Origin of the sequence: Sphaerisporangium sp. TRM90804, from assembly GCF_029846175.1 — a bacterium.
In the GTDB taxonomy this organism is placed as follows: Bacteria; Actinomycetota; Actinomycetes; order Streptosporangiales; family Streptosporangiaceae; genus Sphaerisporangium.
In genome coordinates, this window is sequence record NZ_JARWAC010000002.1 from 285,397 (window position 1) to 343,067 (window position 57,671).

47 protein-coding genes (2 of these 47 only partly in view) are annotated in these 57,671 nt (G+C 72.8%); 27 read left to right on the forward strand and 20 right to left on the reverse strand.

All coding sequences use genetic code 11. The features are described 5' to 3' along the window. A protein-coding gene (locus tag PYR91_RS02965) for a saccharopine dehydrogenase NADP-binding domain-containing protein (protein ID WP_279777186.1) crosses the window boundary here: on the reverse strand, positions 1 to 740 show its 5' portion. The gene continues 316 nt to the left of window position 1, outside the view; only the first 740 of its 1,056 coding nucleotides appear in the window; the start codon lies at positions 738 to 740; its stop codon lies beyond the left edge, outside the window. A gap of 95 nt (positions 741 to 835) precedes the next feature. Here PYR91_RS02965 and PYR91_RS02970 point away from each other — a divergent pair, with 95 nt between their 5' ends. After that, positions 836 to 1,813 (forward strand): helix-turn-helix domain-containing protein, encoded by a 978-nt coding sequence (locus PYR91_RS02970; protein ID WP_279777187.1) that lies wholly within the window; start codon positions 836 to 838, stop codon positions 1,811 to 1,813. Between the two features lie 6 nt (positions 1,814 to 1,819). Here PYR91_RS02970 and PYR91_RS02975 read toward each other — a convergent pair whose 3' ends face one another. From PYR91_RS02975 to PYR91_RS03000, 6 genes are all read right to left on the reverse strand, one after another. Beyond that, on the reverse strand, positions 1,820 to 2,152 hold the full coding sequence (locus PYR91_RS02975; RefSeq protein WP_279777188.1) for a Scr1 family TA system antitoxin-like transcriptional regulator: 333 nt from the start codon (positions 2,150 to 2,152) through the stop codon (positions 1,820 to 1,822). A gap of 23 nt (positions 2,153 to 2,175) precedes the next feature. After that, on the reverse strand, positions 2,176 to 3,714 hold the full coding sequence (locus tag PYR91_RS02980; RefSeq protein WP_279777189.1) for a glycoside hydrolase family 43 protein: 1,539 nt from the start codon (positions 3,712 to 3,714) through the stop codon (positions 2,176 to 2,178). Positions 3,715 to 4,212: 498 nt separating this feature from the next. Then, positions 4,213 to 5,586 carry a cellulase family glycosylhydrolase gene (locus PYR91_RS02985; protein WP_279777190.1) on the reverse strand — a complete coding sequence of 458 codons (1,374 nt, stop codon included), beginning with the start codon at positions 5,584 to 5,586 and terminating at the stop codon, positions 4,213 to 4,215. A 67-nt stretch (positions 5,587 to 5,653) separates the two neighbouring features. Next, positions 5,654 to 6,532 carry a carbohydrate ABC transporter permease gene (locus tag PYR91_RS02990; RefSeq protein WP_279777191.1) on the reverse strand — a complete coding sequence of 293 codons (879 nt, stop codon included), beginning with the start codon at positions 6,530 to 6,532 and terminating at the stop codon, positions 5,654 to 5,656. Continuing rightward, entirely contained in the window at positions 6,529 to 7,431 is a 903-nt protein-coding gene (locus PYR91_RS02995) for a sugar ABC transporter permease (protein WP_279777192.1), read from the reverse strand. Before PYR91_RS02995 ends, PYR91_RS02990 begins: the two co-directional genes overlap by 4 nt. 214 nt (positions 7,432 to 7,645) lie before the next feature. Further along, a complete protein-coding gene (locus PYR91_RS03000; protein WP_279777193.1) occupies positions 7,646 to 8,932 on the reverse strand; it encodes an extracellular solute-binding protein in 1,287 nt (428 codons plus the stop codon). A 249-nt stretch (positions 8,933 to 9,181) separates the two neighbouring features. Here PYR91_RS03000 and PYR91_RS03005 point away from each other — a divergent pair, with 249 nt between their 5' ends. The 5 genes from PYR91_RS03005 (at position 9,182) to PYR91_RS03025 (ending at position 14,388) form a co-directional block, all read left to right on the forward strand. Continuing rightward, positions 9,182 to 10,195: a LacI family DNA-binding transcriptional regulator gene (locus PYR91_RS03005; protein WP_279777194.1), complete on the forward strand. Its 1,014-nt coding sequence runs from the start codon at positions 9,182 to 9,184 to the stop codon at positions 10,193 to 10,195. 131 nt (positions 10,196 to 10,326) lie between these two features. Continuing rightward, positions 10,327 to 11,778, forward strand: a complete 1,452-nt coding sequence (locus PYR91_RS03010) for a glycoside hydrolase (RefSeq protein WP_279777195.1) — start codon at positions 10,327 to 10,329, stop codon at positions 11,776 to 11,778. Further along, positions 11,775 to 12,815 (forward strand): Gfo/Idh/MocA family oxidoreductase, encoded by a 1,041-nt coding sequence (locus PYR91_RS03015; protein ID WP_279777196.1) that lies wholly within the window; start codon positions 11,775 to 11,777, stop codon positions 12,813 to 12,815. Before PYR91_RS03010 ends, PYR91_RS03015 begins: the two co-directional genes overlap by 4 nt. Positions 12,816 to 12,838: 23 nt before the next feature. Continuing rightward, a complete protein-coding gene (locus tag PYR91_RS03020) occupies positions 12,839 to 13,717 on the forward strand; it encodes a PmoA family protein (protein WP_279777373.1) in 879 nt (292 codons plus the stop codon). After that, positions 13,714 to 14,388 (forward strand): cupin, encoded by a 675-nt coding sequence (locus tag PYR91_RS03025; RefSeq protein WP_279777197.1) that lies wholly within the window; start codon positions 13,714 to 13,716, stop codon positions 14,386 to 14,388. The genes PYR91_RS03020 and PYR91_RS03025 overlap by 4 nt, the downstream gene beginning before the upstream one ends. A 23-nt stretch (positions 14,389 to 14,411) precedes the next feature. Here PYR91_RS03025 and PYR91_RS03030 read toward each other — a convergent pair whose 3' ends face one another. Next, positions 14,412 to 15,695 carry an MFS transporter gene (locus PYR91_RS03030; protein ID WP_279777198.1) on the reverse strand — a complete coding sequence of 428 codons (1,284 nt, stop codon included), beginning with the start codon at positions 15,693 to 15,695 and terminating at the stop codon, positions 14,412 to 14,414. A 525-nt stretch (positions 15,696 to 16,220) separates the two neighbouring features. Here PYR91_RS03030 and PYR91_RS03035 point away from each other — a divergent pair. Continuing rightward, a complete protein-coding gene (locus PYR91_RS03035) occupies positions 16,221 to 16,847 on the forward strand; it encodes a copper resistance protein CopC (RefSeq protein WP_279777199.1) in 627 nt (208 codons plus the stop codon). After that, entirely contained in the window at positions 16,844 to 17,932 is a 1,089-nt protein-coding gene (locus PYR91_RS03040; RefSeq protein WP_279777200.1) for a CopD family protein, read from the forward strand. Before PYR91_RS03035 ends, PYR91_RS03040 begins: the two co-directional genes overlap by 4 nt. Before the next feature lie 37 nt (positions 17,933 to 17,969). Here the strand turns inward: PYR91_RS03040 and PYR91_RS03045 are convergent, their stop codons facing one another. Continuing rightward, the gene (locus PYR91_RS03045) at positions 17,970 to 19,127 is read right to left on the reverse strand and encodes a hypothetical protein (protein WP_279777201.1); all 1,158 of its coding nucleotides are present in this window, start codon (positions 19,125 to 19,127) and stop codon (positions 17,970 to 17,972) included. A gap of 119 nt (positions 19,128 to 19,246) precedes the next feature. Between PYR91_RS03045 and PYR91_RS03050 the strand changes: the two genes are divergently transcribed. From PYR91_RS03050 to PYR91_RS03060, 3 genes are all read left to right on the forward strand, one after another. After that, on the forward strand, positions 19,247 to 21,916 hold the full coding sequence (locus PYR91_RS03050; protein ID WP_279777202.1) for an alpha/beta fold hydrolase: 2,670 nt from the start codon (positions 19,247 to 19,249) through the stop codon (positions 21,914 to 21,916). Then, entirely contained in the window at positions 21,913 to 22,749 is an 837-nt protein-coding gene (locus tag PYR91_RS03055; protein WP_279777203.1) for an ABC transporter permease, read from the forward strand. The genes PYR91_RS03050 and PYR91_RS03055 overlap by 4 nt, the downstream gene beginning before the upstream one ends. Positions 22,750 to 22,881: 132 nt before the next feature. After that, entirely contained in the window at positions 22,882 to 24,192 is a 1,311-nt protein-coding gene (locus PYR91_RS03060; RefSeq protein ID WP_279777204.1) for a hypothetical protein, read from the forward strand. A gap of 99 nt (positions 24,193 to 24,291) precedes the next feature. On the opposite strand, the gene PYR91_RS03065 is transcribed toward PYR91_RS03060, so the two are convergent. After that, positions 24,292 to 24,456 (reverse strand): hypothetical protein, encoded by a 165-nt coding sequence (locus tag PYR91_RS03065; RefSeq protein WP_279777205.1) that lies wholly within the window; start codon positions 24,454 to 24,456, stop codon positions 24,292 to 24,294. A gap of 174 nt (positions 24,457 to 24,630) precedes the next feature. On the opposite strand from PYR91_RS03065, the gene PYR91_RS03070 reads away from it, so the two are divergent. Further along, positions 24,631 to 26,760, forward strand: a complete 2,130-nt coding sequence (locus tag PYR91_RS03070) for an NB-ARC domain-containing protein (protein WP_279777206.1) — start codon at positions 24,631 to 24,633, stop codon at positions 26,758 to 26,760. Between the two features lie 27 nt (positions 26,761 to 26,787). On the opposite strand, the gene PYR91_RS03075 is transcribed toward PYR91_RS03070, so the two are convergent. Further along, positions 26,788 to 27,741, reverse strand: a complete 954-nt coding sequence (locus PYR91_RS03075) for a 4-epi-cubebol synthase (protein WP_279777207.1) — start codon at positions 27,739 to 27,741, stop codon at positions 26,788 to 26,790. Between the two features lie 101 nt (positions 27,742 to 27,842). After that, the gene (locus PYR91_RS03080) at positions 27,843 to 28,274 is read right to left on the reverse strand and encodes an ankyrin repeat domain-containing protein (protein WP_279777208.1); all 432 of its coding nucleotides are present in this window, start codon (positions 28,272 to 28,274) and stop codon (positions 27,843 to 27,845) included. 77 nt (positions 28,275 to 28,351) lie between these two features. Between PYR91_RS03080 and PYR91_RS03085 the strand changes: the two genes are divergently transcribed. Together PYR91_RS03085 and PYR91_RS03090 are read left to right on the forward strand one after the other, a co-directional pair. After that, positions 28,352 to 29,257, forward strand: a complete 906-nt coding sequence (locus PYR91_RS03085; protein WP_279777374.1) for a PAC2 family protein — start codon at positions 28,352 to 28,354, stop codon at positions 29,255 to 29,257. Further along, on the forward strand, positions 29,254 to 30,306 hold the full coding sequence (locus PYR91_RS03090) for a Gfo/Idh/MocA family oxidoreductase (protein WP_279777209.1): 1,053 nt from the start codon (positions 29,254 to 29,256) through the stop codon (positions 30,304 to 30,306). Before PYR91_RS03085 ends, PYR91_RS03090 begins: the two co-directional genes overlap by 4 nt. 150 nt (positions 30,307 to 30,456) lie before the next feature. Here the strand turns inward: PYR91_RS03090 and PYR91_RS03095 are convergent, their stop codons facing one another. After that, a complete protein-coding gene (locus tag PYR91_RS03095; RefSeq protein ID WP_279777210.1) occupies positions 30,457 to 31,278 on the reverse strand; it encodes a tyrosine-protein phosphatase in 822 nt (273 codons plus the stop codon). Between the two features lie 163 nt (positions 31,279 to 31,441). Between PYR91_RS03095 and PYR91_RS03100 the strand changes: the two genes are divergently transcribed. Beyond that, positions 31,442 to 32,317 carry a hypothetical protein gene (locus PYR91_RS03100; protein ID WP_279777211.1) on the forward strand — a complete coding sequence of 292 codons (876 nt, stop codon included), beginning with the start codon at positions 31,442 to 31,444 and terminating at the stop codon, positions 32,315 to 32,317. 242 nt (positions 32,318 to 32,559) lie between these two features. Here PYR91_RS03100 and PYR91_RS03105 read toward each other — a convergent pair whose 3' ends face one another. Further along, positions 32,560 to 35,103, reverse strand: coding sequence for a tetratricopeptide repeat protein (locus tag PYR91_RS03105; protein WP_279777212.1), 2,544 nt, complete (start codon positions 35,101 to 35,103; stop codon positions 32,560 to 32,562). A gap of 464 nt (positions 35,104 to 35,567) precedes the next feature. Here PYR91_RS03105 and PYR91_RS03110 point away from each other — a divergent pair, with 464 nt between their 5' ends. Genes PYR91_RS03110 through PYR91_RS03130 form a run of 5 tightly spaced genes read left to right on the forward strand, consistent with a single transcriptional unit; the run spans position 35,568 to position 41,946 of the window. Continuing rightward, positions 35,568 to 37,226, forward strand: a complete 1,659-nt coding sequence (locus PYR91_RS03110) for an ABC transporter ATP-binding protein (protein ID WP_279777213.1) — start codon at positions 35,568 to 35,570, stop codon at positions 37,224 to 37,226. Continuing rightward, a complete protein-coding gene (locus PYR91_RS03115; protein ID WP_279777214.1) occupies positions 37,223 to 37,801 on the forward strand; it encodes an ECF transporter S component in 579 nt (192 codons plus the stop codon). The genes PYR91_RS03110 and PYR91_RS03115 overlap by 4 nt, the downstream gene beginning before the upstream one ends. 2 nt (positions 37,802 to 37,803) lie before the next feature. Next, entirely contained in the window at positions 37,804 to 38,619 is an 816-nt protein-coding gene (locus tag PYR91_RS03120; RefSeq protein ID WP_279777215.1) for an energy-coupling factor transporter transmembrane component T, read from the forward strand. After that, positions 38,607 to 39,914, forward strand: coding sequence for an amidohydrolase family protein (locus PYR91_RS03125; protein ID WP_279777216.1), 1,308 nt, complete (start codon positions 38,607 to 38,609; stop codon positions 39,912 to 39,914). The genes PYR91_RS03120 and PYR91_RS03125 overlap by 13 nt, the downstream gene beginning before the upstream one ends. Positions 39,915 to 39,921: 7 nt before the next feature. Beyond that, entirely contained in the window at positions 39,922 to 41,946 is a 2,025-nt protein-coding gene (locus PYR91_RS03130; protein WP_279777217.1) for a nitrate- and nitrite sensing domain-containing protein, read from the forward strand. A 50-nt stretch (positions 41,947 to 41,996) separates the two neighbouring features. On the opposite strand, the gene PYR91_RS03135 is transcribed toward PYR91_RS03130, so the two are convergent. After that, a complete protein-coding gene (locus PYR91_RS03135; protein ID WP_279777218.1) occupies positions 41,997 to 42,653 on the reverse strand; it encodes an HAD family hydrolase in 657 nt (218 codons plus the stop codon). Positions 42,654 to 42,972: 319 nt separating this feature from the next. Between PYR91_RS03135 and PYR91_RS03140 the strand changes: the two genes are divergently transcribed. Together PYR91_RS03140 and PYR91_RS03145 are read left to right on the forward strand one after the other, a co-directional pair. Continuing rightward, complete coding sequence (locus PYR91_RS03140) at positions 42,973 to 44,352, forward strand: hypothetical protein (RefSeq protein ID WP_279777219.1); 1,380 nt, start codon at positions 42,973 to 42,975, stop codon at positions 44,350 to 44,352. A gap of 543 nt (positions 44,353 to 44,895) precedes the next feature. Beyond that, the gene (locus tag PYR91_RS03145) at positions 44,896 to 45,366 is read left to right on the forward strand and encodes a Uma2 family endonuclease (protein ID WP_279777220.1); all 471 of its coding nucleotides are present in this window, start codon (positions 44,896 to 44,898) and stop codon (positions 45,364 to 45,366) included. A 65-nt stretch (positions 45,367 to 45,431) separates the two neighbouring features. On the opposite strand, the gene hrpA is transcribed toward PYR91_RS03145, so the two are convergent. The 3 genes from hrpA to ppgK all read right to left on the reverse strand — a co-directional run bounded on the left by hrpA (position 45,432) and on the right by ppgK (position 50,769). Next, the gene (gene hrpA, locus PYR91_RS03150) at positions 45,432 to 49,322 is read right to left on the reverse strand and encodes an ATP-dependent RNA helicase HrpA (RefSeq protein WP_279777221.1); all 3,891 of its coding nucleotides are present in this window, start codon (positions 49,320 to 49,322) and stop codon (positions 45,432 to 45,434) included. 105 nt (positions 49,323 to 49,427) lie between these two features. Continuing rightward, positions 49,428 to 49,889: an ATP-binding protein gene (locus tag PYR91_RS03155; RefSeq protein WP_279777222.1), complete on the reverse strand. Its 462-nt coding sequence runs from the start codon at positions 49,887 to 49,889 to the stop codon at positions 49,428 to 49,430. Positions 49,890 to 50,010: 121 nt separating this feature from the next. Beyond that, positions 50,011 to 50,769 carry a polyphosphate--glucose phosphotransferase gene (ppgK, locus tag PYR91_RS03160; protein ID WP_279777223.1) on the reverse strand — a complete coding sequence of 253 codons (759 nt, stop codon included), beginning with the start codon at positions 50,767 to 50,769 and terminating at the stop codon, positions 50,011 to 50,013. Positions 50,770 to 50,921: 152 nt separating this feature from the next. On the opposite strand from ppgK, the gene PYR91_RS03165 reads away from it, so the two are divergent. Both PYR91_RS03165 and PYR91_RS03170 read left to right on the forward strand, forming a co-directional pair. After that, complete coding sequence (locus PYR91_RS03165; protein WP_279777224.1) at positions 50,922 to 51,998, forward strand: hypothetical protein; 1,077 nt, start codon at positions 50,922 to 50,924, stop codon at positions 51,996 to 51,998. A 66-nt stretch (positions 51,999 to 52,064) separates the two neighbouring features. After that, positions 52,065 to 52,817: a metallophosphoesterase gene (locus PYR91_RS03170; protein WP_279777225.1), complete on the forward strand. Its 753-nt coding sequence runs from the start codon at positions 52,065 to 52,067 to the stop codon at positions 52,815 to 52,817. 55 nt (positions 52,818 to 52,872) lie between these two features. Here the strand turns inward: PYR91_RS03170 and PYR91_RS03175 are convergent, their stop codons facing one another. Next, positions 52,873 to 54,198 carry a cation:dicarboxylase symporter family transporter gene (locus PYR91_RS03175; protein WP_279777375.1) on the reverse strand — a complete coding sequence of 442 codons (1,326 nt, stop codon included), beginning with the start codon at positions 54,196 to 54,198 and terminating at the stop codon, positions 52,873 to 52,875. A gap of 321 nt (positions 54,199 to 54,519) precedes the next feature. On the opposite strand from PYR91_RS03175, the gene PYR91_RS03180 reads away from it, so the two are divergent. Together PYR91_RS03180 and PYR91_RS03185 are read left to right on the forward strand one after the other, a co-directional pair. Beyond that, a complete protein-coding gene (locus tag PYR91_RS03180) occupies positions 54,520 to 56,148 on the forward strand; it encodes a sensor histidine kinase (RefSeq protein ID WP_279777226.1) in 1,629 nt (542 codons plus the stop codon). Next, positions 56,145 to 56,816 (forward strand): response regulator, encoded by a 672-nt coding sequence (locus tag PYR91_RS03185; protein ID WP_279777227.1) that lies wholly within the window; start codon positions 56,145 to 56,147, stop codon positions 56,814 to 56,816. Before PYR91_RS03180 ends, PYR91_RS03185 begins: the two co-directional genes overlap by 4 nt. Positions 56,817 to 56,857: 41 nt before the next feature. Here PYR91_RS03185 and PYR91_RS03190 read toward each other — a convergent pair whose 3' ends face one another. Beyond that, positions 56,858 to 57,049, reverse strand: a complete 192-nt coding sequence (locus PYR91_RS03190; protein WP_279777228.1) for a DUF2795 domain-containing protein — start codon at positions 57,047 to 57,049, stop codon at positions 56,858 to 56,860. 499 nt (positions 57,050 to 57,548) lie between these two features. Between PYR91_RS03190 and lanKC the strand changes: the two genes are divergently transcribed. Continuing rightward, a protein-coding gene (lanKC, locus tag PYR91_RS03195; protein WP_279777229.1) for a class III lanthionine synthetase LanKC crosses the window boundary here: on the forward strand, positions 57,549 to 57,671 show its 5' portion. It continues 2,673 nt past the right edge of the window; 123 of the gene's 2,796 nt are visible here — the first part of the coding sequence; the start codon lies at positions 57,549 to 57,551; its stop codon lies off the right edge, out of view.

Consider the following 57,671-nt stretch of genomic DNA (forward strand, 5'->3'; position numbering starts at 1 on the left):
GCGTCGATGCGCGCGGTGTCCAGGTGCTGGGAGACGGTGACCACGTCGGTGGTGGAGAACTGCCCCACGACCTCCTGGGGCCCGAACGGGTCGGGGAACGTCCAAGTGCTTCTCGGCGGCGGCTCGTCGCCCGCGAGGACCCGCAGGTGGTGGTCGGCGAAGACCACCCGCCGCCCGGCGCGGCGCTCGCCGGCCAGCAGGGTGCCCCGGGTGGGGTGCCAACTGTCCAGGGCGACCGCGATCGAGATCTCGTCGGCCGCCGGCCAGTCGCCCATCGCGGCCGTGGCGAGCAGGTCGCCCAGCGCGCCGTAGAACGCCATCACCGGCGCCACCACGATGCCCGCCTCCTTGACCCGCGGGTCGTCCCGGTAGGTCTCGAAGGTGCCCATCGCGACGAGGGCCTCGCCGGTGACGTCCAGGTAGTGGATACCGGCGCGCAGCGCGGCCTCGATCATCGGCGGCGCGGTGTCGCTGAACGGCCCGGCGCAGTTGATCACCGCGCCCGCCCCGGCGATAGCACGGTCGAGCGAGGCCTGGTCGTCGGCCGAGGCCACCCGCCACTCCACGCCGGGATGAGCGGTGGCGGCCGCCTCCAGCTTCGCCGCGTCCCGCCCGGACAGCACCGGCGTCCAGCCGCGCTCCAGCAGCTCCGCCGTCACGAACCGGGCCGTGTGCCCGTAGGCGCCGAACACCGCGACCACCGGCTTCGCCCGCCCGGGGCGGTTGTCGGTCCGCGTCATCAGATCTCCTCCAGCGTGGGGACTGGTTCCGATCCTGCTGAGCGGCGCCGCCGGGGGCCACCGTCCAGGCCGTCAAGCTGCGCTAGGTTCGCGACATGCGCGCCCATCACGTCGTCATGGCCGTCACCGACGACATGCCGATCTTCGAAGCGGCCGTCCCGTGCCAGGTCTTCGGCGTCGACCGGCCGCACCTGGCCGACCCGTGGTACCGGTTCTCGGTGGTCCCGGTCGGCGACGCGCCGGTGCGGCTGAGCCCGGGATTCACCCTGTCCCCGGTGAGTCGCGGCTGGGATCTGGGATCGACGGACACCCTGGTCGTCCCGGCCTGCGAGAACGTGCACGACGACCCGCCGGCGGAGCTGGTGGACCTCGTCCGGGAGGCGTATCGGCGAGGGATCCGCATCCTGTCCATCTGCTCCGGCGCGTTCGTGCTGGCCGCCGCCGGGGTGCTCGACGGGCGCCGGGCCACCACCCACTGGCTGCACGCCGACGAGCTGAGCCGCCGCTACCCCGCCGTCCGCGTCGACCCGTCCGTGCTCTACGTGGAGGACGCCAACGTGATCACCTCCGCCGGGACGGTGGCCGGCATCGACGCCTGCCTGCACGTGGTGCGGGTCGACCACGGCGCCGCCGTGGCCGCCGAGCTGGCCCGCCGCCTGGTCACCCCGCCGCACCGCGACGGCGGCCAGGCCCAGTACCACCGCCCCGCCTCGCCCCCGCCCCGCGGCGACTGGCTACCCGCCCTGCTCGACTGGGCCGCCGAGCACCTGCACCTCCCCCTGTCCACCGCCGCCCTCGCCGCCCAGGCCAACGTCAGCGTGCGCACCGTCGAACGCCGCTTCGCCGAGGCACTCGGAATGTCCCCGCTGCGCTGGCTCCTGCAGCAGCGGGTGCGCCGGGCCCAGCAGTTCCTGGAGACCAGCGACCGCCCCATCGCCTGGATCGCCACCACCTGCGGCTTCGGCGGCCCCGCCAGCCTGCGCGCCCACTTCGCCCGAACCGTCGGCGTCTCCCCCACCACCTACCGCCGAACCTTCCACGAACGCCCCGCCGCACCCCGAGTCGCCAGCTGAACGCCACTACCGCTGCGGGACGTGCGCGTCAATGGCCTGCCGCTCCATCCGCGCCGCGACAGCGTCAACGTCGTCTCCCAGAAGGGCACGGGCGTACCCCTCGGTCTGAAACAGCCCGGGAACCATCAAAGGCTGATAGGTACGGAGCGCGATGGCGGCCTGCTCCTTGTCCCGCCACTTCCCGAACCAGTGCGGGAACGCCTGCCCCCTCCTCCAGTCGAGCAGTCGCGACAGAGTCCCTTCCGTGTCGAGGACCTCGTCACAGCACTGGGCGAACTCAGGGCTGGCGGGCAGTTGGCCGGTCTCCACCCCACTGATCAGCGACTCACTGAAGTGCACCTTCTCCGCGAGCTGGTGGCGGGTCAGTGGGGTGGGAGTTCGTGGTATTCGAACCAGTCGAAGTCGGCGACGTTGCCGCCGGCCGTGCCCTCGCCGGACAGGTACATGCCGACGTAGGCGCCGATGAAGCCTCCGGCGAGGGAGGTGCTGAGCACCCGGCCGTCGACCGGGTCCCCCAGCGGGCGCCACTGGCCGGGCTCGGTGGCGTACAGCATCTGGTAGTCCTGCTCGTGCGCCTCCACCCCGAGCCAGACCCGCCCGGCCGGCACGTCCGCGACGACGAGGGTGCGGTCCACGCCGTCCTCGCGCCTGATCACCTTCAGCCCGTCCGCGTGCAGCGCCAGGACGATGTGGTAGTCGTCGTTCTGCACCAGGGCCAGGCCCGCGCGGTCCTCGCCCTTGGGCGTGAACTCCATCGCCGCGTGCGCGGCGAAGTGGGCGTGCTGCTGGCGGCGGGCGATGAGGCTCGGGTTCGACCGGTCGGTGAGCGACTCGGGGCGGCCCCGCAGCCGCAGGAACCCGGGCCGCTCGGTGAGCGTCCAGTAGGGCTCGCGCGGCGTGCGCAGGTGGTTCCAGAACGGCGCGAGCCACTCGGCGTCGAAGTGGTCGCAGGCCGGCGGGGCCGGCCACCGGTGGGCCGGCAGGTCGGGCGCCTCGGCGGTGAGGCGCACCTCGTCGGCGAGCGGCCAGCCGTCCTCCCAGCGGACGCGGGTCAGGAACGTCTCGCGGCCCAGGTTGTAGTGGTAGCCGCCGTACGGCCGCATGGCGAGCAGCACCATCCACCACTCCCCGGTCTGGGTCTGCACCAGGTCGGCGTGGCCGGTGCCCACGATGGGGTGCTCGCGGCCGAGGTTGCGGTGGGTCAAGATCGGGTTGCGCGAGCTGCCGGTGTACGGGCCGGTCACCGCGGAGGCCCTGGCGACGCTGACGGCGTGGTCGTGCTCGGTGCCGCCTTCGGAGGCCAGCAGGTAGTACGCGCCGTCCACCTTGTAGATGTGCGGGCCCTCCGCCCAGACCGCGCCCTTCACCGCCCCGTCCCACAGCACGTGCTCGGGGCCCACCAGCTTCATGCGGTTCAGGTCAAGCTCGCGCAGCCAGACCTCGGTGTGGCCCTCGTGCCGCGGCGACCGGGCGGGCCGGGCGCCGTGCACCCACGCCCGGCCGTCGTCGTCGAAGAACAGGGACGGGTCGAAGCCCTCGGAGTCCGAGAGCCAGTAGGGCTCGCTCCACGGCCCGGCCGGGTCGGCGGCGGTGACGACGAAGTTGCCCGACTCCATGAGGCCGTCCACCAGCGTCGTGATCATGTAGAAGACGCCCTCGTGGTGCCGCAGCGTGGGGGCGTAGACGCCCCCGCTCGGGCGGACGCCGTCCAGCGGGAGCTGGGAGGCGCGGTCCAGCACGTGCCCGATCTGCCGCCAGTGCACCAGGTCCTTGCTGTGGAAGATGGGCACGCCGGGGAACCACTCGAAGGTGGACGTCACCAGGTAGTAGTCCTCCCCCACCCGGCAGACCGACGGATCCGGGTGGAACCCGGGCAGGACGGGATTGCTGAATCGCACCACGCGCCGCGTACTCCTTTTCGCTATTCGCCCAGTTCCAGGACCCCCCGGCCCGCCGTGCCCAGGGACGAGCGGCCCGAGGAGTCGTTCCAGGTCACCGCCGAGTGTCCGGCTCGCGCCGGGTTCGTCCCGGCTCGGCTCGGGCGGCACGTACACCAGCGTGAAGTCGTCGGTGGGTGAAGGGGAAGGTCCGGCCCGCGGACTCGGCGTAGACGCTGAGAAAGTCCACGTCGCAGGCGATCGTGCATGAACCTTTCAGCTCCGCCACCTCCCCGCGGCGGCCGCGGACGGCGCCACCACCCGATCGTAGCCCGGCGCCGCGCCGGGCGCCGGTGCCTCCGGCGGCGCGCAGCGCGCCGGCGCCGGTGCGCGCCGCGTCCGGGGCCACCCTGACCGTGACCCCGGAACCACGTGGCACCCACCCTCGCGGGGTGCCGTCTTGGACGCCGTACGCCGCGTCCCGCGCCCGCGGCCGGTGGTGCCGGGCCGGCCGCGGGGCGGTCAGGCGAGGTTGTCGGACAGCAGGCCGATGAGGGGGTCGCGGCGCACGCAGTTCTCCAGCGAGAACGAGTCGGCCAGGGCGGTCACCTCGTCGTCGTCCAGCCCGCCGAACAGCTCGGCGTACTCCGGCAGCAGTGCCTGGGCGATGAGGATGTGCCGGATGAGGTCGTCCACCTGGTAGCGGGCGCCCCACGGGTAGGGCTCCCAGCGCGGGAACTCCTCCTCGATGAGCCGGTGCAGCGGCGCGAGCACGTCGCCGGCCTCCTCCATCGTGGACCCCCAGCGGTCCGCGCCCAGCGCCTTCTTCCTGGCCACGAAGTCCCCGAAGCGGCGCAGGTAGGCCCCGTCGGGCGCGGCGTGCACCAGACCCTGCAACCCCACGTCCTTGTACGTCCACAGCGACCAGCCGGCGTCGTACCCGTCGAAGATCTCGAGCTGGTCGGACAGGATGCGGTAGCGCTGCTCGTCCACCTCGGGGTCACCGGTGTAGACGGGCCCGAACTCCCCGACCCACAGCGGCGTGCCGGTCTCGCGCTGGAACGCCGTGCGCTTCTCGAACGCCCGCTCCAGGTGGCCGCGGTCGACCCACTCCCCGCGCGTGTACCCCGGGTACGGGCCGCCGTGGGCGAACCCGGCCAGCGCGTAGTCGTGGCACACGAACACCGTGTTCTCGTACACTTCGCGGAAGATCGAGAAGTCGGTGGAGTAGGTGTTGCCGTCCAGGAACAGCACGTGCCCGGGGTCCACGGCCCGCAGCGCCTTGACCAGGCGGTCGTAGAAGGGGCCGACCACCCGCCCCTCGACGTCGCCGGGCTCGTTGATCGGGTTGTACCCGGCGACCCACGGGTTGTCCTTGTAGTGGTCGGCGATCGCCTCCCACAGGTGGACGGCGCGGTCCTGGAAGTGGCGGTGCCGCCAGAAGTTCGCCACGTGCGTGGGGTTGTCGGAGTGCCAGTGCTGGTTCTGGGAGCCGGGCAGCGCGTGCAGGTCGATCACGCTGTAGATGCGCCGCTCGGCGAGCAGGCCGATCACGCGGTCGAGATGGCGGAAACCGTCCTGGTTGATCTCCATCGGCCGGTCGTCGGACTCCCAGTGCCGGTAGTTGACCGGGATGCGGACGCAGTTCATCCCCGTCTGGGCGAGCAGGTCGGCGTCCGCCGGGCCGAAGAACCGCGTCAGCAGCCGGTCGAAGAACAGCTGCTGCCGCTCCTCGCCCAGGACGCCGCGCACGGCGTCGCGCATCGCCGACTCGTTGGCGGGGTAGCCGGTGATGAAGTTCTCCATGTTCATCCAGCCCCCGAGGCCCACCCCTCGCAGCCGTACGGGGGCGCCGTCGGCCGCGACCAGGCGGGATCCGGACACACGCAGGGTCATCAGTACTCCTTGATGAGAAGCCGTGGTACAAGCCGCCGAGCCGTTCGGCGGGTCGTGTGTGGGGCGTTCATCCCTTTGACGCCCCCGCGGTGAGGCCACCGATGAGCTGGCGCTCCGCCACGGCGTAGAAGGCCAGGGCGGGCACCATCGCCAGCACGACATAGGCGAGGATGCGCGCCGTGTCGGAGGAGTACTGGCCGTAGAACTGCTGGACGCCGAGCGGGAGCGTCCACCAGTTGGGGTCGTTGAAGACGACGAGCGGGAGGAAGAAGTTGTTCCAGCTCGCCACGATCGCGAGGACCGACACCGTGGCCAGGGCGGGCCGCGCCATCGGAAGCAGGATCCGCCAGAAGAAGCCGAAGGAGGTGCAGCCGTCGATGGTCGCGGCCTCCTCCACCTCGCGCGGGATGGTCCTGAAGAACGCGCGCAGCACGATGACGGTCATCGGCACGCCGAACGCGGCCTGTGGAAGGATCACCCCGAGGGGGTTGTCGAGCAGCCCGAACGTGCGCAGCAGGACGAACAGCGGCAGGATCGCCACCGCGAACGGGAACATCAGCCCCATGGCGAACAGGGTGTAGATCAGCTCCCTGCCGCGGAACGCGAAGCGCGCGAAGACGAACGCCGCCATCGCCGACAGGACGACGACGATCAAAGTCGTGGCGATCCCGATGAACACGCTGTTGAAGAGCTGGCGCCAGAACGAGCCCGACACCAGGACGCTGGTGTAGTTCTCCGGCACCCACGGCGCGGGCAGGCCGAACGGGTTCGTGGAGAGCTGGCCGTTGTCCTTGAATCCGCCGACCAGCGCGAAGAGCAGCGGCACGACGACCCACGTGCTCAGCAGCAGCACGACGCCGTGCAGGATGACCGACTTGAGCCGGGTGTGCCGCCGGGGGGACGGCGGCCGGGCGTGGCGGCGGCCGCCGTCGATCGTCGCGGTCATCGCTGGTCTCGCATGGAGGTGATGGCTCCTTCTGTGTCGCGGCGCATGACGAAGCGCTGGTATCCGAGGGCGAAGACCAGGCTGATTAGGAACATCACGACGCTGATCGCGCTGGCGTAGCCGATCTGGGACCGCTTGAAGCCGAACTGGAACATGGTGACGGCCATGGTCTCCGAGGAGTGGATCGGGCCTCCGGCGGTCAGCACCCACACCAGGTCGAAGAGCTGGATGGTGCCGATGATGGCCAGGAAGACGCTGATGCGGATCGTCGGCCCGAGCAGCGGCAGCGTGACGTAGCGGAACTGGGCCCAGCTCCCGGCGCCGTCGATCGCCGCGGCCTCGCCCAGCTCCTTGGGGATCCCCTGGCGCCCGGCCAGGTAGAGGATCATGTGGAAGCCGAAGTACTTCCAGGTCATGACGAGGAAGACCGAGGTCATGACGGTGGAGGGCTCGGCGAGCCAGGAGGACTCCAGCGCGCTCAGGCCCAGCGAGCGCAGGATCTGGTTGGCCAGGCCCGACTCCGGCGAGAGGATGCTCGTGAACAGTACGGCCGTGATCACCTCGGACAGCACGTACGGGGCGAAGAACAGCAGCCGGTAGAACGCCCGGCCCCGCATCTTCTGGTTGAGCAGCATGGCGATGGCCAGCGAGAGCGGGAGCTGGATCAGCAGCGAGAGGCCGATCAGCAGGGCGCCCCGGTTGAGGTCGCCGAGGAAGACCTCGTCGGAGAACAGCCGGGTGAAGTTGTCGAGGCCGACGAACTGGGTCGGCAGCCCGCCCAGGCCGTTCCACTTGAACACGCTGGTGTACATGGCGACGGCGATGGGCGCCAGCACCAGCAGCCCGAACAGCACGAGCGCCGGCAGCAGGAACAGCGTGATGGTCACCAGCCCGGTCATCCGGCGGCGCCGGGCCGTCGGCGGGCCTGACGTCCGCGGCCGGCGCGGTGGGGCCGCCTTCGTCTCCGGTCGTTCGTACGTCAGCGCCGGACGTGTCATCTCGCTCCGCTCCGCGTGCGGGCCGGGCGGCGCCCGGCGGTCGGTCCTGTCAAGGGGCGGCGCCGGGCCCCGGCCCGCGTGTCGCGGCCGGGGCCCGGCACCGCCCCGCCCCGCGCTACTCCGTCTTGGCCGTCTCGGTGACGGCCTGTGTCACCTGCTCGGGCGTCTTGGAGCCGGCGATGAGGGCCGCCACGCTGTCGTTGACCTCCTGGCCGACGGCCGGCGGGTAGGCCTGGTCGAGGTAGAGCTGGAACCCGCTGGCCGTGGCCAGCGCCTTGGCCACCACCGCCAGGTTCGGGTCCTTGACGGCCTCCTCCTCGCCCTTGAGCACCGGCAGCAGCGCCCCGCTCTCCACCGCCTGGCGGTGGACGTCGGCCCGGGAGATGAACTTCACGAAGTCGACGGCCGCGGGCGGGGCGTTCACCCCGATGGCGTAGCCTCCGCCGCCTCCGAAGACGTCGGTGGGCGAGCCCTTGCCGCCCTCGACCGCGGGGAAGCCGAAGAACCCGAGGTCGTCGCCGAGGCCCTTGCCGACGTCGTTCTGCGTGACCGGGGCCCACTGGCCCATCAGCTCCATCGCGGCCTTGCCGTTGGAGACGGCCGCGGCCTGCCCGTCCGGCGTGCCGTAGGCGGCGCCGAGGAAGCCCTTCTGGAACGGCTGGAGGTCGACCAGTTCCTTCAGCTTCGCTCCGGCGGCGACGAAGTCGGGCTTGTTGAAGTCGTCGTCGACGGTCGCCTGCTTGAGCGCGTCGAGGCCGGCGATGCGCATGGCCAGGTAGGCCCAGTAGTAGTGGCCGGGCCACTTCTCCTTGCCGGCCAGCGCGATCGGCGTGGTGCCCGAGGCCTTGAGCTTCTTGACGGCTTCCAGGAACGCCGTCCAGGTGGTGGGCGGCTCGGTGATGCCTGCCTTCTCGAACAGCGCCTTGTTGTACCAGAATCCGACCATGCCGATGTCGCTGGGAACCGCGTAGGTCTTGCCGTCGAACTGGTAGGCCTGCATGGCCGCGGGGGTGAAGTCGGCGATCCAGGTCGCCGCCTCCGAGGAGATGTCCCTGACGAGACCGGCGTCGATCTGCTGCTTCAGAACGCCGCCGCCCCAGGTGGAGTAGATGTCCGGGGTCTTGCCGGACTGGGTGACGGTGGAGATCTTGGCCTTGAAAGCCTCGTTCTCGATGGGTACGTTCTTGATGGTGACGTTCGGGTTGGCGGTCTGGTACTCCTTGACCTTCTGCGCCCAGAACGACTTCAGCGGCTCGGTGGTGGAGATGTTCCACCACTCGACGGTGACCTTCCCGGCCGAGGCGGACCCGCCCTGCGCGCCGCCGGTGTCCCCCTGTCCGCAGGCCCCAAGCAGTAGCGCGCCCGCCGCCAATAACACCGCACCTCGCCGGCTCAACGACATTACAGTGGTTCCCTTCCTCAATAACGGACGCGTTCCACGATCGGAGGAAGCGCTCCGAGGATCTCTGAAACTTTCTTTGACACCCCCGAATGTTTCGTGATCCGGAGAGTACGTAAACCCCGTGTAACACGTCAATAGCCAGCGAGCGAGTGCTGCGTTCGACACGAATCCGATACCCGGGCACCGGGAGCTCCGGGATTCGGCACCCCGCGCGGCCGAGTTCCGAAAGTTTCGGATACACTCCCTCGCATGTCAGCGAAGAGGCGGGTCACCATCGCTCTGATCGCCGAGGAGGCCGGGGTTTCCGTCCCCACCGTCTCCAAGGTCGTCAATGGTCGCCCCGAGGTAGCGCCCGAAACCCGCCGCCGGGTCGAGCGCCTGCTCCATCAGCACGGTTACCAGCGGCGCACCGGGCAGAGCGACGGCCCCGTGGGCCTGATCGACCTGGTCTTCGCCGAGATCGAGAGCCCCTGGGCGATGGAGATCATCCGGGGCGCCGAGACCGCGGCGCGCGAGGCCGACGCCGGCGTCGTCGTCTCGGTGCTGCACACCCACGCCGGGCCCGGCCGCGACTGGCTCGACCGCATCGCCGCCCGGCGCACCGACGGCGTCGTGCTCGTGGCCTCCCGCCTGACCCGCCGCCAGCACGGCCAGCTCCTGGCGCGCGCCATCCCGTTCGTCATCGTCGACCCCGAGGGCGAGCCCGCGCCCGACGTCGCCTCGGTCGGGGCGACCAACTGGCACGGCGGCCTGGCCGCCACCCGCCACCTGCTGGAGCTCGGGCACCGGCGCATCGGCATGATCGGCGGCCCCGCCGAGATGCTGTGCAGCCGGGCGCGCATCGACGGCTACCGCGCCGCGCTGGAGACCGCCGGCCTGCCCGTGGACATCGGCCTGATCCGCTACGGCGACTTCCTGGTCGACTCCGGCCACCTGCACGGCAAGGAGTTCCTCGAACTGGACGACCCGCCGACCGCCATCTTCGCGGGCAGCGACATGCAGGCGTTCGGCGTCTTCGAGGCCGCCCGCCGTGCCGGGCTGCGCGTTCCCGACGACCTGAGCGTCGTCGGGTTCGACGACCTGCCGCTGGCGCGCTCGGCCTGGCCGCCGCTCACCACCGTGCGCCAGCCGCTGGAGGAGATGGCCGCGCTGGCCACCCGCATGGCGCTGGAGATCTCCCGGGGGGAGATCCCCGAGACCCGGCGGGTCGAGCTGGCCACCGACCTGCTGATCCGCGACAGCACGGCGCCGCCGCGAGCCTGACGGGGCTGCCACCGAAAGATTTCGACACCGTTCCACCGCGTGGACCGGGTCTTGACGCATGCCCGTCGGACGTTTAGGTTTCGGGGCGCGAAAACTCTCGTAAATCTTCTGAAAGTTTCGGAAGGGGTTCCGTGCCCAGACGAGTTCACGCCGCCTTGGCCGCCGGGCTGGCACTGGCCGCGCTCACCGGTTCGCACGCCAGCGCCGCCTCAGGCGCCGGGAACTCCTCACCACCACCGGAAAGCGCTTCCCCCTCCATTGTCCTGGACGCGCGTACGCGGCACCAGTCCATCGACGGGTTCGGCTTCTCCCAGGCCTTCCAGCGGGCCGACGTCATGCACGGCGCCCGCGGCCTGTCCGAGCAGCACCAGCGCGAGGTGCTCGACCTGCTGCTCAGCCGCGACAAGGGCGCCGGGCTGAGCATCCTGCGCCTCGGCATCGGCTCCTCGGCGGAAGACCCCTACGACCTCATGCGCAGCATCGCGCCCACCGACCCCGGCGGCCCGGACGCCGAACCGGTGTACGAGTGGGACGGCGACGACGGCGGCCAGGTGTGGCTCGCCAAGGAGGCCAAGGCCTACGGGGTGCGCCGCTTCTACGCCGACGCGTGGAGCGCCCCGGGCTACATGAAGGACAACGGCAGCGACTCCAACGGCGGCACCCTGTGCGGCCTGAGCGGCACCAGCTGCGCCGGCGGCGACTGGCGGCGCGCCTACGCCGAGTACCTGGTGCAGTACACCCGGTTCTACGCCCGCGAAGGCATCAAGATCACCGACCTGGGCTTCACCAACGAGCCCGACCTCACGGTGCCCTACGCCTCGATGCGCTTCACGCCCGAGCAGGCCGCCGAGTTCGTCAAGGTCCTCGGGCCGGTCGCCGCGCGGGCCGGGCTGAAGGTCGCCTGCTGCGACGCCGCCGGGTGGGACGTGCAGGAGAGGTACACCAAGGCCATCGAGGCCGACCCGCAGGCGGCCCGATGGGTCGCCACCCACACCGGCCACCCGTACGTGGACCCGATCGACCACCCGCTGCCGACCCGGCGCCCCACCTGGATGTCGGAGTGGTCGCCCAACGGCACCACCTGGAACGAGAACTGGGACGACGGCAGCGGCTACGACGGGTTCGCCGTGGCGTCCAACATCCACGAGGCCCTGGCGACCGCGAACGTCAGCGGCTACGTCTACTGGTTCGGCGCCTCCCTCGGCGCCACGCGCGGGCTCATCCAGCTCGACGGCGACGCCTACCGGGTGTCCAAGCGCCTGTGGGCGCTGGCCGCCTACAGCCGCTTCATCCGGCCGGGCGCCGTTCGCATCGGCGCGCGCACCACCGCCGAGGGGCTGAAGGTCTCCGCCTTCCGCAACGCCGACGGCAGCAGGGTCGTCGAGATCCTCAACACCGGCACGGCGGCCGTCTCCGCGAACCTCGTCACCGGCGGCGGGCGCGCCACCGCCTACCGCACCGACGCCGAGAACTCGCTGACCCCGGTGAACGCCCTGCGCGGCCACGGGGCCCACGCGCGGGCCGAGCTGGCGCCGCGCTCGCTCACCACGATCGTCCTCGACGGCAGGGGACACGCCGGATGATCCGCGTCGCGATCGTCGGAGCCGGCGGCATCGCCGGGATCTGCCACATGCCCGCCCTGGCCGCGCAGCGGCACCGCGCCGAGGTGGTCGCCGTCGTGGACGTCGACGGCGACCGCGCCAAGGCCTTCTGCGGCGAGCACGGCGTCCCTGGGGCGTACACCGACCTCGGGGAGATGCTGGCCCGCGAGCGCCCCGACCTGGTGCACGTCTGCACGCCGCCCCACCTGCACGCCCGCCAGGCCGTCGAGTGCCTGCGCGCCGGGGCGTGGGTGTGGGTCGAGAAGCCGATGTGCCTGTCGCTCGCGGAACACGATCTGATCACGGCGGCGGAGAGCGGCGCCTTCGCCGCCGTGGTCTTCCAGCACCGCTTCGGCTCGGGGGCGCGCCACCTGCGCGAGCTGGCCGCCTCCGGCGTCCTCGGCCGCCCGATGGTCGGCCTGTGCGTGACCGCGTGGTACCGCGACCACGCCTACTACGCGGCGCCGTGGCGGGGCCGCTGGGACACCGAGGGCGGCGGCCCGACGATGGGCCACGGCATCCACCAGATGGACCTGATGCTGTCGGTGCTCGGCGACTGGGAGGAGATCAGGGCCATGGCCCGCCGCCTCGACCGGCCCGTGGAGACCGAGGACGTGTCCATGGCGACGGTCAGGTTCGCCGGCGGCGCCATGGCGTCGGTGGTGAACAGCGTGCTGTCGCGCCGCGAGGAGAGCTACCTGCGCTTCGACTTCGAGGAGGCGACCGTGGAGCTGCGCCACCTGTACGGCTACAGCAACCACCACTGGACATCCACTCCCCCGGAACCGTGGAACCCGCCGGACGACGTGCCCAGCTCGCACTCGGCCCAGCTCGCCGGCCTGCTGGACGCCTACGAGGCCGGGCGCCGCCCCCCGCTCAGCGGGGCCGAGAGCCGGCGCACGCTGGAGTTCGTGACCGGGCTCTACGCCTCGGCCTTCACCGGCAGACCCGTGCGGCGCGCGGAGCTGACCATCGACAACCCCTTCTACCACCGGCTCGACGGCGGAGGCAGCCTGTGAGCGACGACGACTTCGCGCCCGTGATGAAGGACACCGGGACCGAGCTGGTGGCCGAGGCGGGCGGCGTGGAGCTGATGCGGTACGTCTACCGGCCCCGCATGCCCGCCTTCGAGGGCCCCAAGCCGTACGTCCATCCGCTGCGCACGCTCGCCGGGGACGTCGTGAGCTGCTACCGGCCGCACGACCACCGCTGGCACAAGGGCCTGCAGATGACCGTCTCGCACCTGTCGGGCCAGAACTTCTGGGGCGGCGGCAGCTTCGTGCGCGAGCGCAAGGAGTACGTCGACCTGCCGAACGTCGGCACGATGCGGCACGAGGAGTTCACCGCGCCCGGCCGCGAGCGGCTGACCTGGCACACCCAGGCCGGGGAGCACTGGGTGGACGAGCTGCGCGAGCTGTCCGTGGGCGCCGCCGGGCCGGGGGCGTGGGCGCTGGACTTCGCCACCGCGATGACCAACGTGCGCGGCGAGCCGCTGCTCTTCGGCAGCCCGACGACGCACGGCAGGCCGCTGGCGGGCTACAGCGGCCTGTTCTGGCGCGGCCCGCGCGCGTTCACCGGCGGCCGGGTCACCGCCGAGGGCGGGCGGGGCGGCCCGGAGATGATGGGCGAGGCCGCCTCCTGGCTGGCCTACACCGGCCGGCACGACGAGGTGGACCGCGCCTCGACGCTGCTGTTCCTGGCCGAGCCCGGCACCGCCTGGTTCGTCCGCACCGAGCCGTTCGCCGCCGTCAACCCCTCGCTCGCCTTCCACGAGGAGGTGGAGCTGGCGCCCGGCGCGACGCTGCGCCGCCGCTACCGCGTGGTGGTCGCCGACGGCGTCTGGGACCGCGAACGCCTGGCCGCCTACGTCCGCGACCATCCCCTCGGCCCCGCGGACGCGGACGCGGAGGACGGCTCGTGAGCTTTCCCGGCGGCGTCGGCGTCTCCGGGCTGCGCGTCTACGACTGGCCCACGGCCGACGGCGTGTGCGGCGGCTCCCCGCACATGCACCTGCTGTGCTCGGAGGCCTACGTGGTGGTCGAGGGCACCGGCGCCGTCCAGACGCTGACCTGGAGCGGGTACGCGGAGACGCCGCTTGCCTCCGGCTCGGTGGTGTGGTTCACCCCGGGCACGATCCACCGGCTGGTCAACGAGGACGGGCGGCTGCGGATCGTGGTGGTCATGCAGAACAGCGGCCTGCCCGAGGCGGGCGACGCGGTGTTCACCTTCCCGCCCGCCGTCCTGTCCGACCCCGTCCTGTACCGGCGGGTGTCCGCGCCAGGCGACGAGGCCGCGGCGCGGCGGCGGCGCGACGTGGCGATCGAGGGCTTCCTCGGGCTGCGGGAGGCGGGCAGGGACGCGCTGGCCGACTTCCACCGCCAGGCCGCGGCGCTGGTGTCCGGCAAGCTGGAGGAGTTCGAGAAGCGGTGGCGCACCGGGGCGCTCCCGGCGGCGGAGGTCACCGGCGCCCACCTGCAGGCGCTCAGGATGGGCGACGCCGGCCACCTCAGGGAGGCGCGGGTCGTGACGGCGGGCCCGGAGCCGCGGCTCGGCATGTGCGGCAGGCTCGACACCTACGCCCTGGAGGACTGAGCACCCTCCCGGCGGGGCGGCGGTCAGGGGACGGAGCGGATCTTCCACACCAGGCCGGCGCCGAGCAGCGACAGGGCGGCGGCGGTCAGGTAGAGCACGGGGTAGCCGCCGAGACCCGCCACGATCGGCCCGGCGATCACCGGGCCGAGCACCTGGGGGCCGGAGTTGGCGATGTTGATGACGCCGAGGTCCCTGGCGCGGCCGGACGCGGTGGGCAGCACCTGGGTGATCAGGGCGTTGTCGACCGCCAGGTAGACCCCGTACCCGACGCCCATGACGGCCGCCGCGACGATGACCATCGTCCAGCGCGGCCAGAACGCCATGAGCACGGCGGGCACCGCGCTGACCACGCCCGCCACCGTCACCATGGCCTTCCTGCGGCCCAGCCGGTCGGAGACCACGCCGCCCGCGACCGTGGTGAGCACGACCGCGGCCGTGTAGATCAGGATCAGCACGAGCAGGCCGTCCTGGGCCCGGCCGCCGGGGAACACCCGCTCGTACCCCACCGCGTCGGTGAGGAAGTAGAGCAGGTAGAGCAGGACGATCGCGTTGCCGAGCTGCATGAGGAAGCGCGTCACCCAGGCCCATGCGAAGTCGGGGTGGGCGCGGGGGCTGATCCACAGGCCGCGCAGCAGGTCGCGGACGCCGGCGTGGGGGCGGTGCGCGGCCGGCAGCGGCGCGTCGGGGGTGGCGAGCACGAACGGCAGCGCGGCGAGCGGCACGAGCAGGCCGATCACCAGGTAGCCGGACGACGTGGTCGTGACGACCACCGTCACCAGCACGACCGCCAGCACCACCCCGAGGGTCTGCGGCACGCCGATCCAGCCCGACACCTCGCCCCGCTGGGCCACCGGGACGTGGTCGGGCACGCCCGCCGTCAGGGACGCCTGCATGGCGTTGAGACCGGCCTGGGCGAGGCACCACCCCGCCAGCACGCCGAGGACCGAGCCCTGGAAGGCCAGGAACACCAGGCCGAGGCCGCCGGCGACGGCCCCGGCCAGCGTCCACGGGTGCCGCCTGCCGTACCGGCCCGCCGTGCGGTCGGACAGGGCGCCGGCCACCGGGTTGGCGACCATGGCGACCGCGGCGCCGACCCCGGTGACCCACGCCAGGGCGGTCTCCTTGCTCCCGGGCGCCGCCGCCGCGACCTGCTGGGGCAGCAGCACCTGCAGCGGCCCGAAGTAGGCCATCCACAGCCCCAGGTTGGCCAGGGAGATGAGGGCGATCCAGCGCGGGCCGACCCGCCTGACGGGCTCGGCCAGCGCGGCCGGGAGATCGTGCGGTGTGACCGGGGGGACAGTGCTCACCGTGGCTCCAGGTGATGAGGCGTGCTGGCAGCGTAGTCGCCGCACCCCGCGCGAGAAAGGGCCCGGCGGGAGCCCCTCGCCCGCGCCGCCGGCCTCCCGGTTCCGCGTTCGCCCCCGGGCCGCCTCGCGCGGGCGACGGGCGCTCATGGGGAGGCCGAGTCCCTGGGCAGCGCCGGGCCACCGCTCGCGCGGGGAACGGGCGGCATCTGGCCGCGCATCCCCTCATGCGCCGACCCGTCCGCCGCCCGCGCGGGGGACGGGCCGTCTCTCCCGGCCGGCGCGCGGTGCTCGCGCGGAACGGGGGAACCGGCGCCCTTGGGGAGGCCGAGTCCCTGGGCAGCGGCCGGGCCATCGCTCGCGCGGGGAACGGGCGGCATCTGGCCGCGCATCCCCTCATGCGCCGACCTGACCGCCGCCCGCGCGGGGACGGGCCGTCTCTCCCGGCCGCCGGCCGGCGCGCGGTGCTCGCGCGGAACGTAGGAATGGGACCATGGCTGGGTCACTCGGAACCGAAGGAAAGGTCATATGCCGGTGAGGCGACTGCTCACGGTGCTGCTGGTGGCCTGTGCGGCCATGGCGACGGCCGTCGCGCCCGCGCAGGCGCACAACGTGCTCACGGGCAGCGATCCCAAGGAGGGCGCCCGGCTCGGCGCGGTGCCGGGCCGCGTGACCCTGACCTTCGACCAGCCGGTCCGGGCCGAGTTCGCCCAGGTGGCGCTGACCCACCCCGGCGGCGGCGCCGTGCGGGTCCACGACGTGCGGGTGAGCGGCGCGAAGGTGCGCGCCGCGCTCCCCGCCGACGGCGGGCCGGGCGTCTACGTGGTCGGCTACCAGATCCTCTCGAACGACGGCCACCCCGTCACCGGCAAGATCACTTTCACCGTCGCCGCGAAGGAGGGCGCGGGCGCGCCCGCCGAGACGGCCTCGCCGACGACTCCGGCGACTCCGGCCGAGACCGGGCCGGCGACCGCGGCCCAGCCCGGAGCCCCGCCGGCGGGCCCCCCGCCGCAGGTGCCGGTGTCGGCGCTCCCCCCGCCCGGCGGTGACGGCGCCTGGGTGTGGGGCCTGCTGGTGGTGGCGCTGCTCCTGTCCGGCCTCGGCATCCTCGTCGTCGCCCGCCAGGGCCGCCCGCGAAGGGGCGCCGGCGCATGAGCCTCGCAGGCCGGTCCGCCGACCACCCCGTCACCGTGAACGGGACGGGCGAGAGCATCCCCGCCCCGCCCCGCGACGCCCCCGCCGCCGAAGCCGCCGCCGTGTGGCCGGTGCCGTGGGCCGGGCTGGGCGCGGCGGGGGTGCTGGCCGTGCTCGTCGCGTCCTGGTGGACGTCGCCGGAGGCCGTGCCCGGGATCCCCCTCCCGGGGCCGCTGGTGGAGTACGGGCTGCCGGTGTCCCGGGTGGCCCTCGACCTGTTCGCGCTGGCCACCGTGGGGCTCAGCCTGCTGCCCCGGCTGCTCGGGTTCGACGACCCCGCGCGCACCGAGCCGGTGCTCGCGCGGGCGCGGAGTTGGGCGGTGCTCACCGCCTTCGGGTGGGCCGTCGCCGCCCTGGTGTCCATGGTGCTCGGCGCCGCCGAGGTGACCCCCGGGCAGGCTCCGGACCCCGCGACCTACGTCGACCTGGTCGGCTCGGGGCAGGGCCTGGTGATCAGCGCGGCCTGCGCGCTGATCTACACGTGCTTCGGCCTGCTCGCCGTGCGCTTCGGTGAGAAGGTGCCCGCCGAGCTGCGCGTCGTCGTGGCCGTGTTCGGCCTGCTCCCGCTCCCGGTCAGCGGCCACGCCGCCAACTGGTACTGGCACGACGTCAGCATGGTCTCCATGGAGCTGCACGTGGTGGCCGCGTCGCTGTGGACCGGCGGCCTGGTGGCACTCGGGGTCCTGCTCGCGCGCGACCGCGAGCTGCTCGCCCGCGCGCTGCCGAGGTTCTCCCGGCTGGCGACGGTCGCCGTGGTCGTCGTCGGGGTGTCCGGGCTGTTCAACGGCCTGGTCGAGCTGGCGCTCTCCCCCACGACCCGGCTGCCGGGCTCGCTGTTCACCACCCGGTACGGGGTGCTCGTGCTGGTCAAGGTCGCGCTCATCGCCGCGGTGGCCGTCCTGGGCGCCGTCATCCGCTGGCGGCTGCTCCCGGCCGTGGCCCGGCGCACGACGACGGCCTTCGCGGCCTGGGCCGCGCTGGAGGCCGTCGTCATGGGCCTGGCCTACGGCGTCGCGGTGGCCCTCACCACGGCCCCGGTGGGCTGACGGCCTCCCGGCCGGGCCTCAGGGCCGGTGGGGGCGCTCAGGTGGACGGGGCCGGGGCCTCGGCCGAGGGAAGGGGAAGCGCGCCCGGTGCGGCCTGGTCGCCGGGGCGGCGGCGGCGTTCGACGCCGAACCAGGCGGCGCCCAGCACGACGGCGGCCACCGGCGCGGACGCCACCATGAACGGCGGGGCGGTGAGCAGCGCCTGCTGCGCGGCGAGCCCCCCGTACACCGCGGCGGTGGCCATGAGCGCGCCGAGGGCGGCCCGAGCCGCCGGGAGCCGGATCATGAAGGCCACGTCGACGCAGACGGCGGCGAGCATCAGGAAGAACGGGACGGCCGAGGGCGGGAAGTCGGCCGCGACGAGCAGCGGCCAGATGGCCGCGCGGTAGGCGACGTAGCCGCCGGCCACCGCCGTGGCGGTCCACCGCCACCCCACCAGCCTGCGCGCCACGACCAGCACGAGCAGGGCCACGACCCCGAACCACACGGGGTACACCCATTCGGGGACGGGCAGCGAGAACTGCACCACCATGCCGCGGTCGATGGGCCGGCCCATCTGGTCGGCCGCGAGCTGCATGAGGATGGGCTCCGCGTACGGCTGGCCGCGGTCCCACGAGGCGATCTCCAGGATGCCGTACTCCTGGTGCTGGCTCGGGAAGAGCGCGTTCTCCAGGAAGAACGCGAAGAGCCCGCCCAGGACGACCGAGCGAAGGCGGCCGTGCGGCGCGCTGACGAACCAGCCCCGGATCACGCCCGCGATCATGAAGGCGGTGCCGATGTAGAGCAGGGCGTGGGAGGGGCTCCACGAGGTGATGTCGAGGCCGTTCACCCGGTGGTTGATCAGGTCGATGGGCACCGCGATCAGGAAGATGCCGGTGCCCCACTGGATGAGCCGCAGCGCCGTGCGGTCGACGCCGTAACCGGTGTAGGCGTGCACGATCACCAGGGTGACCACGATGGCCGTGCCCGCGCTGTTGAGCAGGTGCGGCGGCGCGAGGTCGTCACGCAGCCACTTGAAGTGCCAGGAGACGTCCCAGGAGGCGCCGAGCACCTTGAGGCAGAAGGCCGCGACCCAGCCGAAGTAGAGCACCCGGAGCAGGTCGGCCGGAGTCTCTCGACCGGCGGGCCCCCGCGTCCAGTACGGCAGGGCCCATTCGATGGCCCGTGTGGCCGTGTCCCGCGCTCGTGAAATCACGGGTCGCAATGTTGCCCGTCCTTGACAACCACCGCAATCAGGGATGTCCCCGAATTTACCCCCGTTACCTCGGGCGAGGCCCTCAGCGATCTCTCAGCCGCCCTAAGTAGGCTCTCGGCATGAAGCTACGGGGGAGGCGGCCCGCCGCGCTGGTCGTCTCGGCGCTGCTGGTCCTGGGCGCGGCGGTGTGGGCCCTGTGGCCGTCGCCCCCGCCGGTCAAGGCGCTCGACCAGCGGATCACGGTGGTCGACGGGCCGCGCGACGACCAGCGGGTGAGCCTGGACGCCACCTTCTTCTCCCCTGCCACCGGCGGGAAGGCCCCCGCCGTCCTGCTCGCCCACGGTTTCGGCGGCAGCAAGCGCGGCATGCGGGCCGAGGCCGAGCGGCTGGCGCGGCAGGGCTACGCGGTGCTCACCTGGTCGGCGCGGGGCTTCGGCGCCTCGGGTGGGCAGATCGCGCTGAACTCCCCCGACTACGAGGTCAAGGACGTCCGGCAGCTCGTCGACTGGCTCGCGGCGCGCCCCGAGGTGCTGCTCGACGCCCCGGGCGACCCGCGACTCGGCGCGGCCGGCGGCTCGTACGGCGGCGCGATCACGCTGATGGCGGCGGCGTACGACCGCCGCATCGACGCGATCGTCCCCCAGATCACCTGGTACGACCTCGCCGACGCCCTTTTCCCCGACGCCACGGGCGCCGGCCCCGAGAACGGCGTGTTCAAGCGCATGTGGGCCGGCCTGTTCTTCAGCATGGCCGTCGACTCCCCGCTGGCCCCGGGCGCGGGCGGCCTCGGCGCGCTCGCCGGCGCCACGGGGGCAGACGGCCCCGGCGCGGGCGGGGCGGGCGGCGCCGGGTCGCCGGGGACGCCCACCGGCGGGGCGGGCACGCCCACCGGCGCCCCGGCCTCGCCGGGCACCCCCGGCGCACCGGGCGAGGCACCGGCGGGCGGAGGCGCGCAGGACGTCCAGTGCGGGCGGTTCCTGCCGGCGATCTGCGCGATGTACCAGGAGGTGGCCGAGACCGGCCGGGCCACCCCCGCCGCCGTCGAGACGCTGCGCCGGTCCAGCCCGATCTCGGTGCCCGGCAGGATCCAGGTGCCGTCCCTGCTCATCCAGGGCAAGCGCGACTCGCTGTTCCCGCTGGCCCACGCCGACGCCAACGCCAGGGCCATCGCCGCGACCGGCGCCCCGGTGGAGGTCGCCTGGTTCGACGGCGGCCACGACGGCGGCGACGGCGAGGCCGACTGGGTGGCCGAGCGCACGGCCGCGTGGTTCGACCGCTGGCTGAAGAAGGACGGCACGCCCGCCGGCGACGCGTTCACCGTGACACGGGACGGCGGCCGCGACCCCGGCACGCGCCGCCCCGTGCTCGTGCACGCGTCCGCCGGCCGTTACCCCGGCCTCGCGGGCGCCCGGCAGAGCACCGTCCCGCTCGCCGGGCCCGACCAGACGGTCGCCACGCCTCCGGGCGGCTCCCCCGCGGCCATCTCCTCGGTGCCGGGCATCGGCGGCCTGCTGGGCGGCCTCGGCGGGAGCGCCGGCATCTCGCTCGACATGCCGGGGCAGAGCGCCGCCTTCGAGTCCGCGCCGCTCAGCGCCCCGCTGGAGGTCACCGGCTCGCCGACGGTCCGCGTCCGGGTGCGGGGCGAGGGCGACGTGACGCTGTTCGCCAAGGTCTACGACATCGGCGGGCAGCGTCCCACGCTGCCGCAGGGCCTGGTGGCGCCGCTGCGGGTCAAGGCCACCCCGGCCGGCACGGCCGTCGCGGTCACGCTTCCGGCGATCGACCACCGGTTCGACGCCGGCCACCGGCTGCGCGTCGTGCTGAGCACCACCGACATGGGGTACGCCTCGCCCTCGGCCGCGGCGGCGCACCGCATCGGCCTGGCGGCGCCCGCGCTCGCCCTGCCCACCGACCCGTCGCTGCGCTCGACCGGCGCCGGCCTCGCCTGGTGGACGTGGGCGCTGCCGCTGGCCGCCCTGCTCGCCGCGGCCGTCCTGCTGCTGACCGGGCGCGTGCGCCGCGCCGACACCCCCGACCCCGAGTCGGCCGGCGTCCCGCTGCGGATCAGCGGCCTGACCAAGAGGTACCGCGACGGCGAGCTCGCCGTGGACGACCTGTCGTTCCGCGTGGAGCAGGGCCAGGTCCTCGGCCTGCTCGGGCCGAACGGCGCGGGCAAGACGACGACGCTGCGCATGCTGATGGGGCTGATCCATCCCGACGCCGGCGAGATCCGCATCTTCGGCCGGCGGGTCACCCCGGGAGCGCCGGTGCTGTCTCGGCTGGGGTCCTTCGTGGAGGGCCCGGGCTTCCTGCCCCACCTGTCCGGCCGGGACAACCTGGAGCTGTACTGGCGGGCCACCGGGCGCCCGGCCGGCGAGGCCCACCTGGAGGAGGCGCTGGAGATCGCCGCCCTGGGCTCGGCGCTCGACCGCGCGGTGCGCACCTACTCCCAGGGCATGCGCCAGCGCCTGGCCATCGCGCAGGCCATGCTCGGGCTGCCCGACCTGCTCGTCCTGGACGAGCCGACCAACGGCCTCGACCCGCCGCAGATCGCCGAGATGCGCGGGGTGCTGTCCCGGTACGCCTCCGGCGGGCGCACGGTGATCGTGTCCAGCCACCTGCTCGCCGAGGTGGAGCAGGTCTGCGACCACGTGGTCGTGATGCACCGCGGCCGGCTGGTGGCCGACGGCCCGGTCAGCGCCCTGCTCGGCGGCGGCGCCAAGCGCGCCAACGGCGCCAGGGTCCGCCTGGAGGACGTCTTCCTCGACCTGATCGGAGACAAGGCATGAGCGCGGGTTACGCGCCGGGACGCACGCTGCCGCTGCGGGTGGAGTTCGTGCGGCAGTTCAGGCGCCGCCGCACGCTGACGATGTTCGGCCTGCTGCTGGCGCTGCCGTGGATCCTGGTGGTGGCGTTCACGCTCGGCCCCGAGCCCGCCCAGCAGAGCTCCCTGCGCCTGTCGGACCTCGCGACGCAGGGCGGGCTCAACTTCGCGGCGTTCACGCTGTCGGTGTCGGCGACGCTGCTGCTGGTGGTCGCCGTCGCGCTGTTCTGCGGGGACACCGTGGCGAGCGAGGCGAGCTGGTCGTCGCTGCGCTACCTGCTGGCGGCGCCGGTGCCGCGTGACCGGCTGCTGCGCCAGAAGCTGGTGGTCGCCCTCGGCTTCTCCGCCGCGGCGGTGGTGTCGGTGCCGGTCATGGCGCTGCTGGCGGGCACGCTCGCCTTCGGCTGGAACGACATCCGCCTGCCGGGCACCGGCGAGGTCATCGCGGCCGCCTCGGTGCTGCCGCGGTTCGGCATCGTGGTCGGGTACGCGCTGGTCAGTCAGCTCGTCGTGGCCGCGCTGGCGTTCCTGCTGTCGGTGAGCACCGACTCGCCGCTCGGCGCCGTGGGCGGGGCGGTCGGGCTGGTGATCGTGAGCAGCATCATGCAGGCGGTGGAGGCGCTGGGCGTGGTCCGGGAGTTCCTGCCGACCTTCTGGAGCACCGCCTGGCTGGACGCTCTGGCGCCCGAGCTCGACTGGAGCGGCATGACCAAGGGCGCGGCCCTGTCGGTGACGTACGCCGCGATCCTGGTGGCGGTTGCCTTCCGCCGTTTCCGCCGCAAGGACATCGTGTCCTAGGGCCGCCGTGACGGGTGGGGCGAGGGATGTCTTCCGTGGTCGATATCCATTTCCGTCAACATCGGTACCCGTAGTCTGGAATGATCCTCTCGGTAAATCCTGTCGGATATCGAGAATGACGGACAGTGACTGATGCCCCCCATCGATCAGGTAACGACGTTCGCCTCGGACAATCCGGTCGGCACGGCCATCATCTGCGTGTTCGCCCTGGCCGTTCTGGTGCTCGCCTATTTCGCCCTCCGCGCGGTCTACCGCGCGGCGGCTCACACCTACCGCCGGTTCGCCCACAACCGTCCGGCCGAGGACATCCTCACCATCGTCGCCGCCAGCATCGCCACCGGCGTCTCCGCCCAGGGCATGTGGCGGTTCTCCGGTGACGTGCTCGGCTTCGACGGGCCGCTGCGCATCCTGCTCTTCGCCTTCATCGAAGTGGCCGTGATCACCAGCGCCGTCCGGGCGCGGCGGAACATGCGGGAGAACTTCTCCGCGGGCATCGACGGCATGGCCGTCTGGGTGCTCACCGGCCTGTCGGCGGTGCTGTCGGCCCTGGACGCGCGCAGCCTCGCCGAGGCGATCTTCCGGCTGGCGGCGCCCCTGGTCGCCGCGTGGCTGTGGGAGCGCGGCATGGCCATCGAGCGGCACCGCATCACCGGACGGTCGCGCATCAAGTGGCGGTTCACCCCCGAGCGCGCGATGGTGCGCCTCGGGCTCGCCGAGGTGAGCGACCGCACGGCCAGCGAGGTGGACGCCCACCGCAGGCTCACCCGCGTCGCCCTGGCGGCCAAGCGGGCCCGCGCGCTGCGCGAGGCCGGGGCCTCCGACCGCAAGATGCGCGCCGCGCTGACCAAGCTCGACCGCGTGATGGACCAGGCGGTGGAGCACACCGGCCTGGCGATCGACCAGTCGCGTCAGGAGGCCCTGCTGTCGCAGATCGGCGCCCTGTACAACACCAGCGCGCTGATCGACCTGCGGCCCCCGGTGCCCTGGCAGCCGGAGGAGGAGCGCCCCGAGCGGGGCGGTCCGCACGCGCTGCCCGTCGCCGCCTCCCCGGTCGCCGCCCACCTGCGCGACGACGACGAGGAGGAGGCCGAGATGCTCGCCACGGCCCCGCCGGTCGTCGACACCGCCCAGCGGGCGGCCATGATGCGGGCCGCGCGGGCGTACTGGGACAAGCAGATCGAGCGCAGGTTCGTGCCGCGGGCCGCCGACATCGCCAGGGAGACCGGCCTGCCGCTGGTCACCGCCCGCGAGTACCGCGCGCTGTGGAAGCTGGAGCCCAAGGCGCACGCCCTGATCGAGGCGGCGTACAACGAGCACGGCATCGTCGACACCGGCACGTTCCCCGCCATCGTGGTCACGGAGGGGCCGGAGCAGCCGGACTCCGACGAGCCGCGCCGCGAGGGCCGCGTCCTGACGGTCAACGGCTCGGCGTCCGGAGCCTGAAGCACGACGGACGGCCCGGAGACCGCTGAGGTCTCCGGGCCGTCGTCTTCACTCGACGGGCCCTTCCGGCCTGAGGCCGGGGGCCGTGGACGGGCGGGTTCAGTCCCAGTGCGGAGGGCGTTCCTCCAGCAGATGGGACACGTCGTCGGAGGGGCGCCACTCGCCCCAACCGGCGTCGGTGTCGTCGCTCGTCTGGTCGGGCAGCACCGGCGGCCCCTCTTCCGAGAGGTCCACCGGACGCAGGTCATCCGGGTGCACGGTCACGCCCCCAATGCTACGCGGCGCCGGCCCGCGTGCGATCGTCTGCCCGTCCGGCACCACTCGCCGACCGCCCGGAACCGCCCGTCCCGCGGGCATCGGGGCCGAGGACAGCCGGTGGCCGACGCGTATACGATGCGTGGGCATCAGCACGCCGGAACGACCAACGTGAGGCGGCCCATGGCGACCCCGGCAGGATGGCGGAGAGAGGGCAACCTCCCCGCCGAGCTCACGAGCTTCGTCGGACGCGACCGCCTGCTGGCCACCATCAGGCAGCGTCTCCACGAGTCCCGCCTCGTCACGGTGACCGGCATCGGCGGGGTGGGCAAGTCGCGCACCGCGCTGCGCGTCGCGCACCAGGTCGCCGGGCAGTTCCCGCACGGCGTCTGGTACGCCGACCTGTCGCGCCTGCAGGATCCGACGATGCTCCAGCACACCGTCAACGCGGCGCTGGGCATCGCCGACCAGTCGGCCCGCCCGGAGGTCGAGACCCTCGTCGAGTGGCTGTCGCGCCGCGAGGTGCTGCTCGTTCTCGACTCCTGCGAGCACGTGGTGGACTCCTGTGCTCACCTGGTGGAGCACCTGCTGAGGGAGGTCCCGCAGGTGCGCGTCCTGGCGACCAGCAGGCAGTCGCTGGGCGTGCCGGGCGAGTACTCCATCCCCGTCGCGCCGCTTCGGGTGCCGGGCGAGGACGCCGGCGAGAGCCCGTTCGTCAACGAGTCGGTGCAGCTGTTCACCGAGCGGGCCTCGGCGGTCGTGCCCGGCTTCGGCGTCGACGAGGAGAACATCGCGGCGGTGTCCGAGCTGTGCCGCCGGCTCGACGGCATCCCGCTGGCCATCGAGCTGGCGTCGGTGCGGCTGCGGGCCCTTTCCGTGCGGCAGATGCTCGCGCTGCTGGCCGACCGCTTCAGCCTGCTCGCCGGCGCGAGCCGCACGGCGCTGCCCCGGCACAAGACGCTGCGCGCGGCCATCGGGTGGAGCCACGAGCTTTGCGAGCCGGCCGAGCGGCTGCTGTGGGCACGGCTGTCGATCTTCTCGGGCGACTTCGAGCTGGACGCCGCCCGCTACGTCTGCGCGAGCGAGGACCTCCCGGCCGACAAGATCCTCGACGTCATCTCGGGCCTGGTCGAGAAGTCCATCCTGCTGAGCTCCAGCGAGCGCGCCGGGGCGCGGTACACCCTCATCGACACCCTGCGCCACTACGGCAAGGAGTGGCTCGACAAACTGGAGGAGACCGAGTGGGTGCGGCGCCGCCACCGCGACTACTACCTCCAGCTCGCCGAGCGGGGTGAGCACGCCTGGTCGGGGCCGCGCCAGGTCTACTGGTTCGGGCGCATGCGCCAGGAGCACGACAACATCCGCGCCGCGCTCGACTACTGCCTGCACGACCCGGCGGAGGGGCGCACCGGCCTGGAGCTGCTGTCGTCCCTGTGGTTCATGTGGGTCGCGTGCGGGTTCGCCCGCGAGGGCCGCCTGTACCTGGAGCGCGCGCTGCACGCCTGCCCCGAGCCCAGCAAGGAACGCTGTAAGGCGCTGTGGGTGCTGGCCTACGTGCGCAACGCCCAGGGCGACACCGACGGCGCGCTGGAGGCGGCCGAGCAGTGCGCCACCGACGCCGTGCGGGTGGGCGACTCCATCGCGGTGATCCTGGCCACCAAGATGCAGGGCAGCACGGCGTGGCTCCAGGGCGACCTGCACAAGGCGACGGCTCTGCTGGGCGTGGCGATCGAGTTCCACCGCAGCGGGCGCGAGCTGAACCCGGGCCTGCTGCCGGCGATCGTCGAGCTGGCCGTCGTGCTCACCCAGCAGAACGAGCTGGGTGAGGCCGAGTCGCTGCTGCGCGACTGCCGGCAGCTGTGCGCCGAGCGCGGCGAGCTGTGGCTGCGGTCGTACGCCGTCTGGGCGACGTCGGCGATCGAGCGGGTCACCGGGCGCACCGAGGACGCCGTGCGCAGCGCGCAGGAGTCGCTGCGCATCAAGCGGCACTTCCACGACGTGCTGGGCGCGGTGCTGGCGATGGAGACGCTCTCGCAGCTCGCCGTCGACCAGGGCGACGGCGAGCGCGCCGCGCGCATCCTGGGCGCGGCGCAGACGAACTGGCACCTGTTCGGCATGCCGCAGTTCGGCTCCCCGTTCTTCAGCACCGAGCACGAGCAGCTCGTGAAGGAGTGCAAGAGGATGCTGGGCGAGGAGCTCTACGTCCGGTCCTACCAGCACGGCACGACGATGAACTTCGAGGAGGCCGTCAGCTACGCCATGGGCGAGATCGACCCCGGCCTGGACGAGCCCGGCGAGGCGCCCGGGGCGTGACGCGCCGGGCGCGCGGCGCGGCCTCCGTCAGCTGCGGTGGCCGAGCACGTGGGCCCTGCCCATGGACTGCCAGGCGCGGGTGTAGCGGGGGCTTTCGAGCGAGTAGGCGACGCTGCCGCTGATCCAGGTCTCCAGCCCGCCGACGTAGGCGGTGACCGCCTCGGAGCCCAGGCTCTCCAGCCGGGGCCGCAGGTCGAGCATGCGCACGATGGCGTCGTCGCGCATGCGCCCGATCTGGTTCATCGCCTCCTGGATGGAGCGGTGCCGGTGCCTGGCCAGCACGCTCACCAGGTTGTTGCGGGCGTTGACCCCGCTCCTCTCCTTGGCGTACGACAGCAGGTCGTTGTCCCACACGACCACGTCGTTGGCGGCCTGGCTGATGGCCGTCACGTCGGGGTGGCGCCACTCGTCGGGCGTCAGCGGGAGGCCGGTGGCGAGGTCGATCAGCGCGAACACCGTCAGCATGGCGCCGGTCCTGCGCCGCATGAAGATGTAGTCGCCGTAGGTGGGGACGACGGCGTCCTCGCGGTTGGCGGCCTCCCACACCTGGGCGAACATGTAGTCCTTGGTGACGGTGCGCCAGCGGTCGAGCTGGTCGGGGTTGCCTGCCTCGGCCACCCGCCACTTGACGTCCAGCAGCGCGCGGGCGAAGTTGTCCTCCACGCGCGCCCCGGGCTCGGCGTCGTCGAGCACGGCGAGCAGGTGCGGCAGGGCCCGCGCGATCTCGGCGGCGTGCCGGTCGGACTCGCAGAACGCGTCGTCGAAGGCGAACAGCCAGACGCACCAGTCGGTGACCAGGCGCAGCATGTGAGAAGGGGCGTAGGGATAGGTGCGCGCGCCCAGCCAGCCGTAGGCGGCCTCACGGTAGCGCTCAAGCTCGGCGGGATCCTCGATCATGCGGCTGGCCACCAGCCAGGAGAACGTCTCTCTGTCGACCTCCTCCACCGCGGGATTGGTCAGGCTGGGGAACGGGCACGACAAACGGGGAAGAATAAGCCCGGACGGCGCTAAATCAGCCATCCCCACATCATGGCAACAAACGGCATCCGTAACTACAGCCTGAAGCGGACCGGATGTGGGTGCTACGGGATTTCTCCCGCGAACCAATCGAGGAACTCGGTCAGCCCGAACATGCGCGCGGTGTCGGCGGCCGACGGCGTGCCCCGGTGCGGGTCGGCGCCGGCGGCGAGCAGCGCGCGCACCACCTCGGCGTCCTGCTTGAACACGGCCCCGGCGAGCGGGGTCTGCCCGCGGTCGTTGGCCCGCTCCGGATCGGCGCCGCGGGCCGTCAGCTCGCGCACCGTCTCGGCGTGGCCGTGGTAGGCCGCCAGCATCAGCAGGGTGTCGCCGCGGTCGTTGTGCAGGTCGACCGGCACCCCGGCGTCGACGTAGGCGCACAGCTGGGCGGCGCGCCCTTCCCTGGCCATCTGGAACAGCCGGCCCGCCAGCTCCTCGACCTCCGCGTCCTCCCCCACGTCCCCATTGTGCACCGGGCCCGCCCCTACCCCGGCCATCGGTGCCTCGCCCGGCGGAATCCCCAGCGCGTCCCATAGGTTCTCTCTTGAAAGACGAAAGAAAGGCTGGGACCAACGTGTTCGACCCGACGGATCTCTACCGGCTCGGCGGTGACGTCCCTGAGCTGACCGATCCGGTGCTGCTCTACCATTTTGAGGGCTTCGTGGACGCCGGTGGGGCCGGAAGGCTCGCCATCGGCCACCTGCTCGCCGAACTGGAGCACCGGGTCGTGGCGACGTTCGATGTCGACCGGCTTCTCGACTACCGCTCACGGCGCCCGCTCATGACCTTCGACACCGACCGCTGGGTCGACTGCGAGGCCCCCGAGCTGGCCGTACATCTCGCGCACGACGCCACAGGCACGCCGTTCCTGCTGATGAGCGGCCCCGAGCCCGACCGCGAGTGGGAGCTGTTCACGCGGGCGGTGAGCGCGCTCGCCACCCGGCTGAAGGTCGGCAAGCTGGTCACCGTGCACGGCATCCCCATGGCGGCGCCGCACACCCGGCCCCTGGGCGTGACGGCCCACGGCACCCGGCCCGAGCTGCTGTCCGGCCCCGGCAGCCCGTTCGGCAAGATCCAGGTGCCGGGCAGCGCCGCGGCGCTGATCGAGCTGCGGCTGGGCGCGCGCGGCCACGACGCCCTCGGGTACGCCGTGCACGTCCCGCACTACCTGGCCCAGGCCGAGTACCCACGGGCGGCGGTCACCGCGCTGGAGGCCATCACCCGCAGCACGGGCCTGGTGTTCCCGCTGGAGGGCCTGCGCGACGCCGCCGAGAAGACCACGGCCGAGATCGAGGAGCAGATCGTGGCCTCGGCCGAGCTGTCCACGGCCATCAAGGGCCTGGAGCAGCAGTACGACGCGTTCACGGCGGGCGCGGAACGCGAGAGCCTCATGGCCGAGCCCGCTCCCATGCCCACGGGCGACGAGCTGGCCGCGCAGTTCGAGCGGTTCCTGGCCGAACGCGACGAGAGCGACTCGTGATCAACGTCGGCCTGGTGGGGTACGGCCCCGCCGGGGCGTTCTTCCACGGCCCGCTCATCGCCGCGACCCCGGGCCTTCGCCTGGACGCCGTCGTGACCCGCGACCCCGAGCGGTCCGCCCTGGTGCGCCGCGACCACCCCGGGGCGCGGGTGGTCTCCTCGGCCGAGGAGCTGGTCGGCCTCGGCCCCGACCTCGTGGTCATCGCCTCGCCCAACCGCACGCACGTGCCGTTCGCCACGCTCGCGCTCTCGGCCGGGCTGCCGGTCGTGGTCGACAAGCCGCTGGCCGGCACCGCCGCCGAGGCCCTGGAGCTCGTCCGGCTGGCCGGCGAGCGCGGCGTCATGCTCACGGTGTTCCAGAACCGCCGCTGGGACGGCGACTACCGCACCCTGTGCGAGCTCACCCTCGGGCGGGTCCACCGCTTCGAGTCGCGCTTCGAGCGCTGGCGCCCGGTGCCCAAGGGCGGGTGGCGCGAGACCGGCGGGCCCGAGGAGCTGGGGGGCGTGCTCTACGACCTCGGCAGCCACCTGGTCGACCAGGCGCTGCAGTACCTCGGCCCGGTGACCGACGTGTACGCCGAAGCCGACGTCCGGCGTGCCGGGGCCGGCGACGACGACGCCTTCGTCGCGCTCACCCACGCGAACGGGGCCCGGTCGCACCTGTGGATGAGCGCGGTGGCCGGGCAGCTCGGGCCGCGCTTCCGCGTGCTGGGCTCGGAGGCCGCGTACGTCAAGTGGGGGCTCGACCCGCAGGAGGAGCGGCTGCGGGCGGGCGAGCGCCCCGACGGCCGTCCCGAGTGGGGCGCCGAGCCCGCCGAGCGCTGGGGGGTGCTCGGGGTCGAGGGGCGCAGCCGTCCGGTGGAGACCGTGCCGGGCGCCTACCTCGACTTCTACACCGGCGTCGCCGCCTGCCTTCGCGACGGCGCGCCGCCTCCGGTCGACCCGTCCGGGGTGGCCGACGCGCTGGCCGTCCTGCACGCGGCGCACACCTCGGCCGCCGAACGCCGCGTCATCTCCCTGGAACCCCCGCTGACCCCCACCGCCGCCTGATCACCCGGGGCGGCCGGCACACCGGCCGTCCCGCGGCGCACACCTCGGCCGCCGAACGCCGGGTCAGCCGCCCTGGAACCCCGCCAGACGGGGCCGGCCGTGTGGCGCGCCCGGCAGACCCGGCGGCGCCGGGCCTTCGGGCGTGCGGGGTCAGTCCAGGAGGCGGGCGCGCAGGGCGGTCGTGTCGGCGGCCGTCCAGCCGTGGCGGTCCAGCCAGCCGAGCGCGCCGTCGTAGGTCTCGTCGAGCACCCGCAGGAAGTTCTCCATGAACACCGGGCGCGGCCGGTGGCTCTCGGCGGGGCGGGAGTCCATGTCGGCGCGGTAGGTGTCGCTCTCCCGCAGGCGCGCGAGGATGCCCTCCAGGCGGTCGCCGGTCGCGGCGTAGTCGGTCACGATGGCCTCGCGGGTGGCTCCGGCGACCGAGAGGGCCAGCGCGCACACCACTCCGGTGCGGTCCTTCCCGGCCGCGCAGTGGACGATCGCCGCGCCGTCGCCGCTCGCCAGCACGCGCAGCGCCGCGACGACCGAGTCGGGCCGGTCGCGCAGGTAGCCGTGGTAGAAGCCGAGCACCCTGCGCTCGGCGTCATCGTGCTCGCGCCTGCCCTGCCAGGGGAGCACCTTGGCGCCGTCGACGCGGGCCCGCTCGCCGGGGACGCCGGTGTCGGCCTCGACGTCGGTGTTGCGACCGCCCTCGGGGAAGAGTGTCAGATGATGCACGGTGACCTCGGGCACCCGGGTGAGCGGGCCGGGCCCTTCGAGCGACACCTCGGTGGTGGTGCGCAGGTCCACCACGTCCGCCAGTTTCAGCTCGCCGACGAGGAGCGCGACGTCGGCGTCGGTGAGGCCCTGGAGGTTGTCGGAGCGCAGCACGCGTCCGAATCGTGTGGTCCCGCCGTCGACCGTGGGAAGACCGCCCAGGTCTCGCACGTTCGCGGCGCCGTCTAGAGCTATCCACCTCGTCAGATCGTTCATCACTTCCCAGCCTATATGCGCTTAATGTCCGCAAGGGAAATGCCGCGAGAGCACAGTGTCAAAAGACACCCCCCGGGCGTGGCGGCTGCCATCGTGGTCGCGGGCCGCGCGTGATGTAAAGAAGCGACCATTCGCTCCTCCACCCGCTTCCAGAGGAGTTCACGTGAAAACGCGAAGTCCCTCCCCCGGGCTCGTGCTCGATCCCTGGCTGCCGGCCGACATCGCCCGCGTGCTGCGCGACAGCCCCGAAGCACTCCAGGCCGTGCGCGCCGGCCGGACGCCGCCCGCGTCCGGGCCCGCCCCCGCCACCCTTCTGGGCATGACGGCGCTGCTGCTGTTCATGCTGCTGCTGACCGGCCCGTGGGGCATGGTCACCGTCGGCGCGGTCGCCACCGGCTTCCGCGGCGTCCAGCTGCTCGCGGGGGACCCCCGCGAACGCGAGGCGCGGCGCAGGCTGCGGATCGCGTCCGCGCACGCCGGCCGTTTCCTGCTGCCCGACGACTTCGACGCCGGATGCGGCGCGCTGATGGCCCGGGCACAGGACGCCGCCGCGACGGTGCTCGGCTCGCGGGTCAACCACGCCGGCCTGCTCGACGCGATCGACAACGCGGTCACCCTGCCCGCCGAGCTGTGGCGTCTCGGCCAGCGGCTGGCCGGTCTCACCCGGACCCGGGCCGAGCACGACCGCATCGTCCCGCGCGACCTGCCCGACGACGTCGCCCAGGCCTTCACCCCCTACGAGGAGGCGCTCGGCCAGGTTCTGCGCTCGCTGGAGACGCGCGTGGCCGCTCTGGAGGACTACGCCGGGGAGGTGGCGCGGGCGGACGCCGTCTACCTGGCGTACCAGCGGCTCGGGGTGCTGCGGGAGCGCACCCCGGACTACGAGCGCCTCCTGGCCGAGACCGCCGAGGACGACCCCGCCCTGTCCCCCGTGCTGCGGCTCACCGACCAGGCGCGGGAGATGGAGCTGACCTTCCGCGCGACCCTCACCACCGCCCGCAGGGCCGCCGACCACCTGCGCGCCCTCACCGCCGCCTGAGGACCACCCCCCGAGCCGGGGCCGGCCGTCCCCCACGCGCGCCGGCCCCGGCGCCAAGCACATGCCCGTTCGCACCGACCGCCGGGGGCGCGAGGAGGCGACCCCATCGGCCGGGAGGCGGCGCCGTCAGGAGCCCACTCTCGCCGGTCGCGCAGACGGCGCCGCCGGGAGGAGGCGACCCCCGCCGGTCGGGAGGTGGCGCCGCCGGCAGGTGACCTTCGCCGGTCGCGGAGGCGGCGGCGTCAGGAGGAGGCGACCTCGCCGGTCGGGGAGGTCGCGCCGGGGTGGGTCACCCGGCGAAGGACGCCCTGGGCGCGGGCCATGCCCGCCTGGTTGCCGAGGCTGCGGTAGAGCTCCAGGGCCTGCGTGACCGGCTCGCGGGCCTGCTCGGGACGGCCGGCGTCGGCGAGCACCTCGGCCAGGGTGCGCAGGCTCCTGGCCTGCCACCAGCGGTCGTCCAGCGCCTCGAAGCCGGCCACGGCGCGGCGCAGGGAGGCCACCGCGCGGTCGGTCCGGCCGATGCGGGCCAGGGCACGGCCCTCGGAGACCTCGCTGCGCGCCACGCCCCAGGAGTCGCCGAGCCGTTCCAGCGCCTCCTTGGCGGCCACCACCGACGCGTACTCCTGCAGGCCGTTCTCCGGGTCGCCGATCTCCCCCGCCGTCCGCAGGCAGCGGGCCTCCTCCCACTCCTCCCGCCGGTCGCGGAAGGCCTTGGTCGCGAACAGCAGGGCGTTGCGCGCGATGGCGTACTTCCGTTCGGCGGCCGCGTGGTCGCCCGCCGCCCGAAGCGCGCGGGCCTCGGCGCCCAGCACCTCGCCGAGCGCGCGCTGGGTCTGGGCCTCGGAGTAGCGGTTGGCGTCCTCCTGGAACACCGCCAGCGCCTCCTCCAGCAGCTCGCGGGCCTCGCCGAGCCGGCGCTGCGCTATCAGCAGCTCCGCCAGGTTGCGCTGGGTGCGCGCCGACCACCAGCGGTCGCCCTCGGCCTTGAACACGGCGACGGCGTCGACGAGGTAGCCCTTGCCCCGGTCCAGGCCGCCCTCGTTGAACAGCGCCATGCCGACCGAGCGCATCGCCCGGGCCGCCCACCAGGACTCGCCGAGGCCGGTGAAGATCTGCAGGGCGTGCTCGGCGTCGCGCAGCGCGTCCGTGCGGCTGCCCTGGCCCCCCAGCACGGCGGCCCGCTCCAGCAGGGCGATGCCGAGGGCGCGCGCGTCCCCCATCTGGACCGCCGCCTCGTGGGCGGTCTCGGCCGCGATCCGCCAGTCGGACCAGTAGGCGCGCAGCGAGTGGCTGAGCGAGCAGAAGGCCCGCCCCAGCCCCCAGGCCGGCTCCCACATGCCCAGGGCGCGCGCCTGGTGGACGGCGGCCAGCAGCGCGAACCGCTCGGCGTTGAACCACTCGGCGGCCGGGGCCTGCTCGTTCACCAGCACCAGCGCCCCGGCCTGGCGCTGCGCGCCGCGACGGCGCCAGTCCTGCGGCCAGCGGGCCGTCGCGGCGGCCTCGGCCCTGCGGCGGTACCCGCCGAGGACCCGCCCGACGGCGGCACGGCGCGCCTCCTCCGGCTCCTCCAGCACCGCGCGCTCGCGGGCGTAGAGGCGCACCAGGTCGTGCAGCCGGTACCGCGTCGGCGTGCTCGCGCCCGGGTCGCCCTCCTGGTGGAGGAACTCCACGAGCTGGGCGTCGACCAGCGACTCCAGCTGGTCCTCCCCGTCCATCGCCGAGACGCCGAGCAGGTCGCCCGCGACCCAGCCGGGGACGTCGGGCGCGGAGAGCAGGGCCAGCAGGCGCAGCAGGCGCCGCTGGATGTCGGTGCAGGTGTCGTAGCCGAGCTGGAGCGACGCGCGCACGCTGAGGTCGATCTTGGGCGCGACCTCCAGCTGGTCGAGGCGGCGGCGCTCGTCGCGCAGCCGCTCGGCGAAGTCGGCGAGCGTCCATCTCTCCCGGGTGCGCAGGCGGCCGCCGCAGATGCTGATCGCCAGCGGCAGCAGACCGCACATGCGGGCGATGCGCTCGGCCGACTCCGGGTCGGCGGCGACGCGGTCGTCCCCGGCGAGGCGGGCGAGCAGCTCCACCGCCTGGGCCTCGCTGAAGACCGACAGCTTGCGGTCGTGCGCGTTGAGCAGGAAGAGCGGCTGCCGCGAGGTGACGATGACCGCGCACCCCGAGTCGGGCGGGATGATGTCCCTGACCTGCTCGCCCCGCTCCGCGTTGTCCAGGAAGATCAGGATTCGGCGGCCCCTGGTCCAGGTCCACCACAGCTTCTGCAGCTCGCGCGGGCCGCCCGGGTCGGTGGTGAGCCGCACCCCCAGCGCGCGCAGGAACCCGAGCAGCACCTCCTCCGGCTCCACGGGCAGCTCGGTGCCGCGCAGGTCGAAGTAGAGCTGGCCGTCGGGGTAGGCGTCCTTGATCTCGTGCGCGAACCGCGTGGCCAGCGCCGACTTGCCGACCCCGCCCGGCCCGAAGATCGAGACGGTGAGCGGCGCCGCCGGGGCGTCCTTGCGGCCCGCGCGGCGGCCGGCGAACGCGCGGCGCAGCTCCGCCAGCGAGTCGCCTCGCCCGGTGAAGTGCTCGATGACCGGGGGAAGCTGCGCGGGCACCCCGTCGTCGCCCGCCGCCCCGGGCGACCCGGCGTCCTCATGCCCGCCGCCGCCGGTGGTGGCCCAGGTGAGCACCCCGACCAGCAGGGCGGCGAGCATGGTGACCGCCACCTTGACGGCGAGCGGCAGGTCCCAGACGTCCAGCGAGGTGGCCAGCACGCTCGCGACGGCGGCGCCGATGCCGGCCATCGAGGGCGCCAGGCGGACCAGCAGCCTGCGACGACGACGCGCGCCCGCCCGAGGGCCTGGCCGGTGACCGGCGCGGAGCCTCGGGGCGGTTCGCCGATCCAGTGGCCGCGACGGCCGAGGCATGCGTCCCTCCGAGGGGCGTGACGCGTCTTCTGCCCCGATTCAACCAGATGGACGGTGATCGCGCGCTTCGCCGGAAGGCGCGAACCGGCCGGCGGGCGCTCGGCTTCCTTTCGAACATCGCCCCGCCCGCGAAACACTCTTGTAACGGGGAACGCTTTACCGTGACCGTAATTCAGCTATCCGAAACGTTTAAATCGGACGACACACCCGAAATTTGCCCTTTCCCCGGTAATGCCACTTGCGAGATCATCTCTCCCTTAACCTGCTCTGGGCAAAGATCGGAGGAGCCACCGCGCCGGCTCCTGGACGCCCGTACGAGAAAGGGGAACGGTGATCCCGTCGTGACCGCGCTCATCGAGGTCCGTGACGCGACCGTCCGCTACCTTTCCACCGGGCAGACGGCGCTCGGCACGACCTCCCTCACGGTGCGTCGTGGCGACCTCACACTCGTGAGCGGGCCGTCCGGCTGCGGCAAGAGCACGCTCCTGCGCCTGCTCAACGGCCTCATCCCGCACGCCTACCGCGCACAGGTCGGCGGGGAGGTGCTCATCGGCGGCCGGCCGGCGGCCGGGCGCACCATCCGCGACCTCTCCTCGGTGGTCGGCACCATGCTGCAGGACCCGCGCAAACAGGTCGTCGGCGCCACGGTCGCGGCGGAGCTGGCCTTCGGCCCGGAGAACCTCGGGCTGTCCCGCGAGGAGATCGGGCGGCGGATCGCCGAGGTGGCCGCGCGCGTCGGCATCACCCATCTGCTGGAGCGCGCCACCGCCGAGCTCAGCGGCGGGGAGCTGCAGATGGTCGCCTTCGCGGGCGTGCTGGTGATGCGGCCCTCGGTCGTCGTGGTGGACGAGCCGCTCGCCAACCTCGACCCGGCGGCGAGCCTGCGGCTGATGCGCGAGGTGCGGCGGTTCGTCGACGAGGGCGGCGCCGCCGTGGTCGTCGAGCACCGGGTCGAGGACATCCTGGAGTTCGGTCCCACCGAGGTGCTCTACCTGGAAGGCGGCGTCACCGGCTACCAGGGCCCGGTCGCCGAGTTCCTGCGGGTGGCGCCGGTCGGGCACGTCAGGCTGCCGTTCTCCGCGCTGGTGGCCCGGGCCGCGGAGCTGCCCGAGGTCCCGCCCGCCCCGCCGCGCGCGCGGGAGCGGAACGCCGCGCCGCGCCTGGAGTACCGCGGTGCCCGGCTCGGGTACGGCGAACACACGGTGCTCACCGGAGTCGACCTCGCCCTGGGCCCGCGTGAGCGGGTGGCCGTCCTCGGGCCCAACGGCGCGGGGAAGTCCACCCTGCTGCGGGCCGCCGTGCTGCTCGTCGCCGCCTCCGCGGGCGAGGTGCTCGTGGACGGCGCGCCGGTCGCCGAACGGTCGGTGCTCAGCCTGGCCACCACCTTCGGGTACGTCTTCCAGAACCCCGGCCAGGCGCTGTTCAGCGCCACGGTGGCCCGCGAGCTGGCGTTCGGGCCGCGCAACCTCGGCCGGAGCCCCGAGGAGATCGCCGAGGAGTCCCGGCTGGCCCTGCGCGCGGTGCTGCTGGACGACGAGCAGGACGTCATGGAGCGCCCGCCGCGCACGCTGTCGTTCGGCCAGCAGCGGCGCCTCACCGTCGCGCTGGCGCTGGCGATGCGGCCGCGAACGCTCATCCTGGACGAGCCGACCGCCGGGCAGGACCTGCGCACCACCAACGAGTTCCTCGGCCACGCCCTCGCCGCCCCCAGCGTGGAGAGCGTCTACTTCATCACCCACGACGTCGACCTCGCCCTGACCCACGCCGACCGGGTCGTGGTCGTGGACGAGGGCCGCGTGGTCGCCGACGCCTCCCCCGCCGAGCTGGCACGCGACCGGCAGGTGTGGTCGCGCGCGGGCCTGCGCGCCACGAGCCTGGTCGCGGCGGCGCGCGACCACCTGCCCGACGCGGGGCCGCTCCCGCACCCGTTCGACCTGGCCCGGCGCCTGTCCACCCTCGAACGTTCCAACCCATCCCCCCAGGAAGGAACCGCACCATGACCTACGAACCAGCCAACACGGGCGCGGCCGCCCCACGGGAGCCGATCTTCGCGATCTCCTCCCGCACGGTCGTGTTCGGCGCGGTCGGCGCGGCGCTGTACGCCGTGCTCGGCCTGTTCAGCTTCATCATCCCGGGCACCCAGAGCGTCGCGGTGCGACCCGCGTTCGCGCTGGTGCCGTTCTTCGGCAAGCGCTTCGGCGTCGTCGCCGGCTTCTTCGTCGGCTTCGTCGGCAACGCGATCATCGACCTGATCTCGGGGTACGGCCTGACGTTCTGGAACTGGAGCGTCGCCAACGGCCTGGTCGGCGCCTTCGCCGGGCTGATCTTCGCCTACCTGCCGCCGATCAGGGGCGAGGCCCTGCGCCTGGTCGTCACGGCCCTGGGGTCCCTGGCGGCCACCGCGCTGGGCCTGCTGTTCGTCATCACCGACATCTGGGTGCAGGGCATCGACTTCACCACGTTCCTCACCCTCAACTACGGGCCCGCGCTGCTGGCCAACGGCATCGCCGTCGTCATCCTGACCCCCGCGCTGGACGCCGTCTGGGAGCCGCTGTCGAAGCGGACCGGACGGTAACAGTGGATGTCACGCCGCGCTATCTGGGCGCGGGGTCCTTCCTGAGCCGCCGCGATCCGCGGGTGCTCCTGCTGGTCCCCGTGCTGTACCTCGTAGCCGTGGCGGGGATCGACGACCTGCGCGCCATCCTGGCGTGCACGGTGGCCGCGCTCGTGTACTACCGCGCCGCGGGCATCCCGTGGCGCGGTGTGCGGGCCAACTGGGCCTTCATGCTGGCCTTCACCACCCTGCTCGTCGTCGTGAACAGCGTCATCACCTCGACCGACACCCGCGCCGGCGGCGAGGTGCTCTTCACGGTCCCGCTCACCGGCAGCGACATCACCTGGGCCACGCTGTCGTACGCCGCGACCGTTCTCGTGCGGTACATCTCCCTGGCCATGGTGAGCTTCCCGGTGGCGTTCAACATCCGGCCGTCCGACCTGGGGGTGGCGTTCGCGCGTCTCGGGCTGTCGCAGCGGCTGGCCTACGGCGTCGACCTGACGTTCCGCTTCCTGCCCTCCACGTGGGCGAGCTTCCGCGAGACCATCGACGCCCAGCGCATCCGGGGCTACGAGCACCCGCGCGGCCGCAACCCGGTGAAGCGGCTGCTCGCCCTGAAGCCGGTGGTCATCCCGGTGACCGTCAACGCGCTGATCGACGCCGAGGACACGGTCAACGCGATGGACCTGCGGGGGTTCGGCGGCCGCACGCGCACCTGGATGCGGGAGCTGGCCTTCGACCGCGTCGACTACTCGATCCTGGCGGGGTTCGCCGCCATGGCCGCGGTGATGGTGGCCGCCCGGTTCCTCGGCCTGACGGAGTCGGTATGGGTGCCGTGATCCACTCCGCGCCGCTGGTCATGCCGGTCTCCCGTCCCCCCGTCGCCGACGGCGCGGTGGCCGTGCGGCACGGCTGCGTGCAGGCCGTGGGCTCCCGCCGCGACGTCCTGGCCTCACACCCGGGGGCCGAGGAGATCCGCTGGCCGGGCATGCTGGTGGCCGGGCTGGTCAACGCCCACACGCACCTGCAGTTCACCCGCATGGCCGACGTCGGGCGCCGGGTGTACAGCACGTTCGAGGAGTGGTCGGGCGCCTTCGACGCGGTCTACTTCTCCTCCGCAGGCGCCGACTGGGCGTCGGCCGCCCGGGAGGGCGCGCTGCTCGCGCTGCGCCACGGCACGACGGCGGTCGCCGACGTCGTCACCGACGTCGAGGCGGTGCCCGTCCTCGCCGAGACGGGGCTGGCGGGCATCTCGTACCTGGAGGTGCTCGGCGACACCGACACGAGCTGGGCCCAGGCCGGGCGCCACAGGCTGGCCACCCACGTGCACGAACTGGGCGACTCCGCCGCGATCGGCGTCTCGCCGCACGCGCCGTACACCCTGGACACCGGAGTGCTGGCCGACCTCGCCATCCTCACCCGCGCGTTCGGGCTGCGCCGGCACATCCACCTGCTGGAGTCCGCGCACGAGCGGGAGTACACGGTGTCCGGCACCGGGCCCATCGCCCAGCTCGTCAGGGACCTGGGGTTCGACTTCGAGATCCTGCGCGTGGGCGGCACCGGGCACGGGCCGGTGGCGTTCCTTGACTCCCTCGGCCTGCTCGGACCGCAGTGCCACGTCGCGCACGGCGTCCACCTCGACGCCTCGGAGCGCGCGCTGCTTCGCGAGCGCGGCGTCAGCGTGGCCCTGTGCCCGCGTTCCAACCGCACCCTCGGCCTGGACGGCCCGCCGGTGGCCGCGCTGCTCGACGAGGGCGGCCCGATCGCGGTGGGCACCGACTCCCTGGCCTCCTCGCCCTCGCTCGACCTGCTCGAAGACGTCCGCCTGCTGCGCGACCTCGCCCGCGAGCAGGGCTACCGGGCGCCCGACCTGTCGCGGCGGCTGGTCGAGGCCGCGACGGCCGGCGGCGCCCGCGCCCTGGGCCTTTCCGCCGGGCCCGGCCGCATCGGCTCCCTCGCCCCCGGCTCGCGCGCCGACTTCGCCGTCTTCTCCGTCGACCCGGACGGGCGCGACCCGTACGACGCGCTGGTCGCCGACGGCGCGGGACGGTGCGTCGCCACCGTCACCGGCGCCGGGCGGGCAGGCCGCGTCCACCTTGCCGATTCCACCGCGGAGGTACGTCGTGGGTGCTGACCCCACAGTGAACGTCGCGGACCCGGGCCGGGCTCCGCGCCGGATCGCCTTCCCCCGGCCGAACGCCAGGCACGCGGACCCGGCGCTGCGCAACCGCACGATCCGCTTCAAGCTGTACTCGCTGCTCAGCCTGCCCATCGCCGCGCTCATCCTGCTGTGGGTGTTCATCACCGGGCACATCGTGGGCGACTTCTTCGAGCAGCGCAGGGCTGCCACGCTGTACGACCAGGTGGCGGCGCCCGCGCAGATGCTGGCCGAGCGGCTCGGGCTGGAGCGCCGGCAGTCCGCGCTGTTCCTCAGCGGCACCGGCCCCGAAGGCGGGCGCCTCGGGCCGGCGCGGCACGCGACCGACCAGGCGGTGGTGCTGTTCCACCAGCGCGCCACCTCCTTGGAGGGGCAGTCGGCCACCGGGCCCGAGGTCGTCGAGCGGGTGGTCGAGCTGGAGAGACAGCTGGAGAGCCTGACGGTGATCCGCGAGGACGTGGACGGCCGGGTGATGAGCCGCCTGCGCGCCATCCAGGAGTACACCCGCATCCAGGACACCCTCTACCGCCTTTACGACGGGCTGGTCACCGTCCCGGAGCTGTCGCTCTACCGGCAGGCGGTCGGGCTGCAGACCATCACCAGGGCGCGGGAGCTGCTCTCGCAGGAGGACGCCCTGCTCTCAGGGGCGATCGAGCAGGGTTCGCTGCCCGCCGAGGAGCAGCGGGCCTTCGCCCAGACGGTCGCCGGGCGGCGGCTGCTGCTCGGCCGCGGCGTCCAGGCGCTGGACGCCGAGCTGCGCCCGCCGTACGACCGGCTGCTGGACTCCACCGAGTACCGGCGGTTCACCACCATGGAGAACCAGGTCGTCTCGCGGGGCGACCTGCCCGTGGACGCCACCGCCTGGCAGCCGCTGGCCCAGACGCTGGGGGCGCGCATGGACACGCTCGCCGCCGACCGGGCCCGGATGCTCAACGACCGGGCGAGCGCCGGCGCGTCGGTCATCATCACGCAGATCGTGGTCGCGGGCGGCGTCGGCCTGCTGGCGATCCTGGCCGCGGTGGTGCTGTCGACCCGGCTCGGCCGCGGGCTCGCGCGTGAGCTGACCGACCTTCGCAGCGCGGCCCTGGACCTCGCCGACGTGCGGCTGCCGCGCGTGGTGGCCAAGCTGCGCGACAGCGAGCCGGTGGACGTGGACACCGAGGCGCCGCCCATCGTCATCGACGGCACCACGGTGGAGGCGCAGGACGTCGCCCAGGCGTTGTCGACGGTGCGGCGCACCGCGGTCGAGGCCGCCGTCGGGCAGGCAGACCTGCGCAAGGGCGTCAGCCAGGTGTTCCGCAACCTGGCCCGGCGCAACCAGTCGCTGCTGCACCGCCAGCTCACCCAGCTCGACACGATGCAGCGCAAGACCAACGCGCCCGACGCGCTGGCCGACCTGTTCCGCCTGGACCACCTCACCACGCGCATGCGGCGCCAGGCCGAGGGCCTGATCATCCTCTCGGGCGCCCCGGCGGGCCGGGCGTGGCGCAAGCCCGTGCCGATGCACGACGTGGTGCGCGGAGCGGTCGCCGAGGTCGAGGACTACAAACGCGTCACCGTGCTGCCGATGTCGGACACCGCGCTGGTGGGGACCGCGGTCGCCGACGTGATCCATATGCTGGCCGAGCTGGTCGAGAACGCCACCGTGTTCTCCCCGCCGAGCACCCGCGTCACCATCAGGGGCCAGCTCGTGGGCCGGGGCTTCGCCGTCGAGATCGAGGACCGGGGCCTCGGCATGAACGACGAGGACCGCGCCGAGGTCAACCGCCGTCTCATCGACCCCCCGGAGTTCAACCTGGCCGACAGCGACCGTCTGGGCCTGTTCGTGGTGAGCCGCCTGGCCTCCCGCCACGACGTGATGGTCACCCTCCGCCGCTCCCCCTACGGCGGCACCACCGCCGTGGTCCTGCTCCCCCACTCCTTGATCATCCCCCCACCCCAAGACCCCCCGGCCCCCGACCGCCCCCCGACCCCCGCCGACCAGCCCGCCACCACCGACCCCCACTAGGCCACCATCCAGCGCCGCCACCCACCGTCTCCCGTCTCGCCTCGGGGCGGTTACAGGAGGTCGGTGGCCAGGGCTTGGGGGAGGTCGGTGATGCGGTTGACGACGAGGTCGGCCAGGGCGGCGTCGGGGCGTTCGGCGTGGAGGTGGCCCCAGGGGCCGCGGCGGAGCAGGGCGGTGCGCATGCCGGCGGCGCGGGCGGGGAGCACGTCGTTGTCGAGGCGGTCGCCGACGTAGAGGATCTCGGCGGGGTCGCGGCCGACGACGGCGGCGACCTTCGCGAAGAACGCCTGGTCGGGCTTGCTGACGCCCCACCCCGCCGAAGTGTGGACGGAGTCGGCCGGGAGGTCCATCGCGGTCAGCGCGTCGTAGGCCTGGGGGGGCTGGTTGCCCGCGATGACCACCCGGTACCCGGCCTCGCGCAGCGCCGCCAGGCCGGGGCGCACGTCGGGATACAGGTCGTCGGCGTCGAAGTTCTCCCTCAGGCCGTCCGGATCCTCCCGCCGCCAGGCGTCGATCTCGGCCGCGAGGTCGAGGCCGGGCCGCACCACCTGGAAGGCGTGCGCGTGCGGCAGGTCGAGCGCGGCCATGCCGCCGAGCACGCCGAGCATGGTGAACCGCGACACCCCCAGCCGGTCGGCCCAGCGCGACCAGATGCGCGTCTCGTCGATGAGCGTCTCCCCGACGTCGAACACCAGCGCACGGATCACCCGGACAGTCCTCTCTCTCGGCCCGTCACGACCCTACTCGCCGTCGTTCCTCACCTTTCCGGCGGTGCCCCGCCATGCTCACAGAGCTCCAGAGAACCCGCCGGCCCCTTCAACCGCGTTCCGGTGCATTTCGTGATATATGAGCATTTATATTCGCCCACCTGGCCGAAAGCGGACAGGCAGGCACAGCCAATTGCCCCGAATATTCGTCTGATTTACACTGCTCAAGCTGCCGATTCCCGCTTGATTTCTCGCCCCGCCATTCGGCGACGACTTCCCTCTGATCTGCACGACAAACCCTCTACGGAAGGGGCTCTTCATGATGCCCGTCCAGCCCTCCCCCGACAGCGCCATGCGTGGTGATCGGACGAGGCCGAAGCCCGAACCGGGGAAGCCCGCGCCCACCGACTTCCAGCTGCTGCTGGCCCGGCTGGAAGACCATGTGAAGGAAGCCGGCGTCACCCAGGTGATGATCTCCCAGCCCGCGCTGAACCTGTTCCAGGCCGCCGTCGCCGACCCCGGCATCGACGCGCTCCCCGCCCACCAGAAGCAGAACCTCGACGTCCACGTGGACGCGGCGATGCACGCCTGCGCCTTCATGGTCGCCGGCAGCTCGGTCCAGGGGTACGTGGACATGGTCACGCTGAAGGCGGCCGCGTCGTACGGGGCGGACGTCCTGCACCACGAAGCGACCGAGGCCGAGAGGGAGCAGGTGAAGGCACGGGTGCGCGCGCGGTTCGAGCCGCACGTCGTCGCCGCCGAGCGGCAGGTCTACGCGAACACGGCCGCGATCCCCGCCGACATCAAGGCCCTGATCGCCAACCACGCGCCCAACTCGCTGAAGGACCCGCTCACCGAGGCCGCCGAGCAGGTCCGCGCCGCGAGCCATATGCCGGTCGACCCCGACGTCGGCCAGAAGGCCAAGCTCGCCGAGGCCCTGGAAGCGCTGCCGGTGGTGAAGGCCATGTACAGCGGCAAGATCGCCAAGGGCTCCGGCGCCGAGGGCGGCAGCCTTCCCAAGATCGTCGCGACCGACGGGGCCAAGACGCAGAAGCACTTCCAGAAGCACGCCGAGGCGTTCTACAAGAACGCGCCGATCGGGATGATGATCTACGCCGCCCTCGTCCTCCCGTCCCGCCGCCCGCCGGAGCAGCACGTCGCGAACATCGAGATCACCGAGGACACCGTCGAGCCCGGCCGGTTCTGGATCGGCACCCGCGTGACGAAGTACCGCGCGAACGCCGCGCGCGTCGGCAACAAGGTGTGCCTCTCGGTGATGGACGAGATCTCCACCGTCGTGCACGAGATCGGCCACCAGGTCGAGTTCTACCTGCCCGTGGTCGAATGGATGCGCCTCCAGCGCATTCTCCACACGCGCATGAACGGCGCCGTGCTTCTCGACATTTACGGCGACGGAAAAGAACCCGCCTACGACGTGACCGCGATGCCCGCCTTCGAGCATTACTACGGGCTCAAGGGACAGAGCAGAACCGGAAAGCTGTATCCCGCCAAGGTGTATTCGTCGGGCGACACCGAGCTGGTCTCGATGACCATGCAGTTCTTCAGCCAGCCGGACACCGCGAAGCTCATGATCCAGCTCGACCCGGTGCTGGCCGGCACCGTCCTGCGCGCCATCCGCCCCGACGACTTCGCCGCCGACAGGTTCCCCGTCGACATGGCCCAGCTCCTCCCGTCCTGACCACGCTCCAGGCGGGGAGGGCGGAGCACGCCACAGCCTCACGGGCGCTTCCCGCCGCCCACCCGCGAACACCGGAGAGGTCACTCAGCTAGACCCAGGAGGGCCGGGCCACCCCCGGCCCTCCCGCATGTCCGGCCCTCCACGCCTCCAACCTTCCACACTTAGTCAGCGGAAGATCACCCACCGCGTTCAACACCCTTCCGCACGCCTCACCTGGAATACTGAGTGTGTCCGACCGAACACGGAAAGGACCGAACCATGGCCACCACGACGAAGAAGTCCCGCACCAAGCGCGTCCCCCCTTCGCCCCCGTCCCCCCCGCCCGCCATTGAGTTCGCGGACCTCACGCAGCCGCAAGAGGAGACCGCCGCACTCCAGCCGCCCCCCGGCCCGCAGCCGAAGCCGGAACCACGGCCACCGGCACGACATGCCACGTTCGTTCCTTCGCCGGAATCGGGGGACCTTCCCCTCCCGACCACACCGCGCGAACTGTTCGACGCCCTGCCACAGCTTCCCCTCCACATCGAGATTCTCAACGGGAGAATGATCGTGAGCCCGATGGGCACCCCCGAGCACGGCCGTTCCGCCATGCAGTTGTACCGCGCCCTCCTGCCGTGCATCGACGCGCGGGGCTGGGAGGCGTTCACGGGAAACGTCGACGTGTGCGCCGAGGGGCCACGTGAGCCGCTCGTTCCCGACTTCGTGCTCGCGCCCGTCGACTGCCCGCGCTGGGGCCTGCGCGAGCTGCTGTCCTCCGGTCTGGTGCTGGTGGCCGAGGTGGTGTCGGCGGGCAGCGTTCGTGAGGATCGAGAGGAGAAGCCCCGCGTCTACGCGCGTGGGAACGTCCCGATGATGCTCGTGATCGACCCGGTGGCCTCGCCGCCGGCGGTCAGCCTGTTCGGCGATCCCGAGGACGGCCGGTATCAGACGGTCACCCAGGTCACCATGGGCAAGCCCCTGCACCTGCCCGAACCGATCGACTTCGACCTCGACACCGCGATCTTCCTCCCCTGAGCGCCCGGCCGGTGGGCCGACACGGTCGCGGGGCGGGCCAGGCACGGGCGCCGACGGTGGGCGGATCAGGGGAGCAGGTCGGCCATGGCCTTGCGGATGCGTTTCTCCGAGACGGGGTACGGGGTGCCGAGGGTCTGGGCGAAGAAGCTGACCCGGAGCTCCTCCAGCATCCAGCGGACGGCGACGACGCGCTCCTCGGTGCGGCGCTCGGGCGGGAGGCGGTCGAGGGTCTCCTCGTAGGCGGCGTGGATCTCGTCGAGCTGGAGCATCCGCTCCCGGTCGCGGTAGGGGTCGTCGGGCAGCTTCTCCAGGCGGCGTTCGACCGCCCTGAGATAGCGCTGCAGGTCGGGGAGCCTGCGGAAGCCGGTGCCGGTGACGAAGCCCGGGTGGATCAGGCCCGACAGGTGCTCGCCGATCTCCTCCAGGGTGTCCGCCGGGCTCTTCATGCCGCTCAGGGTGGTGCGGGCGGCCTGCCAGACGGTGAGGATTCCCTCGACGCGCGAGACGACCTCGGACGTCGTGTCGTACAGCTCGGCGCGCACGTGGTCGTGGATGCGCCTGAAGTGCTCGGCGGTCCAGGCGGGGCCGCCGGCCTCGGCGATGAGCTTGTCGGCCGCGCAGGTGACGCAGTCCTCGAACAGCGCGGCGGCGTCGCGGTGCGGGCTGTGGCTGAGGGCCAGCTTCTGCCTGGTGGTGAGGCCGCGCAGGATGGCCTTGGCCGGTGAGGTGACGTTCAGCAGCACCAGGCGGCGGGCGCCGGCCCACATCGCGGCGCGCTGCTCGGCCTCGGTCTCGAAGACGCGGACGGCGACCCCCGCGCCCTCGTCGACCAGGGCGGGGTAGGCGCGCAGGCGGCCCTGCTCGAACACCTTGGGCAGCTCGCCGATGGTCCACGAGCGCAGGCCCGAACGTTCGAGATGCTCGCCCGCGCGGGCGAGCGTGGCGCGCATCTTGGGGGCGAGGCGTCGTTTGAGCGCCGTGAGGTCCTTGTCCTCGGCGACCGTGCGCCTGCGCTCGTCGACCACGCGGTAGGTGACGCGCAGGTGGTCGGGCAGGCGCGCCGGATCCCAGGCGTCCGGCGGCACCCGTACGCCGGTGAGGTTGAACAGCTCGCGGCCGACGGCCTCGGTCAGCGGCTCGCCGCCCGGGGTCACCCGCTCCAGGACCCGCTTGGCGAAGTTCGGCGCGGGCACGAAGTTGCGGCGCACCGGCTTGGGCAGCGAGCGGATCAGCTCGGTGACCAGCTCCTCGCGCAGGCCGGGGATCTGCCAGTCGAAGCCGTGGTCCTCGACCTGGTTGAGCACCTGCAGCGGGACGTGCACGGTGACGCCGTCGGCGTCGGCGCCCGGCTCGAACTGGTAGCTGAGCCGCATGCGCTGGCCCTGCTGCCGCCACACGTCGGGGTAGGCGTCCTGCAGGCCGCCGGCGTCCGCCCCCTGGTTGATGAGCATGTCGGTGGAGAACGTCAGCAGCTCGGGCTCGGACTCGCGCGCGGTCTTCCACCAGGAGTCGAAGTGGGCGGCCGACACCACGCTCTCGGGCACCCGCTGGTCGTAGAAGTCGAAGAGCGTCTCGTCGTCCACCAGGATGTCGCGGCGCCTGGCGCGGTTCTCCAGCTCCTCGACCTCCGACAGCAGCCTGCGGTTCTCCTTGAGGAAGCCGTGGTGGGTCTCCCAGTCGCCCTCGACCAGGGCGTGCCGGATGAACAGGTCGCGCGACAGCTCCGGGTCGATGCGGCCGTAGTTGACCTTGCGGTCGACCACGATGGGCACCCCGTACAGCGTGACCTTCTCGAGCGCGACGACGGCGCCCTGGTTGCGCTCCCAGTGCGGCTCGCTGTAGTTGCGCTTGACCAGGTGGGCGGCGAGCGGCTCCACCCACTCGGGCTCGATCTTGGCGACCACCCGCGCCCACAGCCGGGAGGTCTCCACCAGCTCGCCGGCCATCACCCAGCGGGGCTGCTTCCTGGCCAGCGCCGAGCCGGGGAAGATGGCGAACCGCGCGTTGCGCGCCCCGACGTACTCACGCATCGGACGCCGGCGCGGGCCTTCGTCCTTCTTGTCGGCCTTCTCGACGTCCATCAGCCCGATGTGCGACAGCAGCCCGGCCAGCAGGGAGACGTGGATGCGCTGCGCGTCGGGCCGGACGGTGTTGAGGGTGACGCCCATGCCCTTGGCGACCTGCTTGAGCTGGCTGTAGATGTCCTGCCACTCGCGCACGCGCAGGTAGTTGAGGAAGTCGGCCTTGCACATGCGCCGGAACTGGCTGGAGGACAGCTCGCGCTGCTGCTCGCGGATGAACTCCCACAGGTTGAGATAGGTGAGGAAGTCCGACTCCTTGTCGACGTAACGCGCGTGCTTCTGGTCGGCCTGGGCCTGCTTCTCCGAGGGCCGCTCCCGCGGGTCCTGGATGGACAGCGCGGCGGCGATCACCATGACCTCGGCGGCGCAGCCGTTGCCGTCGGCCTCCAGCACCATGCGGGCCAGGCGCGGGTCGATCGGGAGCTGCGCGAGCCGGCCGCCGACCGGGGTCATCTTGCGGTGCTGGTCGAAGGCGCCCAGCTCGATGAGCAGGTTGACGCCGTCCTTCACCTGCCGCTGGTCGGGCGGCTCGACGAACGGGAACGCCCCGATGTCGCCCAGGCCGAGCGAGGTCATCTGCAGGATGACCGACGCCAGGTTGGTGCGCAGGATCTCCGGGTCGGTGAACTCCGGCCTGCCGGTGAAGTCGTCCTCGTCGTACAGGCGGATGCACACGCCGTCGGAGGTGCGCCCGCAGCGGCCCTTGCGCTGGTTGGCGGACGCCTGCGAGATCGGCTCGATCGGCAGGCGCTGCACCTTGAGCCGGTGGCTGTAGCGGGAGACGCGGGCGAAGCCGGGGTCGACGACGTACTTGATGCCCGGCACGGTGAGCGAGGTCTCGGCGACGTTGGTGGCCAGCACGATCCTGCGCCCGCGGTGCCGCTGGAACACCCGGTGCTGCTCGCCCGCCGACAGCCGGGCGTACAGCGGGAGGACCTCCTCCTGGCGGCCCTTGAGCGCCTCGGCGGTGTCCCTGATCTCGCGCTCGCCGCTGAGGAAGACCAGGATGTCGCCGGGCCCCTCGGCGCACAGCTCGTCGACCGCCTCCACGATGGCCTGCGCCTGGTCCTCCTGCTCCTCGGTGATCGGCCGGTAGCGGACCTCGACGGGGTAGGTGCGGCCGGACACCTCGACGATGGGCGCGCCGCCGAAGTGGCGGGAGAACCGGTCGGGGTCGATGGTGGCCGAGGTGATGACGACCTTCAGGTCGGGCCGGCGGGGCAGCAGCTGCTTCAGGTAGCCGAGGATGAAGTCGATGTTGAGGCTGCGCTCGTGCGCCTCGTCGATGATCAGCGTGTCGTACCGGGACAGAAGCCGGTCGCGCTGCATCTCGGCCAGCAGGATGCCGTCGGTCATCAGCTTGACCAGGGTGCCCTCGCCGGAGTGGTCGGTGAAGCGCACCTTGTAGCCGACGGCCTCGCCCAGCGGGGTGTCCAGCTCCTCGGCGATGCGCTCGGCCACCGTGCGGGCGGCGATCCGCCGCGGCTGGGTGTGCCCGATCTGGCCCCTGACCCCCCGGCCGAGCTCCAGGCAGATCTTGGGGATCTGCGTGGTCTTGCCGCTGCCGGTCTCCCCCGCGACGATGACCACCTGGTTGTCGCGGATGGCCGCCAGGATGTCGTCCTTGCGCTGGCTGACCGGCAGGTTCTCGGGGTAGGTGATCGGCGGCGTCAGCGCCCGCCGGGCGCCGACCCGGGCCTCGGCCGCCTGGATCTCGCTGGCGACCTGCTCGGTGATCGCCCGCAGCGCCTTGCCGTCCCTGACCCTCCTGGCGCCGTCGAGGCGCCGGCGCAGCCTGAGCTCGTCGCGCAGCATGAGCGCGGGCAGGCGGTCCTGAAGGTCGGTGAGGGGTGATTTCAACGCAGGCGTTCCCATGATCGCTTTCCCGGCCGTCCCGTCGGACGGCCGCCACCCGAAAGGATAAGCAACCCGCCCCCGGTCACCGCCAATCGATTACCGGGAGCGATCAGGCCGGGCCCGTCAGCGGGAGATCAACATCAGCCCCGGCGAGTCTTCGACGAACTTCAGCGTCTTCTCCAGGCACACGATCGCGCCCCTGCGCGGACGGTTGCTGAAGCGCACGTCGTCGGCGAGCGCGCGCATGATCTGCAGCCCGCGGCCGTTCTCGGCCATGGGAGAGCCGTCCTCGCCGAGGTCGAGCGGGGACTTGCTGCCTTCGACCTGCTCGGGGGTGAACCCGCTGCCGGTGTCGACCACGGTGATCACGCACTGGTCTCCGGCGAGCTCGACGCTGACGGTGTACTCGTCGGCCTCGGTGGCGTGCCTGATCACGTTCGAACACGCCTCGGAGAGCATCAGCTCGATGTCGTCCCTGATCGAGCGCTCGACCCCGAGCACGTCCAACTCCGCTCCGAGCACCTGCCGGGTGACGGACACGCTCGCCGCGTCCCGCGGCAGGCGCAAAGAGATGGTCACCTCCATGCTTCCTCCATCCCAAGCATCCGCGTGTGTCTCATCGTCCGTTACTAGGTGCCCTCAGAGACCGGCCCAAACACCGAGGTCGTCCGTCAACGACGATCTCCCCCGCGCAGGGCCGCTCCCTTCAGGCGCGCACTCCCGCGCCCACGGGGGGAACGGCCGCCAGCGCCGCGCCGATGATGCCCGCGTTGTTCTGCAGGGCGGCGGTGACGACCGGCGTGTTCGGCAGGTGGATGTGCGGGAGGAACCGCTCGGGCTTCTTGCTGACCCCGCCGCCGATGACGATCAGGGACGGCGACAGCAGCATCTCGACGTGCTCCAGGTACTCCTGCACGCGGTGCGCCCACTTGTCCCAGCTCAGGTCGTGCTTCTCGCGGGCGTGGTCGGAGGCGCGGTGCTCGGCCTCGTGGCCGTCGATCTCCAGGTGCCCGAACTCGGTGTTCGGGACGAGCACGCCGTCCATGATCAGGGCGCTGCCGATGCCGGTGCCGAAGGTGAGCATGAGGATCAGGCCCTTGCGGCCCCGCCCGGTGCCGAACCGCGCCTCGGCCACGCCCGCGGCGTCGGCGTCGTTCAGGACGACCACCTCCCGGCCGGTGGCCTCGGTGAACAGCTTGCGCGCGTCCAGGCCGATCCACGCGCGGTCGACGTTCGCGGCGGTGCGGGTCACCCCGTCGGCGACCACGCCGGGGAAGGTGACCCCCACCGGGCCCGTCCACGAGAAGTGGTCCACGATCTGGCGGACCACCTCGGCGACCGGCGCGGGCTCCGAGGGGGACGGCGTAGGGATGCGGAAGCGCTCGCCCAGCAGCGTCCCGGCCTCCGTGTCGACCGGGGCGCCCTTGATGCCCGACCCGCCGATGTCGATACCCAGTACGTTCATGACACTCCTCACCGAAGCCCGTGCGGCCGGGCGCCTACGTCTTCGTCCCGTCTTCCCGCGCGGGGGCGGGTCGAACAGGCCGAGAAGGCACATCTACCACTGGATCACCGGATCGGCGGTATCGAGGGGACCGATCTGGTAGGGATGTCTAGGTGATTCCCATCCGCGTTCCCCTGGTGACGGCCCTGGCGACCGCGGTGCTGACCACCGGCACAGTGGGCTGCGCCGCCCCGGCGGCACCGGTCTCCGGCTCCGGCGCGCCGGCCCCCGCCTCCGGGGCCCCCGCCTCCGCCGCGACGCCGGCCGCCTCCGGCGGCACGCCGACGGCCGGCGCCAACGGGGCACCGGCCTCCGCCGGCACGAGCACGCCCCCGCGGCCGGCCTCCGCCACGGCGCCGCGCGTGCCGGCCGGCACCACGGCGGCGTACATGGTCGTCGACCGGGTCACGGGCAAGGCGACGCTCTCCCGCAACGCGCACGCCCGGTTCAGGTCGGCGTCCGTGGTCAAGATCCTGATCGCCCTGGACTACCTGGAGTCCCGCGAGGCGGGCGCCGAGATCCCGTCCGGCGACCGCGCCCTGCTCGCCCGCATGCTCCGGTCCAGCGACGACGACGCCGCCACCTCCTTCTGGGGACGCGGCGGCCAGGGAAAGATCATCTACCGCATGGCGCGCCGGGCCGGGCTGCGCGACTCCGGGCCGCCGCCCGCCGGAAAGCCCGGCTTCTGGGGCTACACCGCGCTCAGCGTGTCCGACGTGGTGCGCACCTACCGCTACCTGCTCGATCACGCCAGGCCCGCGAACCGCGCGCTGATCCTCGGGCACCTGCGCGCCGCCACCGAGTGCGCCTCCGACGGCTTCGACCAGTACTTCGGCATCCCGCGCGCCGTCCCCCGACCCTGGGCCGTCAAGCAGGGCTGGTCGGGCTACGGCACCGTGCCCGCGGTTCCCTGCTCCGGCGCGGCCGGCGCCTCGCCGCCCGCGGGCGGCGCGTCCGGCCCCGCGAGCACCCCGGCCCCGGCGCGCACGCCCGCGCCCGGCACCGTGCGCCTCACTCCCCCGGTCGACCTCAGCCGCCCGGTCCTGCACACGACGGGCCTGGCCGGCAAGGGCGACCGCCTGATCCTCGCCGTGCTCACCCTCCAGCCGGCCGGCTCGTCGTACCGCGACTCCGCCGCCCGCCTGACCACCCTCGCCAAGCAGGTCTACCTCGCCGGCCGTCCGGGCTAGACGCATGGGTCTCCCGTGGCCGGCGAGTCGGGCCGGCGGCCGTACCGACCGAAGGGAGCCCCGGCGGTGATCGTTATCGCCCACCTCAGCGACGTCCACGTCGACGACGACCGGCGCAGCGTCGAACGCACGCGCGCCGTCATGGAATACCTGGAGGATCTCCCCTACGACCTGGACGCCGTCCTGGTCACCGGGGACATCGCCGACCACGCCCTGCCGGCCGAGTACGAGCGGGCCCGCCGGCTGCTGACCTCCCGGCACCCGCTGCTGATCTGTCCCGGCAACCACGACGAGCGCGCCGCGTTCCGGCGGCACATGCTCGGGCAGCCGGAGTCGGCGTCACCGGTCAACCAGGCGCACCACGCGCCCGGCGTCGTCATCGCCCTGTGCGACTCCTCCGTGCCCGGCAAGGACGAGGGCTTCCTGGAGGACGAGACGCTCGCGTGGCTGGACGACGTCCTGGCGCGGGCCCCGGCCGGGGTGCCCGTCCTGGTCGGCTTCCACCACCCGCCGGTCCCGCTGCACATCCCCTACGTCGACGCCATCCGCCAGTTCGGCGCGGAGCGCCTCGCCGCGATCGCGGCCCGCCGCCCCAACCTCACGGCCTTCCTGGCCGGGCACGCCCACACCTCCGCGGCGACCACCTTCGCCGGGCGCCCGCTGCTGGTGGCGCCGGGAGTCGTCTCCACGCTCCGGCTCCCCTGGGAGCACCGGGCGCACGCCGAGGACCCCCTCGACCTCGCGCAGCCGCCCGGGGTCGCCTTCCACGTCCTGGACGACGCGGGGCGGCTGACCACCCACTACCGGGTCGTCCCGTGAACGGCCGGACGCCCGCCGCCGGCGGTGCCGGGGCGGGCGTCCAGGCGTCCGGGCGCTAGCGGGGGGACATGGCCGGGGCGCGGTCGGCGGGCGGGGCCGGGGGCGGTGCCGAGTTGCCGGCGTGGTCGTCCACCAGGGTGGCCTCGTCGAAGGGAGCCCGGCCGGCGAGGACCTCCTCGGCGCGGTCACGGTCGAAGTCGTCGACCCACGTGGCGATCAGGACGGTGGCCACGGCGTTGCCGGCGAAGTTGGTCAGCGCGCGCGCCTCGGACATGAACCGGTCGATGCCGACGATGAGGCCCACGCCGTCCACCAGGGCGGGGCGGTGCGACTGGAGCGCGCCGGCCAGCGTGGCGAGGCCCGCGCCGGTGACGCCCGCGGCGCCCTTGGAGGCGATCATCATGAAGATCAGCAGGGAGACCTGCTCGCCGATCGACAGCGGGGCGCCGGTCGCGCTGGCCACGAACAGCGTCGCCATCGTCAGGTAGATCATGGTGCCGTCGAGGTTGAACGAGTAGCCCGTCGGCACGGTGATGCCGACGACCGTGCGGCTCGCCCCGAGGTGCTCCATCTTGGCGATCAGGCGGGGAAGCGCCGACTCCGAGGAGGACGTCGACAGGATGAGCAGGAACTCGCGGCCCAGGTAGCGCAGCAGCGACCAGAGGTTGATACGGGCGACGAGCCACAGCACAGGGCCGAGCACGAAGCCGACGAACAGCACGCAGGTCAGGTAGAAGCCCAGCATGAGCATGCCGAGGCTCGCCAGCGCGTCGAACCCGCCCGCGCCGGTGACCGCCGCCATGGCGCCGAACGCGCCGATCGGGGCGGCCCACATGATCATGGCCAGGATGCGGAACACCAGCCGCTGGATGTGGGCGATGCCGGACAGGATCGGCGCCCCGCGGGTGCCCATGAGCTGCAGCGCGAAGCCGGTGAGCAGCGCCACCAGCAGCGTCTGCAGCACCTGCCCCTCGGTGAACGCCGAGACCAGCGTCGTCGGGATGATGCCGAGCAGGAAGGTGACCGTGTCGCTCTCGCCGCCCTTGGCGGCCTGCTCCTCGCCGGCCTTGCGCAGCTCGTCGGTCAGCAGCAGGCCCTCGCCCGGGTGGACCAGGTTGCCCACCACGAGGCCGATGAGCAGCGCGACCAGGGACATGGTGATGAAGTAGCCCAGCGCCAGGCCGCCCACCTTGCCGACCTTGGCGGCCTGCGCCACCGAGCCGACGCCGAGCACGATGGTGCAGAAGATGATGGGGCTGATCATCATCTTGATCAGGTTGACGAAGCCGGTGCCGAGCGGCTTCAGGGCCACCCCGGCGTCGGGGGCCGCCAGGCCGACCGCGATGCCCGCGATCACCGCGATGATCACGCCGATGTACAACCAGTGAGTGCGGTCCCGGTGCGCCGGGCGCGGGGACGGGTCCGGGGGCTGAGGCGCCGCCGGGGGCGTAGGCGTGGTCACGCGGCCCTCCTTGTCGTGGTGAGGATGGTGTTACGTCCGGTCGAGCGACTATGCCGCGCGCAGTGACCTAGGTCACCATTGCGTACATTTCGTGCATTGCGGTGGTTGGCCGTAGTGTGCCCGCGACGAGCAGGAACGCGCTCCGGCGGCCATGACGGCTCGCTACCCCCGGAGACGCCCGACCATGTGAAGCCGGCGGTGATCCTTGAACAGCCCCGCTGAGCCCCCACGTCCAAGCCGATGAACGCGACGGTACCGAGAAGGATCAAGGCACGCCTGGGACGGCTGAGCCTGGCGCGCCAGATGCTCGCGCTCCAGGTGGTGGTCGTCGGCGTCACCGTGGCGGGCGGCATCATGCTCGCCGCCTTCCAGACCCGCGACCTGCTCGTCGACGAGGCCGCCAGGACGGCCGGCGCGACGGCGGTGAGCGTCGCCGCGTCCCCGTCCGTCCTCGACGCGCTCGACGACCCCGACCCCTCCGCCGCGCTCCAGCCGTACGCCGAGCGGGTGCGCCTGGAGGCCGGGCTGGACTTCATCACGATCATGAGCACGGCCGGGCTGCGGTACACCCATCCGGACCCCGGGCGCATCGGAGGCCGGTTCCTCGGCAACACGGCGCCCGCCCTGGCCGGGACCACGTTCACCGAGACCTACACCGGCACGCTGGGGCCGTCGGTGCGCGCCGTCACGCCGGTGCGCGACGCCGGCGGGCGGGTGCGCGCGCTGGTCAGCGCGGGCATCACGATCGAGAAGATCAGCGCGCAACTCCGCGAGCGGGTGGTGGGCGCGGTGCTCACCGGCGCGCTCGGGCTGTCGGCGGGCACCGCGGGCACGTACCTGGTCAGCGCGCGCCTGCGCCGCCAGACCCACGGGATGCGGTCGGCCGAGCTGAGCCGCATGTACGAGTACCACAACGCGATCCTGCACGCGGTGCGCGAGGGGCTCCTGCTGCTGGACGGCGAGCACCGGCTGACCCTGTCCAACGACGGCGCGCGGGAGCTGCTCGGCCTGCCCGCGGGCGCCGAGGGCCTGCACGTCGCCGACCTCGGGCTGCCGCCCTCCCTGGCCGAGTCCCTGGACTCCGGCGAGGACCGCGCCGACGAGATCCACCTGACCGGCGATCGGGTGCTCGTGGTGAGCTGCGCCGTCGTCCGGTCAGGCTCACGCTCGCTGGGCACGGTGGTGACCCTGCGCGACCACACCGAGCTCCAGGCGCTCACCGGCCAGCTCGACGCCGAGCGCGGGTTCGCCGAGTCGCTCCGCTCGGCCGCGCACGAGGCGGCCAACCGGCTGCACACGGTGGTGACGCTCGTCGAGCTCGGCCGGGGCGAGCAGGCGGTGGCGTTCGCCACGGCGGAGCTGCGGGCGGCCCAGCAGCTCACCGACCGCGTGGTCGGCGCGGTGCGCGAACCCGTGCTGGCGGCCCTGCTGCTCGGCAAGACCGCCGAGGCTGCCGAGCGGGGCGTCGAGCTGCGCATCGACCCGGAAAGCGAGCTGGACGACGTCACCCTCGACGCCCGCGACCTGGTCACCATCCTCGGCAACCTGATCGACAACGCGGTGGAGGCGGCGACGGGCGGCGCCCCGCCCGCGGTCGTTTCCGTCCGCCTGCGCGGGGACGACGGCGTGTTCCTGTTCCGCGTCACCGACAGCGGGCCCGGGCTGGGCCCGGAGGCGGCCGAGGAGGCGTTCCGGCGCGGATGGACGACCAAGGGCGACGGCCGGGGCCTGGGGCTGGCGATGGTGGCCCAGGCGGTCCGCCGGCTGCGCGGCACCGTCGAGGTCGCGCGGGCCGGCGAGGGCACGGTCTTCAGCGTCCGGCTGCCCCTCCCGGACGCCGCGCCGGGCTCGGGGAGGGACGAGCCGTGATCTCGGTTCTGATCGTCGAGGACGAGGAGCTGACCGCCGAGGCGAACCGCCTGCACGTCCAGCGGGTGCCCGGCTTCGAGGTCGTGGGCGTGGCCCGCTCGGGCGGGGAGGCGCTGCGGTTCCTGCGCACCCGCCGCGCCGACCTGGTGCTGCTCGACCTGTACCTGCCCGACATGCACGGCCTCGACCTGTGCCGGACGCTGCGCGCGGCCGGCGTGCTGTGCGACGTGATCGCCGTGACGTCCGCGCGCGACCTGTCGGTGGTCCGGTCGGCGGTGTCGGTGGGGGTCGTCCAGTACCTGCTCAAGCCCTTCGGCTTCGCCGCGCTGAGCGAGAAGCTCGAACGCTACGCCGAGTTCCGCTCCTCGACGGGACGCGCCGGGGAGGTCAGCGGCCAGGGTGAGGTGGACCGCGCGCTGTCGGCTCTGCGGGGGACGGGGAGGTCGGCGCTGCCGAAGGGGATGACCGAGGCCACCCTGGAGGCGGTGGCGGCCGAGCTGCGCAAGGCCCCGGAGGGGATGTCGGCGCAGGCCGTGGGCGCGGCCATCGGCGTCTCCCGGGTCACGGCCCGGCGGTACCTGGAGCACCTCGTCGAGACGGGCGCCCTGCGCCGGGTCCCGCGGTACGGCGGGCTCGGACGGCCGGAGCTGGTCTACCAAGGGACCTGACGCCGGCGAGTCCTCCGCGGAACCCGGATAACTTCAGTGAATCAGCTCTTCGCTAGTGATTTGCTGACGGCGTTCGGGCCGTCGTACGCCTGCTCCGGGAGCCGCTCCAGCGCCTTCATCGCCTGCCCGTCCGCGTTCTGCTTCCTGGCGTGCTCGATGAGGGCTTGCTTGGTCGCCGGATAGTCAACTCCGGACAAAAATTTCTGGACGTGGATGAAGTCCACCTGAGTCATGATTCCCCCTAAGTCCTGAGAAGGATCGTGTCCAGCACCGGAGCGGAGAAACCCGCCGACCCCACCTCCGAGAAACCGGCTGCGCGAGTCTTTACGCCCCTGGTGCAGCCCGAAAAAGGACCGGCGAGGGGTCGGCGGAGGCTTACACGAGACCGATTCGGGTTCGGCTCCGCCAGTCAAGCTGGTAAGACGGCACCGCCGGCGGCCACGGCCGCCCTCGACGGGCCCGGCCGTCCGGCCGGCCGGAACACACTTCGGCCGCAGGCCAGGGGGTGTATCCAGCGGGCTGTATCCCTCGTATGACCGTAACCCAGGAAATTTGCTCAAGTCAGGGACTTGTCTGGAGATGAGGAATCACAGGTCAATGAGGCCGACTGTGACGAGAGTCATGAAACCAATAGTGACATGTGCATATGTCGGCAATGGAAAGCGTCACTAGGCACGGCTGGGGTTATCCGTAATTCTCCTCCTAGCGATCGAACGGGAGAGGGTGCGACGGGTGATCGACAAATACGAGATGTATTGCCTGGCCGATCCACTGTTTTACGACACCCTTGACAACCAGCGCACCAGGTACCCTGACTACGCTATAGCAGGGAATGAGGTACCGGCCGGCTGGCAG

Excerpts from the sequence above, each read along its gene's own strand:
- PYR91_RS03080 (WP_279777208.1), bottom strand. The coding sequence starts at position 28,274 with ATGGCCGGGGTAGGGGCGGGCCCGGTGCACAATGGGGACGTGGGGGAG.
- PYR91_RS03000 (WP_279777193.1), bottom strand. The coding sequence starts at position 8,932 with ATGTCGTTGAGCCGGCGAGGTGCGGTGTTATTGGCGGCGGGCGCGCTA.
- PYR91_RS03105 (WP_279777212.1), bottom strand. The coding sequence starts at position 35,103 with ATGGCCGGCATCGGCGCCGCCGTCGCGAGCGTGCTGGCCACCTCGCTG.
- hrpA (WP_279777221.1), bottom strand. The coding sequence starts at position 49,322 with ATGGGAACGCCTGCGTTGAAATCACCCCTCACCGACCTTCAGGACCGC.
- PYR91_RS03125 (WP_279777216.1), top strand. The coding sequence starts at position 38,607 with ATGGGTGCCGTGATCCACTCCGCGCCGCTGGTCATGCCGGTCTCCCGT.
- PYR91_RS02995 (WP_279777192.1), bottom strand. The coding sequence starts at position 7,431 with ATGACCGGGCTGGTGACCATCACGCTGTTCCTGCTGCCGGCGCTCGTG.
- ppgK (WP_279777223.1), bottom strand. The coding sequence starts at position 50,769 with ATGAACGTACTGGGTATCGACATCGGCGGGTCGGGCATCAAGGGCGCC.
- PYR91_RS03140 (WP_279777219.1), top strand. The coding sequence starts at position 42,973 with ATGATGCCCGTCCAGCCCTCCCCCGACAGCGCCATGCGTGGTGATCGG.
- PYR91_RS03095 (WP_279777210.1), bottom strand. The coding sequence starts at position 31,278 with ATGAACGATCTGACGAGGTGGATAGCTCTAGACGGCGCCGCGAACGTG.
- PYR91_RS03145 (WP_279777220.1), top strand. The coding sequence starts at position 44,896 with ATGATCGTGAGCCCGATGGGCACCCCCGAGCACGGCCGTTCCGCCATG.
- PYR91_RS03005 (WP_279777194.1), top strand. The coding sequence starts at position 9,182 with ATGTCAGCGAAGAGGCGGGTCACCATCGCTCTGATCGCCGAGGAGGCC.
- PYR91_RS03155 (WP_279777222.1), bottom strand. The coding sequence starts at position 49,889 with ATGGAGGTGACCATCTCTTTGCGCCTGCCGCGGGACGCGGCGAGCGTG.
- PYR91_RS03040 (WP_279777200.1), top strand. The coding sequence starts at position 16,844 with ATGAGCCTCGCAGGCCGGTCCGCCGACCACCCCGTCACCGTGAACGGG.
- PYR91_RS03180 (WP_279777226.1), top strand. The coding sequence starts at position 54,520 with ATGAACGCGACGGTACCGAGAAGGATCAAGGCACGCCTGGGACGGCTG.
- PYR91_RS03190 (WP_279777228.1), bottom strand. The coding sequence starts at position 57,049 with ATGACTCAGGTGGACTTCATCCACGTCCAGAAATTTTTGTCCGGAGTT.
- PYR91_RS03060 (WP_279777204.1), top strand. The coding sequence starts at position 22,882 with ATGCCCCCCATCGATCAGGTAACGACGTTCGCCTCGGACAATCCGGTC.
- PYR91_RS03070 (WP_279777206.1), top strand. The coding sequence starts at position 24,631 with ATGGCGACCCCGGCAGGATGGCGGAGAGAGGGCAACCTCCCCGCCGAG.
- PYR91_RS02990 (WP_279777191.1), bottom strand. The coding sequence starts at position 6,532 with ATGACCGCGACGATCGACGGCGGCCGCCGCCACGCCCGGCCGCCGTCC.
- PYR91_RS03115 (WP_279777214.1), top strand. The coding sequence starts at position 37,223 with ATGACCTACGAACCAGCCAACACGGGCGCGGCCGCCCCACGGGAGCCG.
- PYR91_RS03055 (WP_279777203.1), top strand. The coding sequence starts at position 21,913 with ATGAGCGCGGGTTACGCGCCGGGACGCACGCTGCCGCTGCGGGTGGAG.
- PYR91_RS03015 (WP_279777196.1), top strand. The coding sequence starts at position 11,775 with ATGATCCGCGTCGCGATCGTCGGAGCCGGCGGCATCGCCGGGATCTGC.
- PYR91_RS03035 (WP_279777199.1), top strand. The coding sequence starts at position 16,221 with ATGCCGGTGAGGCGACTGCTCACGGTGCTGCTGGTGGCCTGTGCGGCC.
- PYR91_RS03050 (WP_279777202.1), top strand. The coding sequence starts at position 19,247 with ATGAAGCTACGGGGGAGGCGGCCCGCCGCGCTGGTCGTCTCGGCGCTG.
- PYR91_RS03020 (WP_279777373.1), top strand. The coding sequence starts at position 12,839 with ATGAAGGACACCGGGACCGAGCTGGTGGCCGAGGCGGGCGGCGTGGAG.
- PYR91_RS02970 (WP_279777187.1), top strand. The coding sequence starts at position 836 with ATGCGCGCCCATCACGTCGTCATGGCCGTCACCGACGACATGCCGATC.
- PYR91_RS02985 (WP_279777190.1), bottom strand. The coding sequence starts at position 5,586 with ATGACCCTGCGTGTGTCCGGATCCCGCCTGGTCGCGGCCGACGGCGCC.